This is a genomic window from Thermatribacter velox (assembly GCF_038396615.1).
GTDB lineage: Bacteria > Atribacterota > Atribacteria > Atribacterales > Thermatribacteraceae > Thermatribacter > Thermatribacter velox.
Genome location: NZ_CP121689.1, coordinates 2,124,380 through 2,181,253, shown reverse-complemented (window position 1 = coordinate 2,181,253; position 56,874 = coordinate 2,124,380). Strand labels below are relative to the sequence as shown.

Sequence of the window (56,874 nt, the reverse complement as noted above, 5' to 3'; positions counted from 1 at the left end):
AGTGGGAGCCTGCGCTGCGCTACAGCCCGAGGATTATATTACCTCAACCCACAGAGGGCACGGACACTGCATCGCCAAAGGAGCAGATGTCAAAAAAATGATGGCCGAGTTGATGGGTAAAAAAACCGGCTATTGTCTGGGTCTTGGAGGTTCCATGCACATTGCAGACCTTGAAAAGGGCAACCTGGGAGCTACGGGCATAGTAGGTTCAGCTATCCCCATTGCAGTTGGAGCAGCGTTAGGCTGCAAGCTCCAGAAAAACGGAAGAGTAGTGCTTTGCTTTTTTGGAGATGGAGCTGCTAACACTGGAGCTTTCCATGAAGCAGTAAACATGGCAGCAATATTCAAGTTGCCGGTGGTTTTTATGTGTGAAAACAACATGTATGCCATGTCTTTCTCGGTCAAAAAAGCTTTTGCCATTGCTGACATTGCCGAACGTGCCCAGGGATATGGCATTCCGGGAGTGGTAGCCAATGGTAACGATGTACTCGAAGTGTACGAGATAACTAAGGAAGCAGTAGAAAGAGCCCGAAAAGGTGAAGGACCTACTCTTATAGAAGCCAAAACCTACCGTTTCAAAGGACATTCCAAAAGTGACAAAAACGTATATCGTTCGAAAGAAGAAATCAAAGAGTGGATGCGCAGAGATCCTATTTTGCTCTTTGAAAAACATCTCCTCGAAGAAGAAAAAGTCGACCCTCAAAAACTTCAAGAAATAAAACAAAAGGCCGAAAAAGAAATTGAAGAAGCTGTTGCTTTCGCTGAAGCAAGCGAAGAGCTGAGCATAGAGGAAGCGAGGCGATTGGTCTATGCCGAATAGAATAATCACCTATGCAGAAGCGCTCCGTGAGGCCATGCGCGAGGAAATGCGAAACGACGCTTCAGTATTTCTCATTGGAGAAGACATCGGCATTTACGGAGGAGCTTTCGGTGTAACCCAGGGCTTAATTGAGGAATTTGGCCCAGAGAGAGTTATCGACACTCCTATCTCTGAAGTGGCTATTGTTGGCGCTGCAGTGGGAGCTTCCCTCATTGGGATGCGACCAGTAGCAGAAATAATGTTTTTCGATTTTATGACCATTTGCTCTGACCAGTTGGTTAATCAGGCAGCAAAAATACGTTTTATGTTTGGAGGCAAGGCACGAGTACCTATCGTGGTGCGTTCACCAGCCGGTTCTGGAACTGGTGCAGCAGGGCATCATTCGGGAAGCCTTGAGTCCTGGTTTGCCCATGTTCCCGGCCTCAAAGTGGTAGCTCCAGCTACTCCGTATGACGCTAAGGGATTGCTCAAATCATCAATTCGCGACGATAACCCGGTAGTTTTCGTAGAACACAAATTGCTTTATCGCACCAAAGGGCCAGTGCCAGAAGAAGAGTACCTGGTACCCATTGGAAAAGCAGAAATTAAAAGAGAGGGCAAAGACGTTTCCCTCATCGCCTATTCCATCATGACTATGCGTAGCCTGGAAGCTGCGGAAATACTTGCCAAAGAAGGAATTGAGGCTGAGGTGGTCGACATTCGAAGCTTGCGACCACTTGATGAGGAAACAATTCTTCAATCGGTGAAAAAGACCAATCGAGCAGTAGTTATCTATGAACCACCTCGCTTCGGTGGCTTTGGGGCTGAAGTGGTTTCTCTAATAACTGAAAAAGCGTTCGACTATCTGGACGCGCCGGTAGAGCGCCTGGGTGGCGAAGAAATGCCTCCTCCCTATAACCCACATCTTGAAAGAGAATTGGTCCCCCAGGTAGAGGACATTGTGGAAACAGTAAAAAGAATGCTTGAATAAATGAAACGGATTGAGAGATTGTGCGGGCAGCACCTTGCACAATTTCTCAATCCATGGTAAAAAGCAAAGGGGAGCGAGAGATATGAGGAAAGGACCAGAACCAGAACTTATAGCTGAAATAGCGAAGCTCTATTACTATAACCAACTTACTCAAGAGAGAATCGCAGATCTCCTGGGCATTTCTCGCCAGAAAGTTTGCCGACTTTTAAAAAAGGCCCTTGAGGACGGCATCGTCCAGATAAAAATCATCGAACCAGAACAATCAGATAAAAAAATTGAAGAAGAACTTATAAAAAAGTTTGACCTTGAAGAAGCAAGGGTAGTAAAAATTTTCCAGGACCGAAAAGACCTGATTCTCAAAAGGATTGGCCAAGGTGCTGCTGCATATTTGATGAGCCGGGTGGAACCTTATCTCTCCATAGGCATCGCCTACGGGAAAACGCTGTACGAGATGACCAATTTTCTCACCCCTCGCAAAGTACCTGGCCTAAGAGTAATCCAGATCATGGGAGGCTATGGAAAGCTCAGCGGTGAAATCCTTTCCATTGAACTTGCTCAAAAGGTTGCCGAAGCTTTTGAGGGTGATGTTGTTCCTCTTTTTGCTCCAGCTTTTGCCAAAGACGCAAGAACCAAAAGGGCTATTGAAAGTGAAGACCGTATCAAAAGAGTGCTGGAGCTGGGCAGAAAAGCAGACATGGCGCTGGTGGGCATTGGTGGTATCGGCCTTACTGCAACCCTGATCGACACAGGAGAAATTAGCAAAGAAGAACGGGAAGAGCTTATCCAGAAGGGCGCAGTAGGTAACATCTGCGGCAACTTTTTCGATAGAGAAGGAAATCCCGTTTTTTCCAGGGTTGACACCCGGCGTATTGCACTTACGCTCTCCGACCTGAAAAACATTCCCCGGGTAGTGGGTGTTGCTGGAGGAGAAGAAAAAATCGAAGCCATTTACGGAGCATTACATGGCAAGCTGGTCAACGTCCTGATAACCGATGAGCTCACCGCAAAGGCACTTCTGGAATGGAAAACATAAGGAGAGAATCAGGCTCTCGAGTCACAAGGCTGGGTTCTACGAAAAGTCGTTGCTGCTTCTTTTGGGCAAACTGCAGGAGATAACGACCAGAGCATCCACTTCAAAGCACACTTAGTTTCTGCACAGGGTTTTTCCAAAGCGTAAATGTACAAATCCTAAGAGGAGGATTCCTAATGCAAGCAAAACCCCAGGTATTTATTACCAGAAGGATTCCTGAAGAAGGCATAAAGATGATAATAGAATACTGTGAAACAGAGATAAGCGATTTTGATGGTGTTTTACCACGAGAAATGTTACTTAAAAAAGTTAAAAACAAAGAGGGTATTCTCTGCTTGCTCACCGATACTATTGACAAAGAAGTAATGGATGCGGCTGGTCCAAGGCTCAAAGTAATTTCCAACTACGCTGTGGGCTTCAATAACATAGACGTGGAGGAAGCGACCAGGCGGGGCATCATGGTCACCAACACTCCCGGTGTCCTCACCGAGACCACTGCAGACCTTGCCTGGACCCTTATGATGAGCATTGCCCGACGCATCGTTGAGGCAGACAAATTCGTGAGAGCTGGAAAATTCAGAGGCTGGGAACCTCTACTGCTTCTTGGTACCGACGTATACGGAGCTACCCTTGGTATCATCGGCTTTGGGAGAATAGGGCAGGCCATGGCCCGGAGGGCTTCAGGATTCAACATGAAGGTAATATACTATGACTCGCAAAGAGCACCTTCACAGGTAGAAAAAGAGCTTGGAGCTTCTTACCGAACTCTTCCGGAGCTACTTAGTGAAGCCGATTTTGTAACCATCCATGTGCCACTAACCCCTCAAACCCACCATCTCATTGGAGAAAAAGAGCTAAAAATGATGAAGAAAGAAGCCTACCTCATCAACACTGCACGAGGACCAATCGTGGATGAGAAAGCCCTGGTTCGTGCCCTTCAGGAAAAATGGATTAGAGGAGCAGCGCTGGATGTTTTTGAAAACGAACCAGAGGTGGAACCAGAACTGCTTAAGCTTGACAACGTAGTTCTGGCCCCCCACATTGGTTCAGCCACTTACGCCACCCGCACCAAAATGGCAATCATGGCCGCCGAGAATCTTATTAAGGCACTCCAGGGGGAAATACCTCCCAATCTGGTTAACCCAGAAGTGCTCGAAAAAAACAAAAATTCACAAAAACAGGGGTGATAAAATGTTAAATCGTAAAAACCGGGAAATATGGATACTTTTTCTTTATCTCAACGTACTTCCTTTTCTGGCCCTGCATGAGGAAAGCCCACCCAAGTTGCTGGTGGGTCTTCTTCGTATACTCGCCCACCCGGGCATCCTGGTCAGCGATTACTTTGGAATCGGGGGTATAGGGGCAACATTGCTTAACGCATACTTTGTGGGTGCAATAGGGTGGGCACTGCTCTGGAAATTTGTGCCCCGACTGCGGGGAGAGCATATTGCTGCCTGGTGTACGATGATTGGTTTTGCCTTCTTTGGCAAAAACCCACTTAACACGCTTCCCATTTTGCTTGGTTGTTACCTATTTTCCCTGCTCTCTAAAAGGCATTTTTCAGAGTTGGTTGCTGTGTCCATGTTCACCACCGCACTTTCTCCGGTAGTCAGCTTGCTCATCTTTGACTGGCACATAAGATTTGAGGTGGCCATTCTGGTGGGTGTTATGGTAGGCCTCGTAGTTCCGGCTTTAGCCAGACATCTTCACTTTTTGCACCTTGGATATAACCTTTACGGCACTGGCTTTGCTGCAGGAATAATTGGAGCAGTGGTTGCCTCCGTAATCCAGGGAATGGGTCGGCCAATAGACCTGCTCACCGTCTGGACTGAAAACAGAAGTGCTAACCCGAGTATAATCTTGCTTCTCTTCCTTGTCTCGCTCATTCTGATTGGCACTCTTAGTGAGCGTAAAGCCTGGCGAAGGTGGAAAGAAATCTTGCTTTCCACCGGTAAAGCACCTTCCGACTATTTTTCGTTTTCAAGAGGCGGTACACTCATCAACATGGGCTGGAGCGGGTTAATGGCTCTTGCCTACCTTGCGCTCCTTAAGGCGCCAATAAATGGACCCACGCTGGGGGGCATACTAACCATAGTGGGATTTGCGGCTTACGGCAAGCATCCTCGTAACGCTCTGCCCATAATACTTGGGGTTTTTCTGGGAACACTGATAACCCACTGGCAAGCCGACCAGCCAGGGCCACTGCTGGCAGCACTCTTTGGTTCAGCCTTGGCGCCCATTGCAGGAGAGTTCGGAATGCTGGTAGGCATGGTTTGTGGCTTTCTGCACCTATGTGTAGTGATGAACATTGGATGGCTACACGGGGGAATAAACCTTTACAACAATGGCTTTGCTGCAGGTTTTGTGGCAATTATAATTGCCGGCATAGCTCAGGAAGTGAAGAGAATCAAAAAAGTTTCTTTCTCTGTCCCCTTTTCTGACGACCACGTCCTGTAAAACAAAAATTGGGGCCGGCTATCCACCGGCCCCAAATCGCTAATTCGCGGTTACCTCTTTAGAACTCTGCCACAAACCATGAATGTTGCAGTAGGAACTTGCAAAAAGCGTACCAGATTGGTTCAGCTTTAAGGAAAAGTTTACCCTTGGCTCCGTATATGCCGCACCCTTGTTAGGCCCTTCTGTGGACTCCCCATGGGCTTCAAAGTCAAATCTGGCTACCGCAAAGGGAAACTTTGCTCCCTGGGGCAAAAAGAAGACCTCAATCCAGCGAATGTGATGCTCGGTGGTGTTGGGATGAGGAATTTCTTTTCCCACTGTTACTTCAAACTGAGCAACTTCTCCCACTTTAACTTCCTGAGGACCATCAATAACCGGGACATGCTTTTCTGCTTTCCAATCTGCACTCTGAAACAATTCGCCAATAGTGCTCATTGTTATTCCCCCTTAAAAAGCTTTAAACTGGCTTTTGGGCGCCCCACACACTGGGCAGTGGTCAGGAGCGCTACCCTCCACAGTGTAACCGCAAACTGGGCAAATATAAACGGTGCCAATTTCCAGGTCTTTGCCCTGTAACGCTGCTTCTTTCGCCTGCGTATACATTTTGGCATGAATCTTTTCAGCTTCCAGAGCGTAATGTGTGCTTCTTTCTGCCTCCTTCTCACCCTGGAAACTTGCCGCGTTGTTATAAACGGGATACATCTCCTCCACTTCAAAGGTTTCACCAGCAATGGCCATATCCAGATTATCGGTGGTGGAACCTATCTTACCCAGTGTACGATAATGATTGGTAGCATGCACCTGTTCTGCAAAGGCAATAGCTCGGAAGAGACGAGCAATGTTGGGTTTTCCTTCTTTTTCAGCTACCTCTGCAAAAATTAGATAGCGCATATGAGCCTGCGATTCTCCGGAATAAGCATCCTCAAGGTTTCTACGAGTCATGGCATGTTTTGCTTCGGCCAATTCAACCACCTCCACAAGCAGCTTTTACGTAAATAAAACCCGCTGTGAAATCTCTTATTCCCGAAAAGAACGCTTCTGCGCATTCTAAAACTGGCTTTCTACACTGAAGCAGCGTAAAATGGTACAGGGGTGCCTGCTGTGAACGATGTGTTCAAAAAGATAAGAGAATACCTGATGTTTCTGTTGCAAAAAGAAAGCATGATCATTGTTTCCTCAATTCTAAGTGTGGTTTTATATGACCTTTCCTTGCAAAACCGCTGGTTTTATCCCTTTAAAGGAGAAGAAGCTTCCCTAAATGTTTTTCTTTCTGGAGCAATATGGTTTTTCGTGGCTCCCTTTTTCATTAATCTCCTTTACTTGCGCCTTCCGGCTCTTGAGCTGGGCTTTAAACCCAAAAAGGAAGTAAACTGGATTAAGTGGTTCTTGCTTTTCTTCGCAATCGGCATAGCGTGGGCACTATGGGTATCCAGAAACCCGGTATATCGCAACTATTATCCCGCCTTACCGGCTGCCCGTACCGATTCTCTGGCATTCATGAAATACGAAACACTGGTGGCACTCAACATGTTTAGCTGGGAATTCTTGTGCCGGGGGTACCTACTTTTTGGCTTGCAGAAAAAGTTTGGGAAGTACGCCTTGCTCATTCAGCTTGTCATTTTTACCCTCCTTCACCGGGGCAAACCCGAATACTTGCTTTCCATCCTGGGAGGATTAGGTATGGGAATACTGGCCCTGGAAGCAGGGAGTTTTATTCCAGTCTTTTTGCTTCACTTTGGTACTGCAGTGCTTCTCGACCTTTTCTGTCTGGCCTTTTAAAAGGGAAAACCGGGCAGAGAGAGACAAAACCTTTTCCCCTCTATAAGTGGTCATCACGACCAAGGTCTCCTTGCCCGGTTCATCTTTATTTTAGAACTAAAGCCTTCGAAAAACAATACCTTTGTTTTCCAAAAACTTACACTGAAAAAATATGCAAGAACCAGATTTGCAAGTAACTTTTGCACGTCGCAACTCTGAATTCATCCACCATTCTATCCCAAAAGACAGGCTCCCAAAGCAGCTGTTATCTGAGGGTAAGGAGGCACCAGCAAAGAAGTCTTTAACTTTTTCTCCAGAGCTTGCAGTACGCCCCGATTTTTAGCTACTCCTCCAGTAAAAACGAAAGGAGGCTGGCCCCCTACACGTTCTATCAGTGAAACAGTCCGTTCTGCTACCGAAAAACAAACCGCCCGGGCTAAGCTTTCGCGCCTCTTCCCACCAGCCATCAGACTAATCAATTCCGATTCAGCAAACACCGCACAAGTAGAAGAAAGGCTGACTTCTTCAGTAGCGAGATTAAAAAGCGCGCCGTAGTCCTCGAGCGTTATCTCCAGTACCCCGGCCATCATTTCCAAAAACCTACCCGTCCCTGCTGCACACTTATCATTCATGATAAAGTCAAGCACTTTGCCTTCTGAACCAAGTAAGATGACTTTACTGTCCTGACCTCCTATGTCAATAACCGTCCTTGCCTTGGGAAACAAAAAATGGATGGCCTTTGCCTGACAGGAAATCTCGCTCACTCTTTTTGCGGCGTCAACCTGCTGTCTGCCATAACCGGTAGCCACCATCTTATCCACTTTATCAGAGCCCAAACCGCAGTCTTTTAAAATCGCCTCTATCATTTGAGAAGCTTTTTCCTTCATGTTGGTTCCGGTGGGCTCTATACGGAAAGCAAGAATGCTCTTACCATCCCAAAGCACCGCCTTGGTAGTTCTTGAACCAACATCAATTCCCAGAACCATTGTGCATCACCCCAGCATTTCCCGAAAAGCCTGTAAGCGGGTCTTTAATTGTTCTAAGGAAAAGTAATTTCGGTCCAAATGGTCTCCATCCAGAAAAAGTACTGGATATCCAGCAGCATTCAGAGACCTGCGCAGAAGAAATTCCATGCCTTGGCTCTGCCGACAACCCCACTGGTTACAGTGAATAACACCCTGCGCGCCATAGCCTTTCAGCCAAGCCAGGGTGCGCTTTATCCGCAAATCAGCCCGCATAAAGCGCAGACTATGTAAAACCTTTCTGGCCAGGGTCTCAAAAGGTCGTTCCACATTATACTCACCCTTATACACATCAGCAAATTCCTCAAATAAAACCTCGAAACCAAATTCTTCAAGAAGAGAATCAAGGCTTTGATTAATGAAGTAAGGTTTGAGGTGAAGCCAGATAATCTCGGCCTTACCAGCACAGGAAGACTTATTAGCCCCCTTGCTTTCTCGCAAAAGCTTTTCAAAAAAAGCAAGCGCTGTCTCGCTGCCCATAAACTGGTAATAGTAGGGCAGATATTCCAGATTTTTTGTTGGTGGAGAGAAAGAAATCTCTTTCTTGCGCCTTTTCGCTTCCAGCTCTTCAATTAATTCCCCAGTTTTTCGGGAAAGATGAAAAACGTCTTCCCAGGCAAAGGTAATCCTTAGCCTCCGGGAAAGAGAAGAAGCTATCTCCTCGAGTTGTCTTGCAACATAGAGCACTGCATCCTTGCTGTTTTGCAAAGGAACGTCGACTATATAACAGGGTACCTTCCAGATGAGAGAAAGCCATTTGAAAAAGCCAACCGTTCCCTGACAAATACCCGTTGTGGCAAGTAGGGCAGCTGGCCTGGGGAAAAAGCGTAGTAAGCTCATCCCTACTGCCAGACGGTGATAGCTACATAAGTCTCGGGAGAACCAGTTTTGGTCAGCTTCCCGGAAAGGGTAATGTGCAAGACCTAAGGCAGCAATTAATCCTCCCGCAATTTCTGGATAAAAAGCCTTGCAGGAAGCAGCGTGAATAAATTCACTGGGGAAAAAGAAACTCGCCCATATCACGGGCTTCTCCTGGCCATAGAGCTCCCGTATCTCCCTTATAGTGGTTGTGTACGAAAATTGAGCAAGATTGGGAACCGGCCATCTTTTGGCCAGCCATTTCTCGTAAATTTTTAGCAAGCGGAAAGGGTATCTCCATTGCAAAAAATATCCAGCAGTTTTAAGAAGCAGGTCTTTTCCAGGCATGGCCAGAAAGAGATTCATAAAAAGCTTCGATTCGTATTCGCCAGCGAGGCGCTTCTTCCTGTGAAGTGTCGTAATCAATGGCAAGCAAGGGCAGAGAAAGCTCCTTTTTGAGGAGCGGCAACTCATAAAGCGAAAAATCACAAAACTTGGGATAAAAATATACTATCCCTAAAATTCCCAGGGAAGTTATAACCTTTTTCAACATGTCCAACCTTCGCAGATCATTTACTCGGGGGCAGGGAAGCAAAGACCGCAAATACAACTCGGAAAGAGCCAGAAAAGGGTCCCTTTCAGCTGCTACATCCAGCTTCCTAAGGTCCTCACTCAAAACTTTGCGCATCGCATAAGGCGAATCCTCAAAAACCAAAAAACCAGATTCTTCAAGCAGGGTGGTTACTTCCTGTATAAAAATATGGCCCCCAGAAAGGAGAATAGGAATGCCTGTTCTGACACCTGGTGGTGCATCAGCAAAGGGCAAATCCAGGAAATTCAATTTTCTTAAAGTATCTCCGTAAACAGAACCCTTGAAAAACAGTTCGCTCCACCTCGAACGCCACTTGAGGGAAGAAAGCGTTATCTCCAGCAATCGTTCTGCCACAGCAAGAGGCGTAATCCCCGACAAATTACCCAAGCTGAAGGCCAGAAGACGCAAATTCTCTGCAAAGCGAGCCAGGGTCATCTTGTCTACATGATGGGGAACTTCCAGTAAAAAAAGGGGTATTTTATCGGCAAAAAGACGTTGTGAAACTTCATATAATCTGCGAGCAGCATCACAACTTCCCGCAAAAACTACAACATCCAGGCTATCGCGACCGGTGCTTTGTAGCCAGTCAACGAAAAACTTAGCTGTAGCACAAAACGGTACCGGGAAATAAGAAGCATCTCCTCTTAATTCAGGCCCTCTCAATTGCATCTGAAGGGGTTCTCCCCCACAAGCCAGAATCAACTCAAAAGGAACATAACGACAAAAAAAGCCTACCCGCACCAACGCTCACCCTCAAAGAAAGATAAATACCCACCATAGAAAACTCAGACAACCCAGTATGGTCAAAATGATTAAAAACACCCCACCCAACAGAACACCCACTACAAAAAGAGCCAGAGCCACCAGAAAACCCAGTACCAGGGGGAAGAGCAAAAAGGAAAGTAAAATCAGAACCAAAAAAATCAATGCTGCAGAGATAACGCGTATCAATTTACCGCACCCCAGGAAAAATTTTGATAGCTTTGACAGTCTTTAATTCCAAGCTTACTCCTTAACTTCAACTTCAGCACCTGAGGACTTAATGGCATATTTCATGATTTTCCCGGTAACCGTTTGGGGGAGTTCTTTAACGATTTCCACAATGCGTGGCACTTTATAGTGGGGCAGTCTTTGCTTGCAAAAACGAACAATTTGCAGGGGCTCCAAAGTAGCACCCTCAGCAGGTACGACATAGGCTTTAATCAACTCGCCTCGTACATCTCGTTTTACGCCTATAACTGCTGACTGGGCAACGCCCGGAAATTCCATTATTACTTCTTCAACTTCCCGCGGATAAACGTTGAAACCAGATACAATGATCAATTCCTTCTTTCTCCCCTCAATGTATAAAATGCCCTTTTCGTCTTTTTTGCCCAAATCACCGGTATAGAACCATCCACCACGAAAAGAACGGGCATTCTCTTCCGGATTGCGAAAATAGCCGGGAGAAATAGGGTCTCCAGAAAGTACAATTTCGCCAACTTCCCCAGGAGCAACCTCGTTCCCTTCTTCATCAACGATGCGCAGATGAATTGCATCAATAACCAGACCTGCAGAGCCCGGAATTCGTACCTCAGGAGAAGGATTAACAGAAACCACCGGAGAGGCCTCAGTAATCCCGTAGCCCTCTATAATTTTGAGACCAAAAGCATTCTCAAAATTTTCTCGAACCCGGGAAGGAAGTGCATCACCACCACAGATTAAAAGACGCAGGGGGTGAAGGTCAAATTTCTGACGAGCCCTGGCCCCAGCAAGTATCGAGAAAAGAGCAGGCACGCCCAGAAATACCGTGGACTGATAGTGCTTCAATGACTCAAGCAAGCCATCCAGAGGATAAAGTGAGGGCACGATGGTCAGCATCATGCCCTTGACCAGAGGCAAAAGATAAGCAATCGAGAAACCAAACACATGAAACATGGGAAGAACACCCAGCATTCTGTCCTCAGGAGAGATATCTACAAGGTCAAAGCAACTATCGATGTCTGAAAGAATGTTGTGGTGAGTCAACATAACCAGTTTGGGAATGCCCGAAGTGCCTGAAGTGGCAAAAAGAGCAGCAACCGGACTTTCCAGAGCAGGGAACTGTTCTCTGAAGGAAAGTGGTTTACTCCGAAAAATAAGGTTGCCATTCTCCTCAAGCAAGGCCTGAGGCAGATTTTCAGCAAGCACCTTTTCCTTCCAGGTAATAATTAGACTGGCATCAGCAAGACTGAAAATCTTTTCTATAAAATGCTCTGGATAGCGTGGAGAAACTGGAAGTGGTACAACACCCAGCTCAAAACAAGCCAGAATGAGCCGCAGTGCAAACCAGTTGTTCGGCAAAACCAGCAACACCCTCGAACCACTTTTAACGCCCGCCCTATCAAGCTCTCTGGCTACCTGCTCAATTTCTCCAACAAGTTCAGAGTACCTAAGAGTAAAGTCGCCCTGAGAGACTGCTATTTTATCCCTGTATTCTCTGGCTACTCTCTTTATACGCTGTGGTATGGTCTCGAGCAAAGCTCCCACCGTCCTTGCAAGTTTTTTCTATTCTACCACAGCACATAAAAGCCCAAAACTTCCCCGCCACCACAACGGCGACCCCTTGATAAAGGAAGGTCAAAGGCCTAAAATGAAAGAAACAGGGTCTTTAGGGTTTGCATTTGTCTTCTGCTCAGGGAGGGATGTGCTTTGGAGGTTACCGTCAACCAGAAAAAGCTCATTCTTGTGCAAGGAGATATAACCAAACAAGAAACGGATGCCATTGTAAATGCTGCCAATTCCCGTCTCGCTGGAGGAGGTGGCGTGGACGGTGCTATTCACCGCGCTGGCGGTCCAAAAATCGCCGAGGAATGCCGCAAAATAGGGGGGTGCCCTACTGGAAAAGCAGTGATTACCTCAGGTGGCAATCTGAAAGCAAAATACGTTATCCACGCAGTAGGACCGGTATACCGAGGAGGAACTCATGGTGAAGCAGAGCTTCTCAAAAGTGCCTATCTTTCAAGCCTGGAAATCGCCGAGCAAAAAGGTCTTCGTTCTATCTCTTTTCCTTCTATCAGCACCGGAGCTTATGGTTATCCAATAAAAGAGGCCTCTCAGATTGCTCTGGAGACTGTCCTTGACTATCTTATGGAACACAAAGACTCCCCACTCCAGGAAGTATACTTTGTGCTGTATACTCCTTTTGATTATAGCGTGTATGCAGAAACCCTGCGCCGATTAGCAGAACATAAAGGGTTGAGCGTCTCTGGGGTGTGATGGCACTCAACCCTCAAAGACATTTTGCAACAAAAATTCGGCACACTTTCTGAAAGCCAGAGCACGATGACTAAAACGATTTTTAAAGTTTTCACCCAGCTCGGCAAAGGTTTTCTGATAAGGGGGGAAGATAAATATGGGATCGTAGCCAAAACCGCCTTTACCGGAGGCTTTATCCGCTATAAATCCCTCACAAACACCTTCAAAAAGCCGTTCCCCACCTCCCCATACCAAAGCCACTACGCAAACAAAGCGGGCCTTGCGTTCTTCAGGGGGTGCGTTCTGTAAAAGTTCGAGAATTTTCGCATTCCTTGCTTCTGCGCTGTCAAGCCCGTAAAACCTTGCCGAATATATGCCTGGAGCTCCCTTTAGATAATCAACTTCCAGACCTGAATCCTCAGCCAGAACGATTTTCCCCGCTACTTCAAACCCCCGCCGAGCCTTCAAAAGCGCATTTTCGGCATAGCTTTTTCCCGTTTCTTCAATTTCACCAATGTGAGCAACTTCACCGATACCACGCACCTGGATACCAAAGGGAGCCAAAATAGCTTTCACTTCCCGGAGTTTGCCCTGGTTGCCAGTAACCAGGAAGACTTCACGAGTGTCTTTCACGGCAACCCCCGTTCAAAAAGGCGTTTCTCAAGGTCAATAATTTCTCCGATGCCTTTCTCCGCAAGATCCAACAGGCGGTTCAGGGCTTCGCGATCAAAGGGGCTGCGCTCAGCAGTCCCCTGAACTTCTACCAGCTTGCCACTCCCTGTCATCACCACGTTCATATCTACTTCCGCGTTGGAGTCTTCCTCAAAGTCAAGATCCAGCAGTTCTCTTCCTTCAACTACTCCCACACTTACAGCTCCCAGGTAATCCCTCACTATACCTCGAGACAAAATGCCTCGATCAACACACCCCCAGAGAGCTTCAACCAGGGCTACAAAAGAACCAGTGATAGCCAGTGTCCTGGTGCCACCATCTGCCTGAATAACATCACAATCCACCATAAAAGTTCTCTCACCGAGACTGCTCAAATCAACCACAGCTCGCAGGACCCTGCCAATGAGGCGCTGGATTTCGTGTGATCTACCTCCAATTCTCCCTTTCACCGAATCCCTGATGTTCCGTGTAGTGGTAGCTCGGGGTATCATCGCGTATTCAGCGGTTATCCATCCCTGACCACTGCCTTTTAAGAATGGGGGCACCCGATCTTCAATAGACACTGAACACACGATGCGGTTATTACCTGCTTCTATCAGCACCGAACCCTCCGCATATTTGAGGTAACCCTGATGGATCACAATCGGCCTTATTTCGTCTGCTTTTCTACCGTTCTTTCTCATCCCCTGTTCTTCCTTTCTTCTGCCCAGATAAGCTCCCAACTCCTGAAAACTATTGAATCTTTGCAATGGTTTTTTCATCCCTTCCCAAGGGTCTCGAAATATCAATATGACCACACAGTGTATCTTTATCCTCTCCATCAACCAGGATTTTAACCCTCTCTATCCCCATTCCCAGCCCGGTCAAGGTATTCACCAGAGAAAAAACACTCAAAAACTCCTGACTGGTGCCACCAGATTGCCCGGAAATCATTTCTTCGCTGAGGTCCACATAAGCAGTCCCATCCTCAACAAATATCGCGTTAAGTCTGGTATCCTTGGGGATAGGGCTGTAAAGGCCTTCGGTCTCTGGGCCTTTCAGCAAAGCTTCGACTACATTCTCGAGAAAATGGGCATCATTTTTAACCGCCCTTTTTTCTCCAAAAAGATAGATAAAGTTTTCGTCAGTAAAATAGAGAACCACCTCTTTTTCTCCCTGAGATGATGCACTACCTTGAGAAAGAGGAGATTCCTGAGATTCTTCAAGAGGCACCACCACTCGCGGAGTAGCTTTCTCCTCGCTTCTTTCCACCCCTTTTTTGTTAACGAAAAGCAATTCGCCTCCATACACTACAGCAAAAAACAAGCCGACTCCAATGAGAAGATAAAGGAGAGCTTGCAAAACAAAACTTAAGTTTTTTCTGGAACGCTTTCTACCTTTTCTCATTGCCCATTACCTGAAACATACTGCTTTAATTTGGAAGAATTGCGAAAGGCCACAATTCCCTCCGCTATGCCCTGCACAAGCCGATCCTGGAAAGTCGGGGAAGCCAGGTTTTTTGCTTCAGCAGGATTGCTTAAGAAACCCACTTCCATAAGACAGGCAGGGAATAGCACATCGCTCAGTACAATAAGAGGAGCCGTCTTGATACCTCGATCAAGCTGGCCCGTTTTCCTGGTTATGCCGCCAAGCAATAAACGAGCAAGCTCTGCAGCAGCTTCCCGACTCTTCAGGTAAAAACCACTACTGAACATTTTGTCCCACTTACCGTTTCCGTCCAAATTTGTTTCCAGTTGAAATATCTGGTTTTCACGAGCAGCGACTTCTTGAGCTCCTTCTCCCCGATAGTAAGTATCACCGACAAAAATTTCCACTCCCCGGGCCGAAGGTACAGGAGCGGCATTGCAGTGAATGCTCAAAAAAGCAAAAGGCCGTCTTGTGTTTGCTACTTGCATGCGCTCTGAAAGGGTGGGGTAGACATCCGTGTCACGGGTAAGATACACCTGGAATCCTTTTTCTTCCAAGACCTTTTTAAGTTTTAGAGAAATAGCAAGCACAATATCTTTCTCTCGGTAACCATTTTGCACACAACCTGGGTCTTTGCCACCATGACCCGGGTCGATAACTACTACATCGAGATTGACAAAATCCTCAGGAAGGAGTATTTCGGTCGCCGGCGCTTTTTCCTCAACCCTGGGCTCTGCTTCAGGCTTTATATTTTCAGAAACCGATGTCTCCGCTTCTACCGAATCCACAAGGTCGAGGAAAATACGCGGCTTGTTCCCACCAAGAACGCCCTTTACAACCTTAACCGGTCTCTCTAGAGAAACGCGAACCACTGTTTTTCCTGCTTCCTCATAAACCCGAACATCACGGACTCGCCCATCCTCAATCCGAATCAGTTCGCCCACGCCTGGGCCAGGGGCGCAGTTATCGAGATAAAGAAAAACCTGGGATTCGGCTTGTCGCATCTCATGCAAGGGTGGTTCTTTTGAGAAATCAAGAGTAACCCTGGTTTTTCCCTGATCCCGATGGGTATAAAAGCGTACCCCCGCCAACAAGTTTTGGGACGAAGCCGTTTGCGGAAGAGAGGAGGTTTTCGGCACTTCTGGAGGAGATGGTGTCACGGAAGAAGGGGCTTCAACCTGAGCTTGCAAGCCAACTTGCCAACCAAAAAACTGTTCAAGAAGGGTTGTGTCCACATAGACAGTATGATCCACAACCACAACTTGGTTAGGTTCCAGCTTCAAAACCTCGCCGCTTTCTGATACCGCCTCACCTTTGTCAAGCGCTATAGTCCAACTGGCATCCTTATACACCAGGCGTACCTTTTTCATGATGGGGGAATAATAACTGATCCCTCCTATCTCAGGGAACAGTTCTTCCACTGCAACCAGGCTCTGCGTCCCTCTGCTAAGCAGAGAAACTTCTTGAAGCAGCGTTTCACCATCGATTTTTATCTCAAGCTGAACCTTTGCTCCCCAAGCCCAGGGATTGAGCAACAAAAAAAAGAGGGATAACCAGAATAACACTATCCAAAGCGGCTGCTTCTTAAAAAGGAGCCATGCCTTCTTCTTGATCATCTACAGGTATATCCTCCAGATCTCCCAGAATTTCTTCCTCGGCATCAGCCGCATCAAAAGTAAAAGGCTCAGGCGCTTCAAAATCGCTTCCAAGATCGGGAATTTCTTTAACTTCTTCCTGCACCGCAGGTTTGACGGGTGTTAGGAATTGTATGTTCTCGGCTCTCACTTCATAGCTAACTCGCTTCCCACCGTTGCGGTCTTCCCAAGAGCTGGAACGTAACTCTCCAACCACCGCCACTCTCGAGCCCTTAGAGAGATAACGGGCACAGAGCTCTCCGAGCTTGGACCAGGCAGCTACAGTAACAAAAGTAGTATCATCTACAAAGTTACCGTTTTTGTCCCGGTAACGCCTATTCATGGCAATGCTGAAACGACAAACTGGTGTGCCCTGGGGAGTAAAGCGTAAGTCGGGGTCACGCACCAGATTACCAATTCCGAAAAAATAATTAATATCTCGACGCATCTGAACATACCCCCATCATGGTCTCTTATTATTTTACAACTTATTCAAAGCTTACCGAAAACTTTTTCGTTCCACTGCCAGGAAAAGTTGACCAAACTCTTATAATATAATAGCTACGTAAAATCACGGGGGAGACGATGAAACACTTTTTCTTTATACCAGAAAAAGCACTGGAAGAAAAGGTGACCCAGAAACTCCAGGAAGAAATACGTAACCTGGATCCCCAAGCAGAGGTTACTATCTATCCTGCTCTGGATTCTTCTTCCGAAAAAGAGTATCGGCAGAAAAGTAAATCTCCTTTTACCAGTTTGACTGAATTTCTCAATCTCTATTTACGGTTTCGCCGTTATCTGCGACCCAGAAAACAGCTTGAAGAAACAGAGCTGGTTTACTTTGGAAACCGGCTAAGTTATTTTTTTCTGCTTCACTTTCTCGCTCACAAAAAAATAATTTGGGTTAGGGTCTCTCGAGACCTCAACGAACGAAGAATTTCTTTTTTTCAAAAACTTATGATATCGAAAAGCGTCGAGGTAATTTTAACCGACGACCAGAGAATGAATCGTCATTACAGGCAGAATCTTCTACCCAGCTACTTTGTTGGCAATATCCTGGTTGATCTCTGTCCTCCATCCAGCTTTGAATTTCTTCATGGCAAAAACCCGATTCTCGCTTTCTTTCCCAAAACACAGGAGTTTGAAGAAGAGCTCCTTAATGCCCTGGAGCTCACGGAGGTCCTTTGCTCCAACACCCACAAACACTACTTTCTTCTGGTAATTCCCAAAGGAGTTTCCACCAAAAAAACAAAAGAAATCGCTGAAAAAAAAGGCTGGTTTTATTGTCGAAGTTTCGAAGGGGACATTGTTGAAGGATATTTATGGAAACAATCCAAGTATATCAACTTGACCCGTTTTTACAGCGAAGCGCTGGAGCAAGCAGAGTTGGTGTTGAGCAACAACCCCGTTCGCATTATTCAGGCAGCAGGTATGGGCAAGAGAGTTCTATATACCGATTGCAAAACGCCGCAAGAAGTTATCCAGATTCTCAACAATCAGATTTTTTTCTTCGAATACTGCCGCTCCATGTGGGATCGCTTTGGAAAAAAAGGAGGACTAAGACGCCTTGCCGCCTATCTCCTCTGGGGCGTGGTGGAAGATCAGAGGTTTAACCAATACCTCTTAAAGAAAGGAGCCGGATCATGAAAGGCTTTGTTCCCTGGGATATCGATCGAAGATTGCAAGCATTCCTTGAGGAAGATCTTGGGTTTGATGACATTACCACCCAGGGTCTGGGAGAACTTTCCTTACTTCCGGTGAAAGCCTTCATAAAAGCCAAAAGTGATGGAATAATGGCTGGAGGTCCTTTCGCAGTCAGAATATTTTCTTTACTGGATCCTGAAATCCAGCACACCATCCTGGTAGAAGAAGGCAAGGCCTTTCACAAGGGAGACACCCTGATAGAACTTCGGGGAAAAGCAAGAGGAATCCTAATGGGAGAAAGAGTGGCCCTCAACTTGCTGCAGCGGCTCTGCGGTATTGCTACCAAAACCCATATGATGGTAGAAGCCATAAAAGGCCTCCCCGTGAAAGTTGCCGATACCCGCAAGACCAGCCCTGGACTGCGCATCTTTGAAAAGTATGCAGTCCGTTGCGGCGGCGGAACCAATCATCGCCTGGGACTCTATGATTGCGTACTGATAAAAGACAACCACATAGCACTATGTGGCTCAGTAAAAGAAGCCGTCCGCAGAATAAGACCATCTGTTCCCTTTACGGCCAAAATCGTAGTAGAGTGTCGCTCCCTGCAGGAAGTCGAAGAAGCTCTGGAAGCGAAAGCAGATGTAATCATGCTGGATAACATGCCCCTTGAGGAGCTACGCAAAGCTATCAGTCTGGCCAAAAACAAAACAATCGTTGAAGTCTCCGGCGGAGTAGATCCTACCAGCATACGTTCTATTGCCGAACTGGGTCCCGACATTATCTCCACTGGCTATGTAACCCACCAAGCAACCTGGATTGACATAAGCCTCTCCATTGAAAGATTAGACCCATGAAATACGATGTTTTAGTTATCGGCAATGGAATAGCTGGGGGTATTGCTGCTCTATTGCTGGCCAAAAGCGGCAGGCGAGTGCTGGTAACCACCAAAGGAGAGAGTTTTGAAGAATCAAACACTGCTCAAGCCCAGGGAGGAATCGTGTTTCGTGGTGAGAACGACCACTGGACGCTCCTTTTCAAAGACATTATGGAAGCTTCCAACTACTCCTCATGGGAGAAAAGCGCCAGGTGGGTTTGTAAATTAGGACCTTATCTTGTAGAAAAAATTTTGATAAAAGAACTGGGCATTCCCTTTGACCGAAGCTGCGACGGAAAGTGGGAACTCTTCCAGGAAGGTGCTCACTCCAGGAGAAGAATACTGCACGTTAAAGACTACACTGGCAAGGTCATTCAGGAAGCCATTAATCAGCGTCTCAAAAAAGAACCCAAAATAGAAGTCAAAAATAATTTTTTCGCTCTGGAGCTCATAACTTCCAACCAGCTCCCCGAAGTATCCTGGCGTTACCGTAGGAATTCCTGTCTGGGAAGTTATTTCTTGGACAAAAAAAGCAATGTTATAACTCCAGTTTTTGCAGACTATACCATTCTTGCCACAGGGGGCTTAAATCAGATATACAAACACGCTTCAGGAGGAAAATGGTGTACCGGAGACGGCTTTGCAATGGCTAAAAGAGCTGGCTGTTCTCTGATTAATATGGAGTTTATCCAGTTTCACCCTACTATTCTATACAAACCAGGTTCAGCTTCCACTCTCCTCATCTCCGAAGCAGTAAGAGGTGAAGGTGCAGAATTAGTGGACGCAGACGGCAAACCCTTCATGAAAAAGTATCACCCCTTAGGTAGCCTGGCTCCACGGGATATTGTAGCCAGAGCCATCTTCCAGGAAATGGAAAAAAAGGGCTTGCCATGCGTATACCTGGACCTTTATCGAAAAATGCAACCCCAAAAAATACGAGAAACCTTTCCCTACATCTACCAGGAAGCACTAAAGCAGGGTATAGATATCACTCGAGAGCCCATACCTGTCGTTCCTGGAGCTCATTTTGCTTGCGGTGGTGTGCGCATCGATACCCGAAGCAGAACTGACATAGAAAGGCTTTACGCTATAGGCGAAGTGGCCTGCAGTGGAGTGCATGGCGCTAATCGCTTGGCTTCGGTAAGCTTGCTCGATGGACTTACCTTTGCCTATCTTGCGACGAAAGACATTCTTGCTCAAAAAACCGCCTCCCCCCGTTTGCCCACCAGACTTCCTTGTGTGCCTCCAGCAGGTGAGGCTCCACCTGAATCCTTGCTTTCTGATCTAACTCATGAAATACAAGAAATTATGTGGAAGAAAGTAGGGCTTTTGAGAAATGGTAAAGAATTAAGAAAGGCAACACAAGAACTCCTGAAGCTCAGATGCCGGATCTCGCAACTGTTTGAAACCTTTGGTGTATCCCAGCCACTCAAAGAATTAGAAAACCTGGTCGAGGTTTCTTTAATGGTTGCAAAAGCAGCTTTTGACAATCCTTTTTCTTTAGGAACTCACTACCGAAGCGACCAACCAGTCTAACTAAAAGATCAATCGCTCCAGGAAACTACACGTTTCCTACGAGTTCTCAAGTCGTTAACCACGTGGGAAACCTTGAAACTTTTTAATCCTTCCCGGGTATACAGAGCGAAATAAAAACTCCAGGTAGGCTGTTCCTTAACCAGAATTTGAGCCAAAGCTCGGGCAAGTTTTTCAGGATCATGACGCGTAGGAAATTCCGAAGAAAGAAGGTGCGATCTGATTATCTTCAGGCCAGGAGGCAACACTTCATGGTCAACGGATACCGGATTAATGCCCCGAGCTAACATTCTTTCCAGCTCTTCCGCGGGGGGAATTTCCTCATTGACCAACACATAATTAACTCGGTAAGGCGGCAGGAATTGAAACAGGGCCTCAAGATGGTCGGAAAGAGTAAAGCCATCAGTCTCTCCGGGTTGGGTAGTAACATTACACACAAAAACCAGAGGAGCTGGAGATTGCAAGATTGCTTCACGCACTTCCCGAACAGCTAAATTACAAAGCACGCTGGTGTAAAGACTTCCCGGACCAAGCACAATCATATCGGCTTTAGCAATGGCTTCCAAAACTTCTGGCGTGCTTTTTACATCCTGCGGGTCTAAGAAAAGCTTTCGTATCCTTTTTCCACACTGTCCAATATTGGACTCCCCGGTAATAATTGCCCCGTCATCGCACTCCGCCTTAAGAACAACGCTCTCCAGCGTGGTAGGCAATACCTTGCCCCGCACCGCCAGCACCCGGCTGGATTCCAGAATCGCTTTCTGAAAATCACCGGTTATCTGGGTGAGGGCGGCTATGAAAAGGTTCCCAAAATTGTGCCCATTGAGGCTGTTGCCATGGCTGAAACGGTGGTTAAACAGCTCTCTCATGAGCGGCTCGCAATCAGCAAGAGCCACCAGACAGTTGCGGATGTCACCCGGAGGCAGCAGGCCCATCTCCTGGCGCAACTTTCCAGAGCTCCCTCCATCGTCAAACACGGTAACCACTGCAGTTACATTAGAAGTATACTCCTTTATTCCATGTAGCAAGGTATGCAAACCATGGCCTCCGCCTATGGCCACAATGCTGGGGCCCTTCTCCAGCTGTCTTTTCCTGAAAATAGTTTGAGCAACCTCTTCGTGAGTGTCGGGTCTAATGGCGCTTATGATAGAACGATTCATCTTTTGCAATCCATACACAACCAGCGCTATACCACCGGCAATCCAAAGCAATCCGAAACAAACTCCTAACCAGTAACTACGAATGAGCTCGTATACCAGCGTTCTCCAGGAATAATAAATGATTCGCAAATAGGGCACGGAAAGAATCAGGCTCAAACCCAGGGATATAAGTAAAACACCTGCAATGGCTATAATTAACCATCTCTTGACTTTCATTCCAGGATAGAGCCAGCGTAGCATGCTTTTCCACTTTCGCCTGGAGAAATCCATTTTCAACCTCCAGCTTTCTCTGAAAAACACTTATATTATACTACTAAATGCAATGCCTTCTTTTATAATGTAAAGGAACAAAAAGGAGGAACCAGGATTGCCCGAGGAGAAAATTGGCGATAATCTGAGCGACGTTAAGACCAAAAACCGCTCTCTGGTGCTCAGGCTGGTCAAAAAGCGAGGGTTTTTATCGCGGATAGAGTTAGCCCGGATAACCGGTCTAACCCAACCCACCATAACCAACATCGTGAACGACCTGATAAGAGCAGGTTTGCTCATTGAAGTGGGCACTTCGGACACCAGGGCGGGAAGGAAGCCCATTCTCTTGGCTTTCAACGACCAGGCTTTTTACGTGGTGGCCATTAGCTTCAAGAAAAAGGGGTTCACGGTGGCCCTTACTGACCTGGGACCTAACATTCTGTATCGCCGCGATTCAAATTACAGCTTGCTTGAAAATACGGAAATGGCCTTGGTAGAACTCCAGAAGGAATTCATCCACGTTTTAGAATACGCTACTCAATCTCTCAGCCTAATTCTTGGGATTGGGGTCAGCGTCCCTGGACCAGTAGATCCAGAGTCCTTTACCATTCTGGCCCATCCTGTTTTCCTTGCCCATCGCAACCTGGACTTAAGACCCGTCCTTAGAGAGTATGATCTTCCTATCTTCATGATGAACAATGCCTACGCGGCCTGTCTTCATGAAACCTGGGGAGGAAAAGCTAAAGAAGCAAAAAACCTGATTTATTTCATGGTTGGCGAAACGGTTGGGGCAGGTATCATGGTGGACGGGAAACTGTACCAGGGGGCCGATCAAAAAGCTGGGGAGATAGGACATACCAGCATAAACGTGTTTGGTCCTCGCTGTGTTTGTGGAAATTACGGCTGTATGGAACTTTACTGCAGTACCAAAAGCGCGATAGAAAAAGCCCTGGAAGCAGCCTGGCTTGGAAAAAGTTCTTTCCTAAAAAAACGGTTGCGGGAAAAAGAAAACACTCTTTCTTTTCAAGACCTGCTTGAAGGAGCCAAAGGCAACGACCCGATTTGCAAAGAAATATTTGCTTCTCTGGGCCAATATGTAGGCATAGGAGCGGTGAACCTGCTAAATCTTTACAACCCTGAGGTTCTGGTAATCGGAGGAGAAATTGCTCTTGCCAGAGAATTCATAGAAAGCTCTGTTCAGCAAGTAATCGAAGAACGACTTCTTTATCGAGATTACACCAGCTCTGTAATATACTATTCCCAGTGGGGAGAGGATGTTACCCTGTTGGGCGCAGCATCTTTGGTTCTGGACCATTTCATTGCTGGAGATTTAGGGAGATTTTAAGGACGTTTTTCAAGATAAATTAGCACCTTGTTGGGTAGACAGGCAATAAATCCCCCATTGTCGGGAATTCTGCCCATTCGCATACAGGTTTTGTCTGGACAAGGTGAACTGGCTACCCATACTTTTCCTTCTTCTATTTGAACCACCGTCTGACCCAGGGGACCTGACACTCGCAATTCCTTTTTGAGCTCAGGCGTAACCTGCAAGACTTGTTTTCCACTGGCACTTTCTATAATAACGACGTAACTCTGGATACTCCCAGCAAAATAACCATATTTCAGAAAAAAAAGAACCAGGAAAACAATGCCTATCGCTATCAACAACAAACGATTCTCACGAGAAAAAAGAGGCATCTTCACCCATCTCTACCACCGTTTTAGCTGCCAGCTAAAGACTTTTTAATCACTTCCACTTCGTGGAGAAGCATTACCAAACCACTTTCCAGACATTCGTTTCTGAGGGCTATGTGAGCAGGAACTCTGATAAGAGCTGGAGAAAAATTCCATATTCCTTCGACACCAGCTTCGACAAGTATATCTGCAACCCCCTGCGCCTCACGAGGAGGAACAGCAATAATACCTAAACAGGCCTCCAAAGTCTTTGCCTTTTCCTTTAGCTCCTCCACTGGATAAACCCAAACCCCTCCGACTTCTCTACCGTATTTCTGAGGGTCTTTATCGAAAGCACCCACTATCCTTACCCCATAGCGCAGGAAACCCGGATAATTGAGCAATGCCCTGCCCAGGTTTCCAGCACCAACCAAAACCGCATTTCGGTCTTTCTTTAATCCAAAAACCTCTTCAAGTCTATTGATTATCTCCTCAACCGGATACCCTTTGCGGGGAACACCCTCCAGGTTCACAGAGGCCATATCCTTGCGAATCTGGGTTTCATCCACCCCCAAAAGAAGAGCCACTTTAGAGCTGGTTATAAACTCAACTCCAAGAGCTCGCGCCTCTCGAGCCAAATAATAACACCTGACGAGTCGTTGCGCTGTCCGCTTGGAAAGATTTTTCAATGTTTTTCCTCCTCAACAAAAATAATAATTCCTTTTTTATTTTAACATTTTAACGTCCCAGAGCTAATAGAAGCTGGTTCCCCTAAAAGCCCCACCAGGTAGCTCCTTGTAAAATTTATACCTACTATTTATAATATGGTCGGGACAAAACGGATAATTGTGGAGAGGTGGCTGAGCTGGACGAAGGCGCCCGCCTGGAGAGCGGGTAGGCAGGTGTTGAGCCTGTCTCGTGGGTTCGAATCCCACCCTCTCCGCCAAGATATGCCTCTGACCACGCTAGATGGGGAGTTAGCGGTGCCCTGTAACCTGCAATCCGCTATAGCAGGGTCGAATCCGGCATAAGGTGCTTTTCTGTAGCGCAGGTCTTGGTAAGGGGCGATGAAAGTCGGGTCTTGCGCAACGAATCCTTGTCAACCCCGCCAGGCCCGGGAGGGAGCAACGGTACGCAAGGCTCTTCGGGTGCCGCAAGGGTGCCTGACTGGAGCAACCTGCCCGGATTTCGGCTGTAGAAAAGTCATCGAGTGTCGGTGCGTGGTCAGAGGCAGTTTGTCGAAAAGCGGGTTTTGTAGAGTTTCTGGTTGAGGTGTAAATTTTGGACTATCTGGTACTATACCGTAAGTGGAGGCCACTGCGCTTTGAGGAAATAGCTGGCCAAGAAATACCTGTAAAAATACTAACCAACAGCATCAAGAAATCCTCTATACATCACGCTTATCTTTTCTGTGGACCTCGCGGGGTTGGAAAAACCACCACAGCCCGCATTTTAGCCATGGCTCTCAACTGTGAGAAAGGCGTAACCACAACACCTTGTGGAAAGTGCAAAAACTGCACAGCCATCATTTCGGGTGGTTCACTGGATGTGGTAGAAATAGATGCGGCAAGCCACCGTGGAATCAATGAAATAAGAGATCTGCGAGAGAGAATAAAATACGCCCCACTTCAGTGCCGCTTTAAGGTCTACATCATAGACGAAGTTCATATGTTAACCCAGGAAGCCTTCAATGCCCTCTTGAAGACACTCGAAGAACCTCCACAACACGTGATATTTGTCCTGGCCACGACCGACCCCCAACGTCTTCCTGACACCATTCTTTCGCGATGCCTGAGAATAAATTTCAACGCTATTTCCGAAGAAGACATTGTTAAACAGTTAAAAAAAATCGCCCAGGCTGAAAATCTCGACATTGGTGAAGACCTGCTTTATAGGATCGCCCTGAAAGCAAAGGGTTCCCTACGAGACGCTGAAGTATACCTGGAGCAGCTCCTGGTGTGGGGCGAGGAAATAAATTGGGAAACCGTTTCGCAAATTTTGAGAGAACCAGACGACCAGGAAATGGACGACTTTGTGGAAGCCCTAAAAAGAGGTGACGAAAAAAGAGCAATTGTGATTTTCAACGGATGGATAGACAAGGGATTCAGCAGTGAGAACATATATTATAGTTTACTTGCTTACTTTCGAAATCTACTGATTTTCGCTTTGACTGGTGAAAAGAGACTGGCCCACGTCTCTCCCCAGCGTTCGGTAAAGCTAAAAGAACTACTTCAAGATTTCTCCATCCAACAGATACAGAAGATTCTAAAAGATTTCCAGGAAATAGAAGCCCTACTGCGCCATTCGCTTAATCCGCAAATTGTACTGGAACTGCGTATACTCCAGATAGCTCAGGAGTTAAGCAAAGGGAAAGAACGCGCCGAAGGTAGCGTTCCTCTCACATCTCCGGAAAGTGTTAGTAAACCCGAACAGAACGAAAAAGTGCCACCTGCTTCGGAACGTCCCCAAGATCCTTTCAGGGTTCATTGGCAAGAAATCCTCAAAACCATCAAAAATGAAAAAATATCCCTTTACGCTTTCCTGCAAGCTGCGGAGTGCAAGCTTGAAAACGAAAACAATGTAGTACTTTCTTTCGCTCCCTGCTATCAATTTCATAAAGAAAGTGTGGAAAGAAGCGATAACCTGTCCCTTCTGAAGGAAATATGCCAGAAAATAACCGGAAAAAACCTCCTTATAAAATGTGTAATTGATGAAAGTGTAACTTCTGCGGCTTTAGAAAATCCTTCCAAACCACAAAAAAATCCATTAAACGAACCCTCCACCACCAGACCTACACCCCAAACAAGAGTAATGGAAAAGACACCCACTCCTCCTTCCAATAACGGAGCTCTTTCTCTAAGTGAGGTCTGTGAAATGTTTTCCGGTTTGCTGGTTGGTTACTCTTCAAAAGACCATATGAAAGGTGGTTTAGAGGATGCAGAACTTCAGGAATCTTCTTAAGGAAGCCCAAAAGATGCAAGCCAAAATAGCTAAGGTACAGGAAGAACTAAAAAATAAAGTCGTGGAAGCTACCAGTGGCGGAGGAATGGTCAAAGTGACCTGCAACGGTCAGCAAGAAATTTTAAAAATCGAAATTGATCCCGAGCTCCTTGAAGAAAAGGATGTAGAAATGCTTCAAGATCTGGTCATGGCGGCTGTCAACGAAGCGCTAAATCGCTCTCGAGAAATGCTTCAAGAAGAACTGGGTAAAATTACCGGGGGTGCACAGTTTCCCGGCTTCTTTTAAGGGTGGTAACCATTGAGAGACTTGCAAGTTCTACCAGAAGCAGTAAGTAAATTGCTTACCAGTCTTACCAAGTTGCCGGGCATTGGACCAAAAAGTGCCCAGCGTATTGCTTTTTACTTAGTAAAAGCACCTCGTGAGGAGATACAGCTCTTTTATCAGGCCCTAAAAGAGGTAGGAGAAAAAATAAAACATTGCTCAATTTGTGGCTTTTATGCAGAAGGAGAGGTCTGTAAGATATGCCAGGATGCTTCTCGGGACCGCAGTACCATTTGTGTGGTGGAAAAACCACAGGACGTTATTGCCTTAGAGCGCACCAGTTATCGGGGTTTATACCATGTTTTACAGGGTTCTCTTTCTCCGCTATCTGGCAAAACACCCCAGGACCTCTCGATCGAGGAGCTGCTACAAAGAATTCAGAAAGGCAACATAAAGGAGGTGATTCTCGCCACCAGTCCCTCTGTAGACGGAGAAGTAACTGCTCTTTTTATAGCTCGTAAACTTCGCACTTTCCCAATCAAAATCTCCATAGTTGCACGAGGATTGCCCCTGGGCGGCGATTTGGAACTCGCCGACGAACTTACCCTGGCCCAAGCCTTAGAAGGAAGAAAAGAGCTTCACGTAGATTAAAGAAGGGAGGATTCAACTTGAGAAAACCACTGGAAATACGCTGGCATGGAAGGGGCGGACAGGGAGTGGTTACCGCCTCCAAAGTTCTTGCTGAAGCACTGTTACAAGCAGGTAAATACTTTCAAGCTTTTCCAGAGTACGGACCAGAAAGAATGGGAGCACCAGTAAGAGCGTACAACCGGGTAAGCGACCAGCCCATCAGAATCCATTGTGGCGTAACCAACCCGGAGTTTGTAATAGTGGTAGACCCCACTCTGCTTTCTTCCGGTGACATTCTGGACGGTTTAGTACCCGGAGGCACTGTAATTGCCAACTTCGAAGGAACTCCTCAGGAACTCAGGGAGAAGTTGGCTATTAAAAACGGGAAGGTGGTCACCGTAGATGCTTCCGGGATATCTCGGGAAATCCTGGGAAGAGTGGTGGTCAACACTCCCATGCTTGGAGCGCTGTGCAAGGTCTTTGATGGCGTATCCCTTGAAGTAGTTGCTGACGCAGTAAAACATCAGTTTGGAGAAAAATTACGGCAAGAGATTATTGATAAAAACATCGCTTGCTTAAAAAGAGCTTACGAGGAGGCGCAAATAGCATGAGCAAGCTAAAAGGATGGAAAGAGTTAACACCCGGGGGCATAATCACGGAAGCTGGTAATGCCCGGGAATACAAAACAGGAGACTGGCGAACTGAAAGACCTGAAGTTGACAAGGAAAAATGCATAAACTGCCTGTTTTGCTGGGCTTACTGCCCCGACGGATCAGTGCTGGTAGAAACCGAAAAGGGCATAATGAGTGGTTTCGATTACGACCACTGCAAGGGCTGTGGCATCTGCGCCAGCATTTGCCCCGTAAAGGCAATAACTATGATCCCTGAGCGATGAGCCCGGAAAGAGAGGTAGATTAACATGGGAAAAATAATGGGTATGAACGGAAACGCTGCCGTTGCTTATGCAATGAAACAGATTAACCCTGATGTGGTGGCTGCTTATCCTATCACCCCTCAAACTGACTGCGTGGAGCGTTTCGCAGAATACGTTAGCGAAGGACTGGTAGATACTGAATTCGTTACTGTGGAGAGTGAACACAGTGCGATGAGCGCCTGCGTGGGAGCTGCAGCTGCAGGAGGAAGAGTAATGACTGCCACTTCTGCCAACGGCCTGGCTCTCATGTGGGAAATAGTTTATATCGCTGCCAGCATGCGGTTGCCCATAATTATGATGGTTGCCAATCGAGCCCTCTCGGGCAACATCAACATTCACTGCGACCACTCTGACACTATGGGGGCGAGAGACGCCGGATGGATTCAGCTTTTCTCAGAAAACGCCCAAGAAGCTTACGACAATATGATCCAAGCAGTAAAGATAGCTGAAGACATGAACGTCCGCCTTCCTGTCATGGTTACTCAGGACGGTTTTATTATCAGCCACGCCATGGAACGAATTGAAACGCTTGAAGATGACGAAGTCAAAAACTTTATTGGACCTTATCAGCCTCGCTACCCACTCTTAGACATAGAACACCCTGTAACCTATGGACCCCTGGACCTATTCGACTACTATTTTGAGCACAAAAGATCCCAAATCGAAGCTATTGAAAATTCCCCCAAAATCATTGAAAAGGTAGGAGAAGAATTTGGGAAACTCTCCGGGCGCTACTATGGTCTCATCGAAAAATACAAATTGGACGATGCTGAACTAGCCGTAGTGGCTCTGGGTTCAACCTGCGGTACGGCTAAAGACACCGTTGACGCTCTCCGCGAAAAAGGAAAGAAGGTTGGACTTCTCAAAATACGCTGTTTCCGTCCCTTCCCCAAGGAAGCAATTATTAAAGCCCTGGCTCCACTCAAAGCAGTTGCCGTTCTGGACCGCTCCGTTTCCTTCGGCGCCTTTGGCGGTCCGGTATTCACCGAAATTCGTTCTGCTCTGTACGACGCCGAAAGCAAGCCTCTGATCATGAACTTTATCTACGGTCTGGGCGGAAGAGATATCTTCCCTGCCGACATAGAACAAGCTTTCCTTAAGGCAGAAGAAGTGGCTCAAAAAGGTCGAGTTGAAAAGCACATTGATTATCTGGGCTTGAGAGAGTAAGGAGGTAACAACCATGCCAACCCTTAAAGAGCTGGTAAAAAGACCAGAAAGACTGACTCCGGGACACAGGCTTTGTGCTGGTTGTGGAGCCCCAATCGCGGTAAGACTTATTCTAGCTGCTGCAGACAAGCCAGTTATAGCTTCTAACGCTACCGGGTGTCTTGAAGTAGCCACAACCATTTTTCCTTATACCGCCTGGGCCATTCCCTGGATTCACAACGCTTTTGAAAATGCAGCTGCTACCATTTCTGGAGTAGAAGCCATGTACCGAGCTAAAAAGAAAAGAGGAGAAATCCAGGAAGACATATACTTCATAGCTTTCGGAGGCGACGGAGGAACTTACGACATAGGACTTCAGTCGCTGTCTGGAGCTCTGGAAAGAGGACATCGCTTTGTTTACGTTTGTTACAACAACGAAGCATACATGAATACTGGAATTCAGCGCTCAAGCGCTACCCCCCTTGGAGCCTGGACCACCACCAGTCCGGTGGGCAAAGCTGTTCCTGGCAAAACTCAATGGAGGAAAAACCTTACCGAAATTGTAGCAGCACATGGCATTCCTTACGTAGCCCAAGCTGCTCCTTCCAACTGGAGAGACTTAACCACCAAAGCTGAAAAAGCCTTCCACACCGACGGACCAGCATTCATAAACGTCCTTGCTTCCTGCAACCGAGGCTGGAGACATCTTCCTTCGGAAACCATTCAAAACATGCAGCTTGCCGTGGACTGTTGCATCTGGCCTCTTTATGAAATTGAAAATGGCAAATATCGCCTGACCTATAAACCCAAAGAAAAGAAACCCGTTGAAGAGTGGCTTAAGACTCAGGGTAGATTCCGCCATCTCTTCTCACCAGAAAACAGACACCTCATTGACGAATTCCAGAAATACGTTGACCAGGAATGGGAAAAGCTCCTCAAAAAATGTGAGGAGTAAGCGATCTTACCAGAAAATGGCATTCCATGCGGAATGCCATTTTCTGGTAATCTTTTAAGGATTATCCCAATATAACCTCAAAGGTAATTCTGAACCCATTGACAACCTCCAACTCCTGTGTTAAATTATCTCTTGCCCTTCAGGGGCAAAAAGTGAAGCGCACCTTGAAAAGTGAATATTCCGCCTACTTCCTTGAGTATGAGAAACCAATCAGCCAAGGTTAAACTCTCTCAGTGAGAATCTCTTCTCCTCCTTTGCGAGGAGAAGGTATAGATTTGTCATGGAGGGTTTGATCCTGGCTCAGGACGAACGCTGGCGGCGCGCCTAACACATGCAAGTCGTACGCAGCTTTCTTCCTTTCTTATGAAAGGAGGAAAGGCTGAGTGGCGAACGGGTGAGTAACACGTGAGTAACCTGCCTTCAGGAGGGGGATAACCACTCGAAAGGGTGGCTAATACCCCATACACTCAGTACCCGCAGGGGTATTGAGGAAAGCTGGCCTCTGCTCTGCAAGCTGGCGCCTGGAGAGGGGCTCGCGGCCCATCAGCTAGTTGGTGGGGTAATGGCCTACCAAGGCGACGACGGGTAGCCGGCCTGAGAGGGTGTCCGGCCACACTGGGACTGAGACACGGCCCAGACTCCTACGGGAGGCAGCAGTGAGGAATCTTGGGCAATGGGCGCAAGCCTGACCCAGCGACGCCGCGTGGGGGACGAAGGCCTTCGGGTCGTAAACCCCTGTTCTGGGGGAAGAAAACACAGGAGGTGAATAGCTTCCTGTGCTGACGGTACCCCAGGAGAAAGTTCCGGCTAATTACGTGCCAGCAGCCGCGGTAATACGTAAGGAGCGAGCGTTGTCCGGATTTACTGGGCGTAAAGAGCTCGTAGGCGGCTTCTCAAGTCTCACGTGAAAGCCCCCGGCTCAACTGGGGAGGGTCGTGGGAAACTGGGAAGCTTGAGGGCAGGAGAGGAGAGTGGAATTCCCGGTGTAGCGGTGAAATGCGTAGATATCGGGAGGAACACCAGTGGCGAAGGCGGCTCTCTGGCCTGTCCCTGACGCTGAGGAGCGAAAGCCAGGGGAGCAAACCGGATTAGATACCCGGGTAGTCCTGGCCGTAAACGATGGGTACTAGGTGTGGGAGGTTCGACCCCTTCCGTGCCGAAGCTAACGCATTAAGTACCCCGCCTGGGGAGTACGGCCGCAAGGTTGAAACTCAAAGGAATTGACGGGGGCCCGCACAAGCGGTGGAGCATGTGGTTTAATTCGATGCAACGCGAGGAACCTTACCAGGGCTTGACATGCTGGTGGTAGGAGCCCGAAAGGGTAACGACCTCCACTTCGGTGGAGGAGCCAGCACAGGTGCTGCATGGTTGTCGTCAGCTCGTGTCGTGAGATGTTGGGTTAAGTCCCGCAACGAGCGCAACCCTTGCCCTTAGTTGCTACCGGGTAAGCCGGGCACTCTAAGGGGACTGCCGGCGACAAGCCGGAGGAAGGTGGGGATGACGTCAAATCCTCATGGCCTTTATGCCCTGGGCTACACACGTGCTACAATGGCCGGTACAAAGGGTTGCGAACCTGCGAGGGGGAGCTAATCCCAAAAAACCGGCCCCAGTTGGGATTGCAGGCTGCAACTCGCCTGCATGAACGCGGAATCGCTAGTAATCGCGCATCAGCCACGGCGCGGTGAATACGTTCCCGGGCCTTGTACACACCGCCCGTCACACCACGAAAGTCAATTCCACCTGAAGTCGCTGGGCTAACCCCGCAAGGGGAGGCAGGCGCCTAAGGTGGGGTTGATGATTGGGGTGAAGTCGTAACAAGGTAGCCGTAGGGGAACCTGCGGCTGGATCACCTCCTTTCTAAGGAGTATAAAGGGGAAGTAGGCGGAATATTTTCTTGGTGTGTAAAGTGGGGATGTAGCTCAGCTGGGAGAGCGCCTGCTTTGCAAGCAGGAGGTCACGGGTTCAAGTCCCGTCATCTCCACCAGGTTTTGGAAAGCCCTTAAAAAGCTACTTCCAGTTTTTGGTTTTTCCCCTTTTAACCCCGGTTTTTGGCGAGTCAGGCGAACAATTTGAAAGCCAAAACTCTATGGACTACCTACCTGGAAGGCTTCCTGCTTACCGGAAGGATAGAAGGCAAAAAGCGAAAACCCTGCAATGGTATAAGGAAATCCTTACCCCTTTTGTGTGTTATTTCTCGGATACCCCCTGCTCGAGTGAAGTGAGTACTTTGCTGTAAATGTGCCTAGTTTTCGTTATTGATAACATTCACATAGGTATGGCACCGCAGCAGGATCTTTCTCAAAAAAGCTGGAACGATCATCTTTCTGATGGTAATAGTCGTATGGTTGCTGAGCTCTCTTCCCTGGGGTGTCGAATACGCATCTACAAATAGCTTCATAGGATATCTGGGCAAGCTCGTTGCGCCCCTTCTAAAACTCCCCGGCTTTGGCTTCTGGCAAGCAGGTGTTGCGCTTATTTTTGGATTTCTTGCAAAAGAGGTCGTAGTTGGAACTTTGGGAACGCTGCTTGGAGGAGAGGCAAGCCTTGGCAACATACTTAGCAGTTATTTCACTCCGCTTTCTGCGTTTTCCTTCATGGTTTTCTGCGCAACATACATCCCTTGTGCTGCTGCAATAGCCACTATAAAACAAGAAATAGGAGGAAAATGGGCTCTGTTTAGCGCTTTTTATACCACTATTTTAGCCTGGTCTCTTTCAACTCTGGTTTACCAATTAGGAAAGCTCCTTATAGGGTGAGCAAACCAGACTTCAGGACTCAGGAATAACACATGTTTAGCTCCTGGGTCCTGAAGAAGCCTTATTAGTTCATCATCTCCTTCTCCAAGAGGGAAGGTTTCTCGAAACAAGAACTCCAGGCTTGAATTTAAAACTTGCAGTAAAGATCCTCCAATTTTTATCTCCAGGCTTATTGGATTGATATCAAAATCTGTTAAAGACAAGGCAGGGCAATTGCTTCTCTCGCTCCCGCTTATCCCCATTTCTGTTCAAGTATTTCCAAGGATTTCAGAAAAAACCATTTACGCATAAGCCATGTTTTAAGGATAATATTTCGATAATTGTAACCAATAAAGGCCTTTTGGCGGTTGACAAGCCCAGGTGCTTATGTTATATAAATTGCAAAACTTGTTCCATTAATAACATAAAAGCAGAAAAAGGGATAATTTCCTTTTTCTGCGGAAAAAGAGGGAGGAGTGCTGCTAACATGGAAATTTACACTGATGCTTTAGGAATGATTGAAACTCGAGGCTTTGCTGCGATGGTGGAAGCCGCCGACGCAATGGTCAAAGCTGCACGAGTAGAGCTTGTTGGTTATGAAAAAATTGGAGGAGGTTATGTTACAGCTATCGTAAGGGGGGACGTAGCAGCAGTTCGAGCAGCTCTTGATGCTGGACAGGCCGCGGCTGCAAAAGTAGGAGAAATTGTCTCCGTACACATCATCCCCAGGCCACACACCAACGTTGACGAAGTGCTTCCACTTGGCCGAGGAAGCAAAAAGAGCAAAGGAGCCCCAAATCCAGACTAACGCTGCATAATCGAAAGGACAAAGCTATTTCCGCAGAAAAGGGGTGTTAATTCTTGATTCTTGCTCGGGTGGTGGGAACGGTTGTTTCCACCAGAAAAGAAGAAAAGATAGAAGGCATTAAGTTCCTACTCCTTGAAAAAATTGACCCTTCTACCATGAAAGGAAAGGGAGATTACATTGTTGCCATGGATTGCGTAGGCGCAGGCAAGGGAGAAATTGTCTTCTATGTTACTGGAAGTAGTTCTCGCATGACTGAAATAACCCAGGGAAAACCAAGCGATGCTGCTATAGTCGCCATTGTGGATGAAATTGAACTGGAAGGAAAGCTGGTCTATCAAAAAGATGCTGTTCCTTCCCACTAAAAGTAAAGGTGAGTAGGTCTATATGATTTTTGGAAAAGTGGTTGGTACCGTTGTGGCCACCAGAAAAAATGATGGAGTTTCAGGTCTCAAGTATCTGCTGGTCCGTACCTGTGACAGCAGGGGGCAGGACAAGGGTGATTACCTCGTTGCTGTTGACCTGGTGGGATCCGGAAGCGGAGAGATGGTCCTTGTTTCTCAAGGAAGTTCTGCCCGTCAAACTGAGTTCACCAAGCAAAAAGCGGTAGATTGTGTGATAGTTGGCATTGTAGACCTGGTGGAAGAAATGGGTGAGATAGTATTTAAAAAATCAGGACGCTGATGGGAGAAGAAAACCCAATGGGCATCAACATACCTCAAGTCGTCCAGGAAATGGGAGTTGTTGGAGCAGGAGGAGGTGGGTTTCCCACCCATATCAAGCTTTCCCGCCCCTGCGAGATTGTGATTGCAAATGGAGCAGAGTGTGAACCCCTCCTCTTCAACGACAAACTCACTATGCGAGAAAACGCAGAAGCTATAGTTGAAGGCCTATTGCTTGCGATGTCTGCTACTGGGGCTAAAAAAGGGGTTATAGCTTTAAAGGAAAAGGATCCCCTGGCAAGACAAAACATCTTAAAAGCAATAGAGGATAAGAAGAATTTGAGCGTTTTTTTGCTTGGAGATTACTATCCAGCAGGCGATGAGTTCTGTCTGGTTAAGGAAGTAACGGGAAAAACCATACCTGAGGGCCAGATTCCTCTGGCAGTAGGGGCTGTAGTACTAAACGTGGAAACGCTAAGCAACATTGCAGCAGCCGCAAAAGGACAACCAGTGACCAGGCGTACCCTAACCTGCCTTGGAGAGGTCAAACAACCCTCTGTGCTGAGAGTGCCGGTGGGAACCCCCTTTCAGGATGTTTTCGATGCCTGTGGTGGGGTAACTGTATCGGACTACGCTATCCTCATCGGAGGTCCTATGATGGGTTCGGTGACAACCGACCCTCTTACACCAGTAACCAAAACCACCACCGGCTTGTTTGTCTTGCCGCGCGACCACGAACTGGTGCAGAAAAAAAGCCTGCCCCTTCCTTTCATCATCAAGCAGAGCAAGGCAGCATGCTGTCAGTGCACATACTGCACAGAACTCTGTCCTCGTTACCTGCTGGGACACAGCATTTCTCCCCACAAAATCATGCGTCAGATAAACTTGGGCCTGGATGTTCCACCTCAAATCATCGAGGGAGCTTTTCTGTGTAGCGAATGCGGGCTTTGCGAGGTATATGCCTGCCCAATGGGGCTTTCTCCTCGCATTGTGAATCGGGTAATTAAAGAGCAACTCCTCAAAGAAGGTTACAGACCAGCTTTTCCCCAAAGAAAGATACAGGTTAGAGACACCTTTCCCTATCGCAAGATACCTGTCTCGATTCTTAAAAATCGCCTACGGCTATACAACTATGAAATCGGTGATGCGTTCCAGATTAAAAGCGTTGAGCCCAAAAGGGTGGAATTGTTATTAAAGCAGCATGCAGGAGCACCAGCTCAACCAGTAGTCAAAGTGGGTGACTGGGTTAAAGAGGGCGATTTGGTGGGAGAAAGCGTTGGAGAGATAAGCGCCCGAATACATTCAAGTATTGAAGGAAAAGTGATATTTGTAAATGAAGAGCGAATCATTATTGAAAAACAGAACGCTTGAGGTGCGAGATGGAGATAACCGTTTTGGGAGCGCTTGAATTTAATTCCATTGCCATAGGCATCAAGTCATTGGATGCAATGGTCAAAGCGGCTCCAGTAAAGGTGATTGATGCTAAAACTATCTGTCCTGGAAAGTTTTTAGTGTTAATCTGTGGAGAAGTGGCAGAAGTCGATGCCTCGCTCACCGCAGGCAAAACAATTGGTGAAGGGTATTTGATTGACGAACTTTTTATTCCCAACCTGCATCCCCAAATTGTTCCTGCCATTCTGGGAGCAGTAGAGTGTAAAGAGTGGGATGCTATAGCTGTTGTCGAATCCTTTTCAACATTGGCAAGCATCGAAGCTGCCGACATTGCCGTTAAGACAGCTGAAGTGCTGGTTACAGAAGTACGCCTTGCCGTTGGCATGGGAGGTAAATCGTATTTTAAGATACTGGGAGATATTCATGAAATAGAAGCTGCAGTAGGAGCGGCAAAAGAGGTTATTTCCCGAAAAGGACTTCTCTGTAAAGAGGTTATCATACCCAATCCCCATCCAGACATTCGTCCCTATTTCTTGTTTTAAATTTTTGCTTTCATAAAAGCAGTGCGGGGACAGATGGTATTATTGGTGGTCTTAAAGAAAAAATGGTGAGGGGTTAAGCATGAAAGTAAACGAAGCGGATATTCGCTTGATTGTAGAAAAGGTGATCAACCAGCTGGAAAAGGCGGTGCTTTCATCAGGAGAAAAAAGCGTTCTCCAGGAAACCAGAACATCTTCCCGAAAAGGAGTTTTTGATGATGTCGAGGAAGCGATTCGAGCCGCAAGGAAAGCACACCAATTATTCATGGAAATTCCGCTCGATCAGCGTCGAGAAATAATACAGGCCATTCGTCAAACTATACTTAAAGAAGCAGAACGTCTTTCGCGCATGGCGGTAGAGGAAACAGGGCTTGGTAGGGTGGAAGATAAAATACTTAAACACCGCTTGGTAGCCCTTAAGACCCCGGGAGTAGAAGATGTTGAACCAGCCGTCTTCACTGACGAACATGGCATGACTCTTGTTGAGCGTGCGCCTTACGGTGTAATCGCTTCAATAACTCCTTCTACTAACCCTACTACTACTGTATTCAATAATGCAATCAGCATGATTTCCGCCGGTAATGCAGTTATTTTTCATCCTCATCCCGGTGCGAAAGAGTGTTCTAACGAAGCAGTAGCTCTCCTTAACCAAACAATAATTGAAACTGGGGGGCCAGAAAACCTGGTGTGTTCTATTTCTCGCCCTACCATGGAATCCGCACAAGCTTTGATGAAACATCCCGAAATAAACCTGCTGGTGGTTACCGGGGGACCCGCGGTTGTGCGGGTTGCTATGAACAGTGGAAAGAAGGTTATTGCTGGTGGTCCTGGCAATCCACCCTGCGTGGTGGACGAAACAGCTGATATTGAAAAGGCAGGCCGTGATATTGTTCTTGGCGCAGGTTTTGATAACAACATAGTTTGTATCTGCGAAAAAGAGATCTTAGCAGTCACAGCAATTGCCGACCAGCTTAAAGAAGTTATGAAAAAGAACGGTGCGGTTGAACTAACCTCGCAACAAATGAAAGAAGTAACTTCTCTGGTTATAAGTGAACCAGGAGGGCCAGGCAAGATTGGAAAACCCCGCAAAGAATGGGTTGGCAAAGATGCATATCTCATAGCCCAGGAGATAGGTCTGAAAGTCCCCAGGGAAACGCGCATCCTATTTGGGGAAGTAGACAGAGAGCATCCCCTGGTCTGGACCGAGCAATTACTACCAGTAATCCCCCTGGTACGTTTCGACAATGCCCAAGAAGCCATGGACTTTGCGGTCAAATGCGAGCATGGTTTCAGACATACGGCGATTATGCATTCTCGAAATATCGCCCATCTCTCCCAGATGGCCAAAATGATGAACTGCTCAATCTTTGTAAAAAACGGTCCTGCATACAGTGGCCTGGGTATGGGAGGAGCTGGATTCACCAGCTTTACAATAGCCACGCCCACTGGAGAAGGTCTCACCCGAGCCCGGACCTTTACCAGGGAGCGGCGCTGCACCCTGGTTGATTACTTCCGCATTGTATAGAGGAGGCCGTTGATGAAAATAGGTAGAGTAATTGGAAATGTGGTGGCCACACAAAAAGTTGCCTCTCTGGAAGGGGTCAAACTCTTGTTAGTTCAACCCCTTGATGAAAACCTGCAGGAAATTGGAACACCAATTGTGGCTTGCGATGTGGTTCAGGCTGGCGTTGGTGACTTGGTTTTCTATGAAGGAGGAAGAGAAGCAGCATTGGCTATCCCTAACTGGTTTAACCCTTCAGATTGTACGATAATGGGAATCATCGACCAGGTAAACCTGATACGGAGTGACAAACTATCATGATGTTGGCTCGAGTTATTGGAAATGTAGTTTCTACAGCCAAGTTACCTATTTTTCAAGGCATGAAAATACTGATTGTTCAGCCTATTGATGGAGACGGGAATCCCAAAGGAAAAGCCTTTCTGGCTTTCGATACTGTACAGGCAGGAGCCGGGGACACGGTTCTCATCATAGACGAAGGCAACTCTGCTCGCACGGTGGTTGGTGATCCACAGGCTCCCATTCGCACGCTGGTTATAGGCATTGTGGACGATGTTGAAAAATAACGAAGAGGGTAGAAAAATATGTCTGAGAAGGTTTATTCACGAATTATTCACAATGTAGTGAGTAGTCTTCATACATTGGGAATGTCCGAAAAGGAAACGACAGAACTTGTTAACCAGAAAGATCATGTAATTCGCGTTGTTATTGGAGCCGACCACGGAGGTTTTGAAGCCAAGGAAGCATTAAAAGAATACTTGACGGAATTAGGATACCGAGTGTACGACGTGGGAACTTTCAGTAAAGAGCGAGTTGATTACCCCGACTTTGCTGTCAAGGTTGCTCAGAAAGTGGTTTCCGGAGAGTGTGAGCGGGGCATCATGATAGACGCCATGGGCATAGGCTCGTGCATGGTTTGCAACAAAGTACGCGGAATCAGAGCTGCGCTGTGCTATGATAGGCGAAGTGTGATCAACAGTCGGGAACACAACAATGCCAATGTGCTTACCCTGGGTGCATTAGCACACACAGTAGATGAGATCTGCGAGCTTGCCAAATTATGGTTGGAAACCAGGTTCGCAGGAGGAAGGCATTGGGCTCGTATCAACAAAATGATGGCAGTGGAAAGGAGGAACATTCTTTAGCCATGAGCACTCCATTTCTTAACCGAGAAGAACTCATTGATCGTATTACCAAAGAAGTACTGAATAAATTACAAAATATATCACGCGCAAGCGACGGAAAAAACCAGGCCGTTCCTTGCACAGGCAACCTGGAAATTACTCCAGCAGCGATTGCTTCTTACATCGATCACACTCTCTTAAAGCCGGACGCCTGTCTTTCGATGGTGGAAAAACTTTGCGACGAGGCAATTCAGTATGGCTTCTACTCGGTATGCGTTAATCCCTACTGGGTACCTTTCTGTGCCAAGAAGCTCCGGGGAACAGGGGTAAAAGTATGTACAGTAGTAGGTTTCCCATTGGGAGCTAACGAAAGCCGCGTTAAGGCTTTTGAAGCCCGTAGCGCCATCGAAAATGGCGCAGATGAGATTGATATGGTAATTAACATAGGAGCCCTAAAGTCAAGAAACCTTAAGGCTGTTGAAGAGGACTTGATGGCGGTAAAGCGGGCTTGCCGGCAGACTACAGTCATAAAAGCCATAATCGAAACCTGCCTGCTAACTGATGAGGAGAAAGTGTTGGTCTCTAAAATGGTCAAAGACGCAGGGTACGACTTCGTCAAAACCTCCACGGGTTTTGCCGGAGGTGGAGCAACAGCTCACGATGTAGCCCTAATCCGCCGAACCGTAGGGCCTAAAATGGGTATCAAGGCTTCTGGTGGTATTCGCACTTTTGAAGACGCCAAACTCATGATTCTCTCGGGTGCCACCCGCCTGGGAACCAGTGCATCAGTCAAAATAGTTAGTGGTTAAACGGAGGACTTGCAATGGGTATCCCAGAAAGAGAAATATGGGAAGAAATTGTCAAAACAGTTGCAGAAGCCTTGAGTGAAGAGTTAAAGCTTTCAAAAACTACTCTGGAAGATGGCTCTTTCCAGGTGCCTGTAGAGGTTTCTAACCGACACTGCCACCTAACTAAAGAAACTTTTGAAATACTCTTTGGGAAAGGGAAGCAACTGACCCCCATCCGCTCTCTCTCTCAACTTGGAGAGTTTGCTTGTGAGGAAACGGTAGCCGTGATCGGGAAAAACATGCGAATGCTTGAGAAAGTGAGAATTGTCGGACCATGGCGGAATTACGACCAAGTCGAGCTTTCTTTTACCGATGGTTTTTATCTTGGTTTAGAGCTCCCAACCCGCCTCTCGGGAGACATAGCCAATTCCTCACCCATTACCCTGGTAGGTCCCCAAGGAATAATTGCTCTTAAGGAAGGAGCCATCAGGGCTGCCCGTCATCTTCATCTCTCTCCGGAAGAAGCAGAACGCTTCAAACTAAAAAACGGTGACCGGGTAAGCGTGGAAATACCAGGCCCAAATGGCTTAATCCTGAACCAGGTAATCGTTCGAGTGGGCCCTACCGGGAGACTCGCTTGTCACATTGATACTGACGAGGCAAACGCAGCTGGCCTGAGGGGCAAAGGCATCGGTAGGGTTATTCGTTAAAAACCTCAGGCTGGTTCCTCTCGAAAACAATATCTGTCAATAACAACACAGCGCTCACTTTGAAAAAACCCGTTGACTCCTTACATCCAGGAAACTAAGCTACAAGCATCTTGCACCCGAAACCAACACAATGTTGACTCAACCCAAGCTATCACACAAAATTAAGGAAAATTACTGGCAGTTAGGAGGTGAATTACATGTTGAAGGGGTTCAAAGAATTTGTGTTGCGGGGCAATATCCTGGATCTCGCCATTGCAGTAATTATCGGAACTGCCTTTAACAAAGTAGTTGGTTCCCTGGTACAGGACGTGTTAATGCCTTTCATAAGTATTGTGGCAGGAAAGGTGCCGGATTTTTCCTCCTGGAAACTGGGAATAATCAATATCGGCAGTTTCCTGAACGCTACCATTAACTTCCTGATAATAGCCCTGGTCATCTATTTCTTTATCGTTACTCCCTTTAATACCCTTAAGAAAATGAGGACTGGGGAAAACAAAACCCCACCTCCTCCACCAGAGCCAAGTGAAGAAGTGAAGCTCCTAAGAGAAATGGTAGATCTGCTCAAAGACCTGAAATCCAAAGAGAACTGAAAACTTTGGTGGCTTTCACACCACGTAATACTGAATATTCATTCGCTCCAGAGCTTGAAGGTACTCCCTGGGGATACCGCTGTCGGTTATTACAATATCCATCTCTTTCAAATCAGCAAAATAGGCAGCAGTAACTTTGCCAAATTTTGAAGAATCTACAAGCAAAATTTTGGTGTCCGAGTAATCAATAATTGCTCTTTTGGTCTGCACTTCGTAAAAATTGGCACAGGTAATCCCCAGCTTTTCATCAACCCCAGCTGCTGAAACAAAGGCTTTGTTAGCTCTAACTCTCCTGATGAGCTCAATTCCTTCCAGGCTCTCAAACATCAGGCTGTTTTCATGAAAATAGCCGCCTGGAAAAATTATCTGACTTCCTTTGTTGTGCTGATAAACACCAAGCAGGATGTTAAGACAGTAACAAACAATGGTAAGCCGCATGTTTTGGGGAATAAATCGGGGAAGATGTTCCGTTGTAGAACCAGTATCGATTATTATCGTGTCTTCCTCTCTTACGAGTGAAGCGGCTTTCTGACAAATCTTTATTTTTTCCTTTATCATGTGAGATTTGGCCTTGGTAACTGTGTATTCTTCCTCGTTAAAGGGCGTGGATTCCCTGCGAATAACAGCGCCTCCAGGAATAAGCTTTAAAATACCCTCCTGCGCAAGTTCCTGGAGGTCCCTTCGGATGGTCATGCTCGACACGCCCAGGCGATTGGAAAGCTCTTTTATGCTGACAGTCCCTTCAAGGATAATTTGCTTACTAATGTAGTCCAGCCGCTCTCTCTTTTTCACTATCTTTCTTTGCCTCCTGAAAAGGAAAATTTATTTAAGTCAATATTAACAGATTTTTTTGCATCAGTGTTGCTTTTATAACAATATCCTCCAGAAAAATACACTCTTGTTACAGAACATTTAATTTTTAAAATTTTAACAACAATTACCACGCGTGTCAAAGTTTTCCAAAAAATAAGCTCTCTTGAGTATTCCAAGCTCCTCAGATTTATCTCTTCAACAGTTGACAACTCCAACACAAAGTTATATTATTATCGAAAAATGATAATTTATGTACAAACACTATGGGCTCAACTGCAAAAATGCCCCGGGAGGTGATGCAAAAAGAAGAAAACAACAAAAGAAAGTGTTAAAAGTTTGGTCTTAGGTAACCACAGTGTGTCCTGTTGTTCACAAATTTCCAGGAAAAGGAGGATGATTTAGAGTGAAGAAAGCGGTAGTAGGATTAATGGTAGGTATTTTCCTGCTGGTAATAGCAGGAAGTATGAGTATTGGGTTCGCGAAAGACTTCAAAATCGGATTCGCTCATGTTGCCCTAAACTGTCCATATTACTTGGCTATGAAGGCAACGGCTGAAGAAAAGGCCAAAGAATACGGAGTAGGGTTGTTACTTTTAAACGCAGAAAATGATATTGAAAAACAAATAAAAGATGTCGAAACCATGCTTTTGGAGGGAGTGGACGCTCTTATTGTCAACCCAGTTACCGAGTACGGACTCCGTCCAGTAATCCAAAAAGCCAAACAGAAAAATATACCTATAGTAGTAATAGACAGGCCAATGTATGGAGACTACCTCGTTTACGTAGGCATAGACCAATGGAAAGCTGGAAGGCTTCAAGGAGAATTTATTGGCCAATTATTAAACGGCAAAGGAGAAATTGTTGAAATAGCTGGAGACCCTGGTTGTCCTGCAGGTAAAGGACGTGGTGGCGGTCTGAGAGAGGTTTTCTCAGAAAAATATCCAGATATAAAGATATTGGCTACATACATGGCTCACTACAACAAGGCTGAAGGCATGAAGGCTATGGAGGACGCGATAGCAGCTTTTGGTGATGAAATAGATTTAGTTTATGCACACAATGATGCAATGGCATTGGGCGCTTTGGATGCTCTAAGGGCGGCTGGAATGACGGATATCCCTGTTTGCGGCGTAGACGGTCAAAAAGAAGCCTACTTAGAGATAATGAAAGGAGAACAATACAAATCCACGGTGGTTAACAACCCTTCAGAAATAACTGCTGTTGCTTTCGATATACTGATGCAATACTTAGAAACAGGCCAGCTCCCTGAAGGAATTTCTGCTGGAGACAAAGTCATAACAGGTACTGTTTTGGTTACTAAAGAGAATGTAGAGCAATATTATGATCCGAACTCTATCTTTTGAAGTGACAAACAATAACAAGCTATTTTGACGAATTAATTTTTTAGTTAATTTCTTAGGAAGGCTTTCTTCGAAGAAAGCCTTCCTAAGAAATAGGAGGAAAGCGCTGTGACCAAACTACTCCGGAAAGAAACTACGATAAATCTTGCAAATAAAGCGGTTAGCGAATACAAAATATGGTTTGCTTTATTAGCTCTTCTTGTTGTTTTTTCAATAATTTCACCTACCTTCAGAAGCGTAGAAAATTTCCAAAACCTATTTAACCAACAAGCTACATTAGGTATAGCAACAATTGGAATGGCCACTGTAATACTCACGGGGGGAATTGATCTTTCTGTTGGAGCTGTAATGGCCTTTTCGGGAGTGTATTACTCAAACCTAATCAGAGGATATTTGTTTACGTACATGCCTCCGTTTATGAAAGTTTACGAAGAAGCCGGGAAAATTAGCCCCATTTTCCCAGAACCATTTTCCCTTTGTTTAGCTATAGCAATAGCAAGTCTTATAGGCGTTGTAAATGGTTTCGCAGTGTCTAAATTTAGAGCACCGGCATTCGTAGTAACAGTAAGCACTATGATGCTAAGTAGGGGTATTGCTTATTCTATGACTTCTGGGCAACCCATCTTTTCGGTGCCTGAATATCTTATAAACATCGGCTTTAGGAGTTTTCTCGGCATCCCGTTTTTGGCTATTATCTGGTTTCTCTTGGTCGTGGTAATCTGGCTCTTTTTAAAATACTCTGCTACAGGACGCAACATATACGTTGTAGGTGGCAACATTGAAGCAGCAAAGCTTACAGGAATTAATATTGCCAAAACCGTCATCTTTAGCTACTGGCTCTCGAGCATTTTGGCTTCATTTTCAGGGATACTTCTAGTTGGCAGGATGGCTTCTGCAGATCCAAGGGTTGCATCAACAACAATGTTAGACGCAATTGCTGCCGCGGTAATAGCTGGTTTCAGCTTGCAAGGCGGTAAGGGAAATTTATTAAATACTATAGCAGGCGTGTTGTTCATTGGCCTAATAATAAACTTCTTGAGTATTCTGGGTATAGAATTTTACACCCAGCAAGTTATCAAAGGATTGATCATAATCCTAATGGTAGCCATTCAAACGGTTAGCGAAAGAGGAGGACTTTCAATGTTTAGGAGTCTCTCCATAAAGCGTGCCAATCCTTGAACCCCCCAAATAGATTGTTATTTTCTTTCTGTTCCTATCAAATACAAAAACACAGGAAAGGAAATTTGCGATGAAGGGCGTCATAGCTATTGATGTAGGAACGCAAAGCTTGAGGGCTAATTTGTACGATATTGAAGGTCGTTTGCTGTGGTCTTCCCAAAAAACCTATGAAACAAAGTTTCCTGTCCCCGGTTGGGCAGAACAAAATCCAAATGATTGGTGGGAAGCATTACGCCTTTGTGTCAGAGAGGCTGTCAAGATGTGTCCACATATTTCAGTTAAAGCAATAGCAATAGATGCGACCTCGAGCACCGTTTTGGCAGTAGGTTCCAACGGTGAACCCTTAACCAATGCTATCCTTTGGATGGATATAAGAGCATCCGAACAAGCCAAGAAGATAAACGCAACAAACCATCCCATCCTCTCCTGGTGCGGCAAACAGGTTTCTCCAGAATGGTTTTTACCAAAGCTACTCTGGATCAAAGAACACCTGCCAGAAATATACCGTAAGGCCTATTTAATTGTAGAAGCTTTAGACTGGCTAAATTATAAACTAACCGGCAAATGGGTAGCTTCGCAATGTAATGCCTCGTGCAAATGGAACTATTTGCCTGGCGAGGGTTGGTCTATTGATTTTCTTGAAGCAATTGGTGTTCCAGAGTTGGTAGAAAAAATTCCCTCTCAGATATTACCGGTGGGTAGCGTGATAGGCAATATTAAAAAAGACGTGGCTCATGACATAGGCTGTGAAGAAAGCGTTCTTATAGTTCAAGGAGGCATTGATGCCCATATTGCCACTATAGGTCTTGGTAGCTTTGGAGAAAGAGAGGGCTCTCTGATTTTGGGTTCCTCCTCAGTCCTTTTGGTTAATGCTAGGCTTCAAAAGACTTTGGAGGGTTTTTGGGGGCCTTACAAAGACCCTATACATAAAGGGCTAAGCCTAATTGAAGGAGGGCAAACCTCCAGCGGGTCTATCATAGACTGGTTCATCAAAAAAGTTGCAAAACACTATTCTATTAAAGCAAAGGCTACTAAGCTGAATCCCTACGAATGGTTGGACGATGAAGCATCTAAAGTTCCTCCTGGCTCTGAAGGATTAATTGTTTTGGACCATTGGCAAGGCAATAGAACGCCGTACAAAGATCCCTACTCCCGAGGAATAATTTGGGGATTGAGCCTAAACCACGAAGCCTCACATATTGGTAGAGCAATTTACGAAGGGATAGCTTTTGGGATCAGACTGCTATTCGATCATCTTGAAAAAGCGGGAATTGGCATAAAAAATCTCAAAGTTTGTGGTGGAGGAACCAGGAGTAAATTGTGGTTACAAATATTGTCCGATATATGCGAGAAAGAAATGTGGGTAACTCAGGAAAATGCATCTCTATTGGGAGGCGCCATCCTTGCTGCTACAGGGGCCTCCCTTTTCCCATCAATAGTTGAAGCTTTTGCAGCAATGAAGCCTAACCTAAAAGTAATAAAACCTGTCAAAGATTTCTCTGAATACCTTGCAAATTATGAGTTATATCAGAAATTATACGTCGCCACTAAGCCTTTAAGGAGGTAGAAATGTGAGTAAAACAACAAAACCCATAATAGAGGTTCGGTCTGTATCCAAAAGCTTTCCCGGAGTACAAGCCTTAAAAGCAGTTGACTTCGAACTTTATCCAGGTGAAGTCCATTGCTTGGTAGGAGCAAATGGGGCCGGAAAATCAACATTGGTCAAAATACTCAGCGGTATTTATAAAAAAGACGAAGGCAAAATCTATTACAAAGGACAAGAAATTGAAATATCCTCCCCTCGAGAAGCCAAGAACCTTGGTATTGTTACCGTCTTCCAAGAACTAGATATAGTGCCACACCTTACAATTGCCGAAAATGTCTTTTTGGGAAACTACCCTAGAAACACTATTTTAAAAACTATAAATTATAAAGAATTGTATGCCAGGGCTGCAGCTCTCTTGAGATCGCTTGGAGAGGACGTAAACCCATTCCTTCTAGCTGGTGAAGTTAGCGCGGCAATACAACAAATGGTTGTAATAGCAAGAGCTCTTGTTTTTAAAGCAGAAGCTATAATTCTGGATGAGCCCACAGCCGTACTCACTGTAGAAGAACAGAAAAAGTTGTTCAATATTGTTCACGACCTTCGTAGCAAGGGAGTAGGGGTTATTTATATATCTCACAGGTTAGAAGAAATCTTAGAAATTGGCGATAGGGTCACAGTTTTTAGGGATGGCAAAAAAATATCGACTCGTAAGATAAAGGAAGTTGACTTAAACCAGATAATAAAAGATATGACAGGAGAAGACCAGAAGGAGTCTCTTGATACAAAGCATTTTGTTACTATTTCAAAACCCTCAGAAGAAGAAAGAAACAAAAGCAAAGTTCTCCTTGAAATAGAAAATTTATGTAGTGAATTTACCAAGCCAAAGCTTGAAAATGTATCGTTAAAAATTTTGAAAGGAGAAATAATAGGGATTTTTGGCTTTGTGGGATCTGGGAGAACGGAGTTAGCAAAATGTTTAAGCGGACATATCCCTTTGTCTTCAGGTGAAATCCGCCTTGAAGACACACCAATAAAGTTAAATTCGCCATGGGAAGCAACAGAGATTGGAATAGCCATGGCCCCAGAAGAAAGAAAAACCCAAGGCTTGTTTTTAAACCATAGTGTTCTGTTTAATTTTGCATTGCCTCTTTTAAGAAAAAAACAAAGAAAATTTGGCGTTATAAACTGGAAAGAGATGGAAAAGCCTTGCAGAGCCTTTGTTGAAGAATTAGAAATAAAAACACCGTCCTTATATCAAATAATACGATACCTTAGTGGTGGCAACCAGCAAAAAGTTATCTTGGCAAGGTGGCTGGCCTATAATTGTAAATTGCTTATCTTAGATGAACCCACACGCGGTATTGATGTGATGGGAAAGAAAGAAATAATGAACCTTGTAAAGAGTAAGGCCAGGGAGGGCATAAGTTTTATAATTATCTCTTCAGAAGCCGAAGAACTAATGGAAATGTGTGACAGGATAGCAGTTCTTTTTAGGGGGAAGCTTATGGGCGTCACAAATCCTAAAGAGCATAAAGTGACAGATTTATTGAAATTAGCAAGTGGTGTCCGTTAAAAACTTGGTTTTTGGCAAAAACCAATACTGTGTAACTCGAGCTAGTCTTATTAGAGATCGATTAAACGATGGACTTTAGAAAACTTCAACAAAGGTTGAACTTTTGCCTAAACAAATTCCAAAAACAACAGGAGGTTTTAAGCAATGTTAAGGCGAGAACCAGCAATAAACAAAATAATGGCAAAAAGTAACAAAACGCAAATCTATAACAACATGCTTAATGTATACGGTGCCCACATTACACTGCTCTTCTTGTTTTGTCTTTTTGCTCTTTTGTCTCCCGCTTTTATTTCTCTAAGAAACTTGGAAAATTTATTAACACAAAGCAGTTTTATCGGTATCCTGGCCTTAGGGCTCTTGTTTGTGGTTATCTCTGGAGGAATAGATTTATCCATTGCTTCAATTTTTGCTTTATCTTCAACACTGTGTGCTCTCTGGCAACATCACGGAATATATTTAGGATATGTTGAAGAGCTATCTTTTCTTTTTCCAATCTACTTAATTTTTCCAGCTTGTATTCTCATAGGAGCCGGCATAGGCTTGTTTAACGGCATTATAATAACAAAGTTTCACGTTCCAGACTTTATAGCCACATTAGGAACCATGATAACAATAAGGGCACTATCTTTTTCCGTAACCGGAGGCCAAACTGTATTTGGCGTTTCTGAAGGAACCAAATTCTTAGGCAGAGGATCGATAGGCTGGATTCCTTTTCCAGTTCTTGTGTGGATAATCTTAGCCATTTTAAGTCAAATACTTCTTAAATATACTGCTTTTGGATCCGAACTCTTTGCCATTGGCGAAAGCGAAGAAGCAGCAAGGTTTTGTGGAGTCAAAATAGGGCGCGATAAAATTATGGCCTACGTGCTTTCAGGAGCATTTGCAGCATTTGCCGGACTACTAATGACAGGAAGACTTGACAGTGGAGAACCCAGAGTTGGTGACGGATACGAGTTACTCGCAATTGCAGCTGTAGTGATAGGTGGTGCACCACTTACGGGGGGGAGAGGCAACGCAATAGACACCTTAAGTGGCGTTCTGGTGCTTGGTATTATATCCAACATTTTAAATTTGCTAGGAATTCACCCTTATCCCCAAATGATCTTCAATTCACTTATTTTACTTGCTGCGGTAATTTTAAGAAGTTATCTCAATAGGCAAGAATTATAAATCTCTTCTTTAGAAAGGAGCGTTAGCAAGTCATGGCCCAAAAAATGAAAGCAGTTCGTCTTCATGCCCCGGGAGACCTTCGAGTAGAAGAGGTAGAAATACCTGCTCCAGGAGATAATCAAGTCCTGGTCAAAGTGCGGGCAGTCGGTGTCTGTGGTTCAGACCCCGGGCGAGTCATGAAAAAGGGTACCTACTCTTACCCCACCATCATTGGGCACGAATTCGCCGGAGAAATTGCTGAAGTGGGAGACAAAGTGAAAGGGTTTAAGTCTGGTGACAGAGTAACGGTAGCGCCACTTATTCCCTGTGGTACATGTGATTACTGCAAAACCGGCAAATACAATCTCTGCGATAACTACAGTTATTATGGTTCGCGCACTGACGGCGCAATGGCAGAATACGTGGTGGTAGAAGAATGCGACCTTTTGAAGTTGCCTGACCAGGTAGACTTTGAATCTGGAGCCTGCACCGATCCTGCTTCGATTGCTCTCCACGCAATGCTTAAATCAGGTATGAAAGTCGGAGACAACGTTGCCGTTCTGGGAGTCGGCCCTATTGGCCTTTTTGCAGTGCAGTGGGCAAAAATTATGGGAGCGAAAACGGTATTTGCGGTAGATATTATGGATGAAAAGCTCCGGGTAGCAGAAGAAGTAGGTGCCGACTATTTAGTCAACGCCAAAAACACAGACCCGGTTAAGTTCATACTGGACAAAACTGGACGTGGAGTGCAGCGGGTAATCGAGCTGGCTGGATCCAAAATTACCCAGGAACAAAGCATACGCTTAGCGGATAAAGAAGGAACGATAGTCTTCTGTGGGATTTCCTACGATGACTTGGTCATACCTGCTTCTACTCTCGATGCTCTTCTCCGAAAAGAAGTCAGATTGGTCGGAGCTTGGAACTCGGTCTTTTCGCCTCTACCAGTAAATGAATGGGAGCTGTCCTTGCATTTCATGGCCAGAGGGGGGTTGCGCTGTAAACCTCTGATCAGTCACCGCTTCTCTTTAGACGAGGCACCAGAAGTGTTCCAGCGCATCTGGGCAAGAAGCGAATTTTTTAATAAAGTACTTTTCATCCCCAACTAAGCGGATCGGAGGCAGTTTTAATGAAAGCCGCAGTAATGGAAGCCATTGGAAGGTTGGTGGTCAAAGACGTTCCCCTACCAAAAGTAGAAAGGGGAGGAATGTTGATTGCTGTTAAAGCATGTGCTATTTGTGGTTCGGACGTGAGGACTATAAACTACGGCAGCTCTCATGTCCATCCCCCGCGTATCTTGGGACACGAAGTAGTGGGTACCATACTGGAACTTGGAGAAGGAGTTTCCGGATATAGCATTGGAGAAGCAGTAGCAGTAACTCCGGCTATTGGTTGTGGAAAATGCGACTACTGCAGGTCGGGGCACACCAACATGTGCCCCGACCTGGAAACCATAGGTTTTGAATTTGACGGTGGTTTTGCTGAAATAATGGCAGTGCCAGCCAAGGCAGTAGCTCAAGGTCACGTTAACAAGTTGCCCCCTGGGTTGAACTTTGAAAAGGCAGTGCTGGCTGAGCCCCTGGCTTGCTGTATAAACGGTCAGGAACCGCTTTCCATAGGTATAGGACAAAGCGTGGTAATAATAGGTGCAGGAACAATTGGCCTTTTTCATACTGAATTAGCATTCGTGAAGGGAGCGTCCCGGGTCTTCCTTGCCGATGTGGTACCAGAAAAACTCGAGTTGGCAGCCAGGCTTGGTAAAGACTTGATTCTTGTCAACAGCTCAAAAACGAATTTGGTAGAAAAGGTTCTTTCAGAAACTGACGGTCGTGGTGCAGATGTGGTTATTGTGGCCTGCCCAGTCGGCGAAGCTCAAAACCAGGCCCTGCAGATGGTAGCACGAAGGGGCCGAGTGAGCCTTTTTGGGGGCTTGCCTCCCGAAAAATCAACCGGATATTTGGACAGCAACCTCATTCATTACAAAGAAGTAGGTGTTTTTGGTGCTCACGCCTCCACAGCACCGCAGAACCGTCTTGCGCTCAGCTTGCTCGCTGGAGAAAAAATTGGTAAGGCTATTAACTACGTGACCCATGTCTTTCCCCTGGAAAAAATACATGACGGTCTAAACGTCATAAAAAGAGGGGAAGCTCTCAAAGTGGTTATCAAGCCCTGACCAAAAGCTTGGGGTTCAAAGGAGGTAAGGGGAGTGCAAAAAGATTACATTATGGCCATAGACCAGGGGACTACTGGTACCCGGGTTATTTTTGTCGACCACGAGGGTAACGTGGTTTCATCGGCCTACCGGGAAATAAAGCAGATTTATCCCCACCCTGGTTGGGTGGAACACGACCCCATGGAATACTGGGAAACCACCTTGATTTGTGCAGAAGAAGCTATGAAAAAAGCGAAGATTGAGCCCTCACAAATCGCTGGAATCGGCATAACCAATCAGCGTGAAACCACTGTAATCTGGGAAAAAGGAACTGGAAAGCCCATCCACAACGCGATTGTCTGGCAGTGTCGCAGAACTGCACCTCTCTGCGAAGAACTTAAGGCTCGGGGGTTCGAAGAAAAAGTTCGCCAAAAGACGGGCTTGACCATTGATGCCTATTTCTCAGCCACCAAAATAAAGTGGATTTTAGACAAGGTCCCGGGAGCAAAGGAACGTGCCAGGCAAGGAGAACTCCAGATGGGTTGCATTGACTCCTGGCTAATGTGGAAGTTAAGCGGTGGTTCTGCTCATGTCACCGATTATTCAAACGCTTCCCGTACCATGCTCTTCAACGTACAGACTTTGGATTGGGACCAGGAATTGCTCGACGCCTTAGAAATCCCTCGGGAGATTCTCCCTCAACCCAAACCCTCAAGTGGAACTATGGCCACAACCAGCAAACAAGTATTCTGGGGAGAAGAAATACCCATCGCTGGAGTGGCGGGAGACCAGCATGCAGCCCTTTTCGGACAGGCTTGCTTCAAACCCGGAATGGCCAAAAATACTTACGGTACTGCTCTGGATATGATGATGAATATCGGAGAAAAGTTTGTTCTTTCACAAAACGGATTACTTTCGGACCTGGCCTGGGGAATCGAGGGAAAAGTAGAGTATGCACTTGAAGGAGTGGTCTTCATCGGGGGAGCTGCCATACAATGGTTGAGAGACGGCTTGAAAATCATTGAAAACGCTGCTCAAAGCGAGGCCATGGCCCAAGCAGTTCCAGATACCGGGGACGTTTATTTTGTACCAGCCTTCACAGGCGTAGGAGCACCTTATTGGGATATGTATGCCCGTGGGCTGATTATCGGTATCACCCGGGGCACCACTCGTGAACATATAGTACGTGCCGCTCTTGAGTCCATGGCTTATCAAACCAGAGACGTGCTGGAAGCAATGGTGGCTGACTCAGGGCAAAAGCTGGAATCCCTTCGGGTGGATGGAGGAGCGGTCAAAAACAATTTCTTGATGCAATTCCAGGCTGATATCCTGGGGGTGCCAGTAGTAAGACCAGTGGTAACCGAAATGGCCGCTATGGGTGCGGCCTATCTCGCCGGGCTGGGAGTGGGTTTTTGGAAAAGCCGCGAAGAAATTTCCTCTCAGTGGAAAATTGATAGAGTTTTTGAACCGCAAATGGAACCTGCACGACGGGAAGAACTCTACGCCAGATGGAAAAAAGCCGTTGAGCGAGCCAGAGAGTGGGCACTATAATTCTTCCCTAATTAAATAATAAAGGACAGGGGTGCTAACATGGGAGAAAAGAAACTCCAGGGCAAGGTAGCCCTGATTACCGGCGGAGCTTCTGGCATAGGTGAAGCCACAGCCAAACTATTTGCCGCTCAGGGATGTAAAGTGGCCCTGGTGGACATCAATGGAGAGCGACTAAAAAAAGTTGCAGAAGAAATAGCTAAAGACGGAGGAGAATGTATATAAATTTGTGCCGATGTAACCGTGGAAGAGGAAGTAATCAATTTCTTTCAAGCAGTAGTCCAAACCTGGGGCAAGCTCGATATCCTGGTAAACAGCGCTGGCCGCGACTCCCTCTCTCCTCCAGTAAGCGAGGTTACCCTTGAAGAATGGAACAAAACCATATCCGTTAACCTCACCGGTGTTTTTCTATGTTGTAGAGAAGCCTTCAAAATTATGGAAAAACAACCTACAGGGGGGAGAATTATTAATCTCGGTTCTACTTCGGCCAAGCTTGCTTCAAGTCCAGGACATAGCCCATATCGAGCTTCAAAACATGGTATGATGGGATTTAGCGAAAACATACTGCTTGAGGGAGCAGAGAAAAATATCGCTGTAACGGTAATAAACCCCTCTCACGTAAAAACACCCATGACAGAAGTAATCGACAAGGGCATATACGCAGAAAACCTGCCAGCGTACCTCGAAGGCTGGTTGGACGAAAAAGAAAAGAAAGAAGGTATATATGCAAGTTGTATCGACGTTAAATATGTTGCAGAAATCATCCTTTACATTGCCACCCTTCCCCCAGAGGTAACCATTCCCCAGTTCTCTGTTTATCCTACCTATAAAGCCCATCGCTACGGCATGAGAGCCTGAAAAGCGAGTAGGGTTGTTTGATCGGATGTAATGGGAAACTAACAAAGGCAAAGAAACAAAAAATGCCCCGGGAAATTCCGGGGCATGGTAATTCGCCGTTCAAGACTGATTAGCCAGTCAGATTTCTAACCAAGCCTTCTAACGTGAACCGCCTGGGGACCCTTAGCTCTCTGCTCAACCTCGAACTCGACCCGTTCCCCATCGATGAGAGTTTTGAAGCCATCGCCTTCTACTGCCGAGTAGTGCACGAAAACATCTCCGCCCTCGCTCGATTCGATGAATCCATAGCCTTTCTGGGCGTTAAACCACTTAACTGTACCTTGTGCCATTAAACAAACCTCCTGAATGTTAACTATCTACGCCTGCAGGACGTGTTGACACACTATATCACGCAAAATAAGTAATGTCAAATATTTTTTTGAACCAATTTTTTAAAAATTTTATACGCATCAGCTAATGGAAAACGAGCAGATTGGAAAGCAGAAAATGCACCATCACACCCACCAGTACAGAAAAACCGATGTTTCGCCACTTGTAGTACGAAAGGTACACCCCAGAAAGAGCTACCAAGCCAATTAAAACCCGGTCAAAAATTACAGGCAACTCCAAAAAAGTGATTACCAGTAAAGCAGAAAGCAAAGCTGTAACTACGTAATCGAGAACCTTTCCCGACAAAAAGGGAATTTCCCTGTCTTTTAAAAACAAAACTGGCAGTAATCGCAAAAGATAGGTTCCCAAAGCAACAACACCAATCACCAGATATTCCTTTGTCAAGCAGTTTCCCTCCTTCGGTTTTCAACATATACTGCAAAAAGCGGCCCCACGAAAGACGCTGCAATTATTCCCCAGGAAGTATATCCCAAAAGATGGAATATTAGGGCAACAATTCCTCCAGCAATCGCAGACCAGAAATTACCATCCCCAAAACCTTTAATTCGAGGAATAAGGAGCACTAAGAAAAGACCAGCCAAAGAGAAAACCATTGATGAGGTTAAAAGTCCTTCGCGAAACAAAAATCTACCACCGAAAACCCCGACCGCGGTGCCAGCCACCCAGGAAAAATAGGCTCCCAACTGAACTCCCCACAAAAACCGCTCACTGTTCATCTCTTGAGCAACGACAAAAACTTCATCGGTGAGTCCAAAAGCGGTCACCAGAGGGTACCTGATTCTGACTCTTCGGGTCATTATCACACCATAAACGACGTGACGCAGATTTAAAAGAAGCGGTATGAGTAAGCTCCAAAGCAAACCATAAGAAAGAGTTGAAAGTAGAGCAAATTGGCTTGCCCCGGCAAAAATGAACATCGAGGCACTTAAGGCCTCAAAGGGGTTGAAACCGGAACCCACAGCCAAAACACCAAAGGTTGCTCCAGCAGGAAAGTAACCCAGGGCTATGGAGCAACTGGTTACCAGTCCTCTTCTGAAAGAATTCATTCCCAACCACCCTTTAAAGACCGGCTGCTATCAGCTCTAATCAGTTTAACACGGCACATCTTCTCTGGGTGCAAAGATTCATTCTAATTTTAGTAGCGTAAATCCTCTTTTAAAAAACAACGCCAGGGTGTTTCAATTCACGATAGAATAGTTGAGAGCAATAAAATAGGAAAAGGTGATCCTTTATGAAATTCAGCTTAAACGGCGAGTGGAAGATTTACGATTCTGAAGGAGAGTACCTCCTTCAGGGCAACGTGCCCGGAGTGGTGCAGCAGTCTCTTTTTGAGGCGGGCTTTTTTCCCCACCCCTATCAGGGTACAAACGAGATATATTTCAGGAAACTTGAGAACAAAGACTGGATTTACGAAAAAAACTTTGATTTCCAGGAAAAAATAATGGCGGAAGAAGAAATAGAATTGGTCTTCGAGGGTATAGACACACTTTCTGATGTGTATCTGAACGAAGTCTTTCTGGGGTCTACCCAGAATATGTTCATGGAATATCGCTTTAATATCAAAAACGTTCTCAAACTGGGACAAAATAAAATTCGGGTCCACATTAAGTCACCGGTGAGAATCCCCAAAATACTGGAGCAAAACTATGGGAAGCTGGGAGGCCCGGAAGAAAGCATCCGTGGTTACATCCGTAAGGCTCAGTACTCCTACGGTTGGGATTGGGGAATCAGGCTCCCTACCTCGGGTATTTTTAAACCAGTATACCTTGAAAAGTATTCCCACTTTCGCCTTTCCGACTGTACTGCCTACCTTTTAAGTTATGACCGTCAAGGTGCCCTCATTGTAGTCCAGGGATTCCTGAAAGGTAACACTCAAGGTGCTTTAAATGCATTTAGTGTCGAAGTGCTCGTAAACGGCGAAAAGAAAGGAGAGTTTAAACCCTTTACAAAAAACCAAGAAACGCAATTCTCGGGAATCATAACCGAAAAAGAGGTACATCTCTGGTACCCCCGAGGACTGGGCAAGCCTCACCTTTACCACTTTGCTTTTATTTTAAAAAAAGAGGGGCAGGAAATTTATCGGGAAGAAAAGAAAATAGGCCTTCGCACGGTAAAGCTGGTAAGAGAAAAAGACTCCCAGGGTGAAAGTTTTATCTTCGAAATAAACGGAAAACGGGTATTTGCTAAAGGAGCTAACTGGATTCCCGCCGAACATATCCTCCCCTCCCTCCGTGAAGAAGATTACCGTAAACTACTCAGGATGGCCTATCAAGCTAACATCAACATGCTTCGGGTTTGGGGAGGAGGAATTTACGAACACGAGGTTTTCTATTCTACTTGCGATGAGCTGGGCATCATGGTTTGGCAAGACTTCATGTTTGCCTGCCTCGAGTATCCAGATCATCTCCCCTGGTTCCGAGAACTCTGCAATCAGGAAATAAAAAGTGTAGTGCGTCGCCTACGCTGGCATCCTGCAATAGTAATCTGGTGTGGCAACAACGAGAACAACTGGGGATTTGAGGAATGGGGAACTATGAACCGCAAGGTAGACGGAATAAACCTCGGTAATCGGTTATATCTCTTTGATTTTCCAGCCATTTGTTCCCAGGAAGATCCCACCCGACCCTACTGGCCAGGAAGCCCTTATGGAGAAGACCGAGCTAATAGCACTCATAGTGGGGACCATCACGCCTGGGAAGTTTGGAGCAAATGGCAAAACTATGAATACTATACACAAAACGATGGGCGTTTTATCAGTGAGTTCGGCTTTCAAGCTTTTCCACACCGAAAAACAGTAGATTTCTTTGCCACCAGAAAGGAGCAAGATATTTTTCACCCAGTCATCATGGCTCACCAGAAACAAGAAGAAGGTATGGAAAGGATAGTGCGTTTCATCGTTTCACAATTCGGTCTCATTAAAGACTTCGACACCATACTTTACTTATCACAAATAAACCAGGCTGAAGCTATAAAATCTGGTGTCGAAC

Annotated in this window: 59 protein-coding genes, 2 tRNA genes, 1 rRNA gene, 1 other RNA gene and 1 pseudogene (2 of these 64 only partly in view); 45 read left to right on the top strand and 19 right to left on the bottom strand. The window is 46.0% G+C overall.

The genetic code is table 11. The features are described 5' to 3' along the window. The 5 genes from QBE54_RS10955 to QBE54_RS10935 form a co-directional block, all read left to right on the top strand. Positions 1-820 carry the 3' portion of a thiamine pyrophosphate-dependent dehydrogenase E1 component subunit alpha gene (locus tag QBE54_RS10955; RefSeq protein WP_369019445.1) on the top strand. The gene continues 137 nt to the left of window position 1, outside the view, so the window shows 820 of its 957 coding nt (coding positions 138-957); the start codon falls outside the window, past its left edge; the stop codon is at positions 818-820. After that, entirely contained in the window at positions 810-1,790 is a 981-nt protein-coding gene (locus QBE54_RS10950; RefSeq protein WP_369018221.1) for an alpha-ketoacid dehydrogenase subunit beta, read from the top strand. Before QBE54_RS10955 ends, QBE54_RS10950 begins: the two co-directional genes overlap by 11 nt. Positions 1,791-1,872: 82 nt before the next feature. Next, positions 1,873-2,823, top strand: coding sequence for a sugar-binding transcriptional regulator (locus tag QBE54_RS10945; RefSeq protein WP_369018220.1), 951 nt, complete (start codon positions 1,873-1,875; stop codon positions 2,821-2,823). Positions 2,824-2,996: 173 nt separating this feature from the next. Continuing rightward, complete coding sequence (gyaR, locus tag QBE54_RS10940; RefSeq protein ID WP_369018219.1) at positions 2,997-4,007, top strand: glyoxylate reductase; 1,011 nt, start codon at positions 2,997-2,999, stop codon at positions 4,005-4,007. Between the two features lie 4 nt (positions 4,008-4,011). Continuing rightward, on the top strand, positions 4,012-5,277 hold the full coding sequence (locus tag QBE54_RS10935) for a DUF1576 domain-containing protein (RefSeq protein WP_369018218.1): 1,266 nt from the start codon (positions 4,012-4,014) through the stop codon (positions 5,275-5,277). A 39-nt stretch (positions 5,278-5,316) separates the two neighbouring features. Here the strand turns inward: QBE54_RS10935 and QBE54_RS10930 are convergent, their stop codons facing one another. Continuing rightward, a complete protein-coding gene (locus QBE54_RS10930; protein ID WP_369018217.1) occupies positions 5,317-5,712 on the bottom strand; it encodes a class II SORL domain-containing protein in 396 nt (131 codons plus the stop codon). A 12-nt stretch (positions 5,713-5,724) separates the two neighbouring features. Then, positions 5,725-6,219, bottom strand: coding sequence for a rubrerythrin family protein (locus QBE54_RS10925; RefSeq protein ID WP_369019444.1), 495 nt, complete (start codon positions 6,217-6,219; stop codon positions 5,725-5,727). 159 nt (positions 6,220-6,378) lie between these two features. On the opposite strand from QBE54_RS10925, the gene QBE54_RS10920 reads away from it, so the two are divergent. Beyond that, on the top strand, positions 6,379-7,056 hold the full coding sequence (locus tag QBE54_RS10920; protein ID WP_369018216.1) for a CPBP family glutamic-type intramembrane protease: 678 nt from the start codon (positions 6,379-6,381) through the stop codon (positions 7,054-7,056). A 212-nt stretch (positions 7,057-7,268) separates the two neighbouring features. Here QBE54_RS10920 and QBE54_RS10915 read toward each other — a convergent pair whose 3' ends face one another. Genes QBE54_RS10915 through QBE54_RS10895 form a run of 5 tightly spaced genes read right to left on the bottom strand, consistent with a single transcriptional unit; the run spans position 7,269 to position 12,015 of the window. Further along, a complete protein-coding gene (locus QBE54_RS10915) occupies positions 7,269-8,021 on the bottom strand; it encodes an acyl-CoA dehydratase activase (protein ID WP_369018215.1) in 753 nt (250 codons plus the stop codon). A gap of 6 nt (positions 8,022-8,027) precedes the next feature. After that, positions 8,028-9,263 (bottom strand): 2-hydroxyacyl-CoA dehydratase subunit D, encoded by a 1,236-nt coding sequence (locus QBE54_RS10910; RefSeq protein ID WP_369018214.1) that lies wholly within the window; start codon positions 9,261-9,263, stop codon positions 8,028-8,030. Next, positions 9,238-10,248, bottom strand: coding sequence for a 2-hydroxyacyl-CoA dehydratase (locus tag QBE54_RS10905; RefSeq protein WP_369018213.1), 1,011 nt, complete (start codon positions 10,246-10,248; stop codon positions 9,238-9,240). Before QBE54_RS10905 ends, QBE54_RS10910 begins: the two co-directional genes overlap by 26 nt. A gap of 12 nt (positions 10,249-10,260) precedes the next feature. Beyond that, positions 10,261-10,458 carry a hypothetical protein gene (locus tag QBE54_RS10900; protein ID WP_369018212.1) on the bottom strand — a complete coding sequence of 66 codons (198 nt, stop codon included), beginning with the start codon at positions 10,456-10,458 and terminating at the stop codon, positions 10,261-10,263. Between the two features lie 54 nt (positions 10,459-10,512). Beyond that, entirely contained in the window at positions 10,513-12,015 is a 1,503-nt protein-coding gene (locus QBE54_RS10895; RefSeq protein WP_369018211.1) for a class I adenylate-forming enzyme family protein, read from the bottom strand. 162 nt (positions 12,016-12,177) lie between these two features. On the opposite strand from QBE54_RS10895, the gene QBE54_RS10890 reads away from it, so the two are divergent. Continuing rightward, entirely contained in the window at positions 12,178-12,744 is a 567-nt protein-coding gene (locus QBE54_RS10890) for an O-acetyl-ADP-ribose deacetylase (protein WP_369018210.1), read from the top strand. A 6-nt stretch (positions 12,745-12,750) separates the two neighbouring features. Here QBE54_RS10890 and rdgB read toward each other — a convergent pair whose 3' ends face one another. From rdgB to QBE54_RS10865, 5 genes are read right to left on the bottom strand one after another with little or no spacing between them, the layout of a single operon-like run. Then, a complete protein-coding gene (gene rdgB, locus QBE54_RS10885) occupies positions 12,751-13,356 on the bottom strand; it encodes an RdgB/HAM1 family non-canonical purine NTP pyrophosphatase (protein WP_369018209.1) in 606 nt (201 codons plus the stop codon). Beyond that, positions 13,353-14,078 carry a ribonuclease PH gene (gene rph, locus QBE54_RS10880; RefSeq protein WP_369019443.1) on the bottom strand — a complete coding sequence of 242 codons (726 nt, stop codon included), beginning with the start codon at positions 14,076-14,078 and terminating at the stop codon, positions 13,353-13,355. The genes rdgB and rph overlap by 4 nt, the downstream gene beginning before the upstream one ends. Positions 14,079-14,127: 49 nt before the next feature. Then, positions 14,128-14,781 (bottom strand): GerMN domain-containing protein, encoded by a 654-nt coding sequence (locus tag QBE54_RS10875; protein WP_369018208.1) that lies wholly within the window; start codon positions 14,779-14,781, stop codon positions 14,128-14,130. After that, a complete protein-coding gene (locus tag QBE54_RS10870) occupies positions 14,778-16,418 on the bottom strand; it encodes an N-acetylmuramoyl-L-alanine amidase (RefSeq protein ID WP_369018207.1) in 1,641 nt (546 codons plus the stop codon). Before QBE54_RS10870 ends, QBE54_RS10875 begins: the two co-directional genes overlap by 4 nt. Continuing rightward, positions 16,387-16,884: a single-stranded DNA-binding protein gene (locus QBE54_RS10865; RefSeq protein ID WP_369018206.1), complete on the bottom strand. Its 498-nt coding sequence runs from the start codon at positions 16,882-16,884 to the stop codon at positions 16,387-16,389. The genes QBE54_RS10870 and QBE54_RS10865 overlap by 32 nt, the downstream gene beginning before the upstream one ends. A 137-nt stretch (positions 16,885-17,021) precedes the next feature. Between QBE54_RS10865 and QBE54_RS10860 the strand changes: the two genes are divergently transcribed. Genes QBE54_RS10860 through QBE54_RS10850 form a run of 3 tightly spaced genes read left to right on the top strand, consistent with a single transcriptional unit; the run spans position 17,022 to position 20,490 of the window. Continuing rightward, positions 17,022-18,083 carry a hypothetical protein gene (locus tag QBE54_RS10860; protein WP_369018205.1) on the top strand — a complete coding sequence of 354 codons (1,062 nt, stop codon included), beginning with the start codon at positions 17,022-17,024 and terminating at the stop codon, positions 18,081-18,083. Further along, positions 18,080-18,934: a carboxylating nicotinate-nucleotide diphosphorylase gene (nadC, locus tag QBE54_RS10855; RefSeq protein ID WP_369018204.1), complete on the top strand. Its 855-nt coding sequence runs from the start codon at positions 18,080-18,082 to the stop codon at positions 18,932-18,934. The genes QBE54_RS10860 and nadC overlap by 4 nt, the downstream gene beginning before the upstream one ends. After that, entirely contained in the window at positions 18,931-20,490 is a 1,560-nt protein-coding gene (locus QBE54_RS10850; protein WP_369018203.1) for an L-aspartate oxidase, read from the top strand. The genes nadC and QBE54_RS10850 overlap by 4 nt, the downstream gene beginning before the upstream one ends. 8 nt (positions 20,491-20,498) lie before the next feature. Here QBE54_RS10850 and yvcK read toward each other — a convergent pair whose 3' ends face one another. After that, positions 20,499-21,917 carry a uridine diphosphate-N-acetylglucosamine-binding protein YvcK gene (gene yvcK / locus QBE54_RS10845; RefSeq protein ID WP_369018202.1) on the bottom strand — a complete coding sequence of 473 codons (1,419 nt, stop codon included), beginning with the start codon at positions 21,915-21,917 and terminating at the stop codon, positions 20,499-20,501. Positions 21,918-22,014: 97 nt separating this feature from the next. Between yvcK and QBE54_RS10840 the strand changes: the two genes are divergently transcribed. Next, positions 22,015-23,241 carry an ROK family protein gene (locus QBE54_RS10840; protein ID WP_369018201.1) on the top strand — a complete coding sequence of 409 codons (1,227 nt, stop codon included), beginning with the start codon at positions 22,015-22,017 and terminating at the stop codon, positions 23,239-23,241. On the opposite strand, the gene QBE54_RS10835 is transcribed toward QBE54_RS10840, so the two are convergent. Continuing rightward, a complete protein-coding gene (locus QBE54_RS10835; protein ID WP_369019442.1) occupies positions 23,238-23,594 on the bottom strand; it encodes a NusG domain II-containing protein in 357 nt (118 codons plus the stop codon). The two genes, QBE54_RS10840 and QBE54_RS10835, sit on opposite strands and share 4 nt — an antisense overlap. Before the next feature lie 23 nt (positions 23,595-23,617). Continuing rightward, positions 23,618-24,259, bottom strand: a complete 642-nt coding sequence (locus tag QBE54_RS10830; RefSeq protein WP_369018200.1) for a redox-sensing transcriptional repressor Rex — start codon at positions 24,257-24,259, stop codon at positions 23,618-23,620. Between the two features lie 161 nt (positions 24,260-24,420). Between QBE54_RS10830 and QBE54_RS10825 the strand changes: the two genes are divergently transcribed. The 24 genes from QBE54_RS10825 (at position 24,421) to mscL (ending at position 41,322) form a co-directional block, all read left to right on the top strand. Next, positions 24,421-24,516 (top strand) — tRNA-Ser (locus QBE54_RS10825). Between the two features lie 14 nt (positions 24,517-24,530). After that, positions 24,531-24,794, top strand: an RNA gene (gene ffs, locus QBE54_RS10820) — signal recognition particle sRNA large type. 57 nt (positions 24,795-24,851) lie between these two features. Next, positions 24,852-26,531 carry a DNA polymerase III subunit gamma/tau gene (gene dnaX, locus QBE54_RS10815; RefSeq protein WP_369018199.1) on the top strand — a complete coding sequence of 560 codons (1,680 nt, stop codon included), beginning with the start codon at positions 24,852-24,854 and terminating at the stop codon, positions 26,529-26,531. Next, a complete protein-coding gene (locus QBE54_RS10810; RefSeq protein ID WP_369018198.1) occupies positions 26,506-26,817 on the top strand; it encodes a YbaB/EbfC family nucleoid-associated protein in 312 nt (103 codons plus the stop codon). The genes dnaX and QBE54_RS10810 overlap by 26 nt, the downstream gene beginning before the upstream one ends. A 21-nt stretch (positions 26,818-26,838) precedes the next feature. Next, positions 26,839-27,444 (top strand): recombination mediator RecR, encoded by a 606-nt coding sequence (gene recR / locus QBE54_RS10805; RefSeq protein WP_369019441.1) that lies wholly within the window; start codon positions 26,839-26,841, stop codon positions 27,442-27,444. A 17-nt stretch (positions 27,445-27,461) separates the two neighbouring features. After that, complete coding sequence (locus QBE54_RS10800; protein ID WP_369018197.1) at positions 27,462-28,034, top strand: 2-oxoacid:acceptor oxidoreductase family protein; 573 nt, start codon at positions 27,462-27,464, stop codon at positions 28,032-28,034. After that, the gene (locus QBE54_RS10795) at positions 28,031-28,318 is read left to right on the top strand and encodes a 4Fe-4S binding protein (RefSeq protein WP_369018196.1); all 288 of its coding nucleotides are present in this window, start codon (positions 28,031-28,033) and stop codon (positions 28,316-28,318) included. The genes QBE54_RS10800 and QBE54_RS10795 overlap by 4 nt, the downstream gene beginning before the upstream one ends. A 24-nt stretch (positions 28,319-28,342) precedes the next feature. Continuing rightward, complete coding sequence (gene porA, locus QBE54_RS10790; protein WP_369018195.1) at positions 28,343-29,524, top strand: pyruvate synthase subunit PorA; 1,182 nt, start codon at positions 28,343-28,345, stop codon at positions 29,522-29,524. Between the two features lie 13 nt (positions 29,525-29,537). After that, the gene (locus QBE54_RS10785) at positions 29,538-30,458 is read left to right on the top strand and encodes a thiamine pyrophosphate-dependent enzyme (RefSeq protein ID WP_369018194.1); all 921 of its coding nucleotides are present in this window, start codon (positions 29,538-29,540) and stop codon (positions 30,456-30,458) included. Positions 30,459-30,735: 277 nt separating this feature from the next. Continuing rightward, positions 30,736-32,315 (top strand): 16S ribosomal RNA (locus QBE54_RS10780). Positions 32,316-32,366: 51 nt separating this feature from the next. Further along, positions 32,367-32,442 (top strand) — tRNA-Ala (locus tag QBE54_RS10775). A gap of 343 nt (positions 32,443-32,785) precedes the next feature. After that, positions 32,786-33,214, top strand: coding sequence for a nucleoside recognition domain-containing protein (locus QBE54_RS10770; protein ID WP_369018193.1), 429 nt, complete (start codon positions 32,786-32,788; stop codon positions 33,212-33,214). Between the two features lie 466 nt (positions 33,215-33,680). Beyond that, positions 33,681-34,001 carry an ethanolamine utilization microcompartment protein EutM gene (eutM, locus tag QBE54_RS10765; protein ID WP_369018192.1) on the top strand — a complete coding sequence of 107 codons (321 nt, stop codon included), beginning with the start codon at positions 33,681-33,683 and terminating at the stop codon, positions 33,999-34,001. Between the two features lie 53 nt (positions 34,002-34,054). Next, positions 34,055-34,363, top strand: a complete 309-nt coding sequence (locus QBE54_RS10760) for a EutN/CcmL family microcompartment protein (RefSeq protein WP_369018191.1) — start codon at positions 34,055-34,057, stop codon at positions 34,361-34,363. A gap of 22 nt (positions 34,364-34,385) precedes the next feature. After that, positions 34,386-34,682: a EutN/CcmL family microcompartment protein gene (locus QBE54_RS10755; RefSeq protein WP_369018190.1), complete on the top strand. Its 297-nt coding sequence runs from the start codon at positions 34,386-34,388 to the stop codon at positions 34,680-34,682. A gap of 17 nt (positions 34,683-34,699) precedes the next feature. Further along, positions 34,700-36,031 carry a 4Fe-4S dicluster domain-containing protein gene (locus QBE54_RS10750; RefSeq protein ID WP_369018189.1) on the top strand — a complete coding sequence of 444 codons (1,332 nt, stop codon included), beginning with the start codon at positions 34,700-34,702 and terminating at the stop codon, positions 36,029-36,031. A gap of 8 nt (positions 36,032-36,039) precedes the next feature. Then, positions 36,040-36,594 carry a BMC domain-containing protein gene (locus QBE54_RS10745; RefSeq protein ID WP_369018188.1) on the top strand — a complete coding sequence of 185 codons (555 nt, stop codon included), beginning with the start codon at positions 36,040-36,042 and terminating at the stop codon, positions 36,592-36,594. Positions 36,595-36,673: 79 nt separating this feature from the next. Continuing rightward, positions 36,674-38,116 (top strand): aldehyde dehydrogenase family protein, encoded by a 1,443-nt coding sequence (locus QBE54_RS10740; RefSeq protein WP_369018187.1) that lies wholly within the window; start codon positions 36,674-36,676, stop codon positions 38,114-38,116. 12 nt (positions 38,117-38,128) lie between these two features. Further along, entirely contained in the window at positions 38,129-38,413 is a 285-nt protein-coding gene (locus QBE54_RS10735) for a EutN/CcmL family microcompartment protein (RefSeq protein ID WP_369018186.1), read from the top strand. After that, positions 38,410-38,676, top strand: a complete 267-nt coding sequence (locus QBE54_RS10730) for a EutN/CcmL family microcompartment protein (protein WP_369018185.1) — start codon at positions 38,410-38,412, stop codon at positions 38,674-38,676. The genes QBE54_RS10735 and QBE54_RS10730 overlap by 4 nt, the downstream gene beginning before the upstream one ends. Positions 38,677-38,694: 18 nt before the next feature. After that, positions 38,695-39,255 (top strand): ribose 5-phosphate isomerase B, encoded by a 561-nt coding sequence (rpiB, locus tag QBE54_RS10725; RefSeq protein WP_369018184.1) that lies wholly within the window; start codon positions 38,695-38,697, stop codon positions 39,253-39,255. A gap of 200 nt (positions 39,256-39,455) precedes the next feature. Further along, positions 39,456-40,043 carry a deoxyribose-phosphate aldolase gene (gene deoC, locus QBE54_RS10720; RefSeq protein WP_369019440.1) on the top strand — a complete coding sequence of 196 codons (588 nt, stop codon included), beginning with the start codon at positions 39,456-39,458 and terminating at the stop codon, positions 40,041-40,043. 14 nt (positions 40,044-40,057) lie between these two features. After that, the gene (pduL, locus tag QBE54_RS10715; RefSeq protein ID WP_369018183.1) at positions 40,058-40,732 is read left to right on the top strand and encodes a phosphate propanoyltransferase; all 675 of its coding nucleotides are present in this window, start codon (positions 40,058-40,060) and stop codon (positions 40,730-40,732) included. 197 nt (positions 40,733-40,929) lie between these two features. Continuing rightward, complete coding sequence (mscL, locus tag QBE54_RS10710) at positions 40,930-41,322, top strand: large conductance mechanosensitive channel protein MscL (protein WP_369018182.1); 393 nt, start codon at positions 40,930-40,932, stop codon at positions 41,320-41,322. A 15-nt stretch (positions 41,323-41,337) separates the two neighbouring features. Here mscL and QBE54_RS10705 read toward each other — a convergent pair whose 3' ends face one another. Continuing rightward, positions 41,338-42,114, bottom strand: coding sequence for a DeoR/GlpR family DNA-binding transcription regulator (locus QBE54_RS10705; protein WP_369018181.1), 777 nt, complete (start codon positions 42,112-42,114; stop codon positions 41,338-41,340). A 424-nt stretch (positions 42,115-42,538) separates the two neighbouring features. On the opposite strand from QBE54_RS10705, the gene QBE54_RS10700 reads away from it, so the two are divergent. The 9 genes and pseudogenes from QBE54_RS10700 (at position 42,539) to QBE54_RS10660 (ending at position 53,497) form a co-directional block, all read left to right on the top strand. Continuing rightward, on the top strand, positions 42,539-43,498 hold the full coding sequence (locus tag QBE54_RS10700) for a substrate-binding domain-containing protein (RefSeq protein WP_369018180.1): 960 nt from the start codon (positions 42,539-42,541) through the stop codon (positions 43,496-43,498). A gap of 105 nt (positions 43,499-43,603) precedes the next feature. After that, entirely contained in the window at positions 43,604-44,674 is a 1,071-nt protein-coding gene (locus QBE54_RS10695) for an ABC transporter permease (protein WP_369018179.1), read from the top strand. A gap of 121 nt (positions 44,675-44,795) precedes the next feature. Next, complete coding sequence (locus QBE54_RS10690) at positions 44,796-46,241, top strand: ribulokinase (RefSeq protein ID WP_369018178.1); 1,446 nt, start codon at positions 44,796-44,798, stop codon at positions 46,239-46,241. A 4-nt stretch (positions 46,242-46,245) separates the two neighbouring features. After that, a complete protein-coding gene (locus tag QBE54_RS10685; RefSeq protein ID WP_369018177.1) occupies positions 46,246-47,793 on the top strand; it encodes a sugar ABC transporter ATP-binding protein in 1,548 nt (515 codons plus the stop codon). Between the two features lie 144 nt (positions 47,794-47,937). Continuing rightward, complete coding sequence (locus QBE54_RS10680; RefSeq protein WP_369018176.1) at positions 47,938-48,963, top strand: ABC transporter permease; 1,026 nt, start codon at positions 47,938-47,940, stop codon at positions 48,961-48,963. Between the two features lie 32 nt (positions 48,964-48,995). After that, positions 48,996-50,048, top strand: coding sequence for a galactitol-1-phosphate 5-dehydrogenase (locus QBE54_RS10675; protein WP_369018175.1), 1,053 nt, complete (start codon positions 48,996-48,998; stop codon positions 50,046-50,048). A 20-nt stretch (positions 50,049-50,068) separates the two neighbouring features. Continuing rightward, on the top strand, positions 50,069-51,112 hold the full coding sequence (locus QBE54_RS10670; protein ID WP_369018174.1) for a zinc-dependent dehydrogenase: 1,044 nt from the start codon (positions 50,069-50,071) through the stop codon (positions 51,110-51,112). A gap of 51 nt (positions 51,113-51,163) precedes the next feature. Beyond that, positions 51,164-52,642, top strand: a complete 1,479-nt coding sequence (glpK, locus tag QBE54_RS10665) for a glycerol kinase GlpK (RefSeq protein ID WP_369019439.1) — start codon at positions 51,164-51,166, stop codon at positions 52,640-52,642. 39 nt (positions 52,643-52,681) lie between these two features. Beyond that, positions 52,682-53,497 (top strand): annotated as a pseudogene (locus QBE54_RS10660) (SDR family oxidoreductase). Positions 53,498-53,622: 125 nt separating this feature from the next. Here QBE54_RS10660 and QBE54_RS10655 read toward each other — a convergent pair. The 3 genes from QBE54_RS10655 to QBE54_RS10645 form a co-directional block, all read right to left on the bottom strand. Continuing rightward, positions 53,623-53,826 carry a cold-shock protein gene (locus QBE54_RS10655; RefSeq protein WP_369018173.1) on the bottom strand — a complete coding sequence of 68 codons (204 nt, stop codon included), beginning with the start codon at positions 53,824-53,826 and terminating at the stop codon, positions 53,623-53,625. Between the two features lie 124 nt (positions 53,827-53,950). Further along, entirely contained in the window at positions 53,951-54,271 is a 321-nt protein-coding gene (locus tag QBE54_RS10650) for an AzlD domain-containing protein (RefSeq protein WP_369018172.1), read from the bottom strand. Beyond that, positions 54,268-54,933 carry an AzlC family ABC transporter permease gene (locus QBE54_RS10645; RefSeq protein ID WP_369018171.1) on the bottom strand — a complete coding sequence of 222 codons (666 nt, stop codon included), beginning with the start codon at positions 54,931-54,933 and terminating at the stop codon, positions 54,268-54,270. The genes QBE54_RS10650 and QBE54_RS10645 overlap by 4 nt, the downstream gene beginning before the upstream one ends. 185 nt (positions 54,934-55,118) lie before the next feature. Between QBE54_RS10645 and QBE54_RS10640 the strand changes: the two genes are divergently transcribed. Continuing rightward, positions 55,119-56,874 carry the 5' portion of a sugar-binding domain-containing protein gene (locus QBE54_RS10640; protein WP_369018170.1) on the top strand. It continues 644 nt past the right edge of the window, so 1,756 of the gene's 2,400 nt are visible here — the first part of the coding sequence; it begins with the start codon at positions 55,119-55,121; the stop codon falls past the right edge of the window.

What these genes read in the sequence shown, in the direction of transcription:
- QBE54_RS10925 (WP_369019444.1), bottom strand. Translation starts at nt 6,219, where the DNA reads ATGACTCGTAGAAACCTTGAGGATGCTTATTCCGGAGAATCGCAGGCT.
- QBE54_RS10670 (WP_369018174.1), top strand. Translation starts at nt 50,069, where the DNA reads ATGAAAGCCGCAGTAATGGAAGCCATTGGAAGGTTGGTGGTCAAAGAC.
- rph (WP_369019443.1), bottom strand. Translation starts at nt 14,078, where the DNA reads ATGAGAAAGAACGGTAGAAAAGCAGACGAAATAAGGCCGATTGTGATC.
- QBE54_RS10950 (WP_369018221.1), top strand. Translation starts at nt 810, where the DNA reads ATGCCGAATAGAATAATCACCTATGCAGAAGCGCTCCGTGAGGCCATG.
- pduL (WP_369018183.1), top strand. Translation starts at nt 40,058, where the DNA reads ATGGGTATCCCAGAAAGAGAAATATGGGAAGAAATTGTCAAAACAGTT.
- yvcK (WP_369018202.1), bottom strand. Translation starts at nt 21,917, where the DNA reads ATGGATTTCTCCAGGCGAAAGTGGAAAAGCATGCTACGCTGGCTCTAT.
- QBE54_RS10915 (WP_369018215.1), bottom strand. Translation starts at nt 8,021, where the DNA reads ATGGTTCTGGGAATTGATGTTGGTTCAAGAACTACCAAGGCGGTGCTT.
- QBE54_RS10740 (WP_369018187.1), top strand. Translation starts at nt 36,674, where the DNA reads ATGAAAGTAAACGAAGCGGATATTCGCTTGATTGTAGAAAAGGTGATC.
- deoC (WP_369019440.1), top strand. Translation starts at nt 39,456, where the DNA reads ATGGTGGAAAAACTTTGCGACGAGGCAATTCAGTATGGCTTCTACTCG.
- QBE54_RS10785 (WP_369018194.1), top strand. Translation starts at nt 29,538, where the DNA reads ATGCCAACCCTTAAAGAGCTGGTAAAAAGACCAGAAAGACTGACTCCG.
- QBE54_RS10735 (WP_369018186.1), top strand. Translation starts at nt 38,129, where the DNA reads ATGAAAATAGGTAGAGTAATTGGAAATGTGGTGGCCACACAAAAAGTT.
- QBE54_RS10930 (WP_369018217.1), bottom strand. Translation starts at nt 5,712, where the DNA reads ATGAGCACTATTGGCGAATTGTTTCAGAGTGCAGATTGGAAAGCAGAA.
- QBE54_RS10745 (WP_369018188.1), top strand. Translation starts at nt 36,040, where the DNA reads ATGGAGATAACCGTTTTGGGAGCGCTTGAATTTAATTCCATTGCCATA.
- gyaR (WP_369018219.1), top strand. Translation starts at nt 2,997, where the DNA reads ATGCAAGCAAAACCCCAGGTATTTATTACCAGAAGGATTCCTGAAGAA.
- porA (WP_369018195.1), top strand. Translation starts at nt 28,343, where the DNA reads ATGGGAAAAATAATGGGTATGAACGGAAACGCTGCCGTTGCTTATGCA.
- QBE54_RS10870 (WP_369018207.1), bottom strand. Translation starts at nt 16,418, where the DNA reads ATGATCAAGAAGAAGGCATGGCTCCTTTTTAAGAAGCAGCCGCTTTGG.
- QBE54_RS10655 (WP_369018173.1), bottom strand. Translation starts at nt 53,826, where the DNA reads ATGGCACAAGGTACAGTTAAGTGGTTTAACGCCCAGAAAGGCTATGGA.
- mscL (WP_369018182.1), top strand. Translation starts at nt 40,930, where the DNA reads ATGTTGAAGGGGTTCAAAGAATTTGTGTTGCGGGGCAATATCCTGGAT.
- QBE54_RS10945 (WP_369018220.1), top strand. Translation starts at nt 1,873, where the DNA reads ATGAGGAAAGGACCAGAACCAGAACTTATAGCTGAAATAGCGAAGCTC.
- QBE54_RS10730 (WP_369018185.1), top strand. Translation starts at nt 38,410, where the DNA reads ATGATGTTGGCTCGAGTTATTGGAAATGTAGTTTCTACAGCCAAGTTA.
- QBE54_RS10750 (WP_369018189.1), top strand. Translation starts at nt 34,700, where the DNA reads ATGGGCATCAACATACCTCAAGTCGTCCAGGAAATGGGAGTTGTTGGA.
- QBE54_RS10810 (WP_369018198.1), top strand. Translation starts at nt 26,506, where the DNA reads ATGCAGAACTTCAGGAATCTTCTTAAGGAAGCCCAAAAGATGCAAGCC.
- nadC (WP_369018204.1), top strand. Translation starts at nt 18,080, where the DNA reads ATGAAAGGCTTTGTTCCCTGGGATATCGATCGAAGATTGCAAGCATTC.
- QBE54_RS10680 (WP_369018176.1), top strand. Translation starts at nt 47,938, where the DNA reads ATGTTAAGGCGAGAACCAGCAATAAACAAAATAATGGCAAAAAGTAAC.
- rpiB (WP_369018184.1), top strand. Translation starts at nt 38,695, where the DNA reads ATGTCTGAGAAGGTTTATTCACGAATTATTCACAATGTAGTGAGTAGT.
- QBE54_RS10675 (WP_369018175.1), top strand. Translation starts at nt 48,996, where the DNA reads ATGGCCCAAAAAATGAAAGCAGTTCGTCTTCATGCCCCGGGAGACCTT.
- eutM (WP_369018192.1), top strand. Translation starts at nt 33,681, where the DNA reads ATGGAAATTTACACTGATGCTTTAGGAATGATTGAAACTCGAGGCTTT.
- QBE54_RS10935 (WP_369018218.1), top strand. Translation starts at nt 4,012, where the DNA reads ATGTTAAATCGTAAAAACCGGGAAATATGGATACTTTTTCTTTATCTC.
- QBE54_RS10770 (WP_369018193.1), top strand. Translation starts at nt 32,786, where the DNA reads ATGGTAATAGTCGTATGGTTGCTGAGCTCTCTTCCCTGGGGTGTCGAA.
- QBE54_RS10645 (WP_369018171.1), bottom strand. Translation starts at nt 54,933, where the DNA reads ATGAATTCTTTCAGAAGAGGACTGGTAACCAGTTGCTCCATAGCCCTG.
- QBE54_RS10865 (WP_369018206.1), bottom strand. Translation starts at nt 16,884, where the DNA reads ATGCGTCGAGATATTAATTATTTTTTCGGAATTGGTAATCTGGTGCGT.
- QBE54_RS10875 (WP_369018208.1), bottom strand. Translation starts at nt 14,781, where the DNA reads ATGAGAAAAGGTAGAAAGCGTTCCAGAAAAAACTTAAGTTTTGTTTTG.
- QBE54_RS10910 (WP_369018214.1), bottom strand. Translation starts at nt 9,263, where the DNA reads ATGCCTGGAAAAGACCTGCTTCTTAAAACTGCTGGATATTTTTTGCAA.
- glpK (WP_369019439.1), top strand. Translation starts at nt 51,164, where the DNA reads ATGGCCATAGACCAGGGGACTACTGGTACCCGGGTTATTTTTGTCGAC.
- QBE54_RS10835 (WP_369019442.1), bottom strand. Translation starts at nt 23,594, where the DNA reads ATGCCTCTTTTTTCTCGTGAGAATCGTTTGTTGTTGATAGCGATAGGC.
- QBE54_RS10860 (WP_369018205.1), top strand. Translation starts at nt 17,022, where the DNA reads ATGAAACACTTTTTCTTTATACCAGAAAAAGCACTGGAAGAAAAGGTG.
- QBE54_RS10755 (WP_369018190.1), top strand. Translation starts at nt 34,386, where the DNA reads ATGATTTTTGGAAAAGTGGTTGGTACCGTTGTGGCCACCAGAAAAAAT.
- QBE54_RS10795 (WP_369018196.1), top strand. Translation starts at nt 28,031, where the DNA reads ATGAGCAAGCTAAAAGGATGGAAAGAGTTAACACCCGGGGGCATAATC.
- QBE54_RS10850 (WP_369018203.1), top strand. Translation starts at nt 18,931, where the DNA reads ATGAAATACGATGTTTTAGTTATCGGCAATGGAATAGCTGGGGGTATT.